This is a genomic window from Pseudomonadota bacterium, assembly GCA_039028155.1.
In the GTDB taxonomy this organism is placed as follows: Bacteria; Pseudomonadota; Alphaproteobacteria; order SP197; family SP197; genus JANQGO01.
On record JBCCIS010000015.1, the window covers coordinates 1 to 55,968 of the forward strand.

59 protein-coding genes (1 of these 59 only partly in view) are annotated in these 55,968 nt (G+C 64.3%); 23 read left to right on the forward strand and 36 right to left on the reverse strand.

From position 1 onward, the window contains the following. On the reverse strand, positions 1-848 hold an 848-nt coding region (locus AAF563_10025), incomplete at its 3' end, for a methylated-DNA--[protein]-cysteine S-methyltransferase (GenBank protein ID MEM7121602.1). Positions 849-1,060: 212 nt separating this feature from the next. Continuing rightward, a complete protein-coding gene (locus AAF563_10030; protein ID MEM7121603.1) occupies positions 1,061-1,294 on the reverse strand; it encodes a DUF1127 domain-containing protein in 234 nt (77 codons plus the stop codon). A gap of 205 nt (positions 1,295-1,499) precedes the next feature. Between AAF563_10030 and AAF563_10035 the strand changes: the two genes are divergently transcribed. Then, entirely contained in the window at positions 1,500-2,912 is a 1,413-nt protein-coding gene (locus AAF563_10035; GenBank protein ID MEM7121604.1) for a PLP-dependent aminotransferase family protein, read from the forward strand. Here the strand turns inward: AAF563_10035 and AAF563_10040 are convergent. The 3 genes from AAF563_10040 to AAF563_10050 form a co-directional block, all read right to left on the reverse strand. Beyond that, the gene (locus AAF563_10040; protein MEM7121605.1) at positions 2,909-4,021 is read right to left on the reverse strand and encodes an alcohol dehydrogenase family protein; all 1,113 of its coding nucleotides are present in this window, start codon (positions 4,019-4,021) and stop codon (positions 2,909-2,911) included. The genes AAF563_10035 and AAF563_10040 overlap by 4 nt on opposite strands. Before the next feature lie 132 nt (positions 4,022-4,153). Continuing rightward, complete coding sequence (locus tag AAF563_10045) at positions 4,154-5,176, reverse strand: succinylglutamate desuccinylase/aspartoacylase family protein (protein MEM7121606.1); 1,023 nt, start codon at positions 5,174-5,176, stop codon at positions 4,154-4,156. Between the two features lie 11 nt (positions 5,177-5,187). Beyond that, complete coding sequence (locus AAF563_10050) at positions 5,188-6,357, reverse strand: M24 family metallopeptidase (protein ID MEM7121607.1); 1,170 nt, start codon at positions 6,355-6,357, stop codon at positions 5,188-5,190. Between the two features lie 88 nt (positions 6,358-6,445). Here AAF563_10050 and AAF563_10055 point away from each other — a divergent pair, with 88 nt between their 5' ends. After that, positions 6,446-7,840, forward strand: coding sequence for a PLP-dependent aminotransferase family protein (locus AAF563_10055; GenBank protein ID MEM7121608.1), 1,395 nt, complete (start codon positions 6,446-6,448; stop codon positions 7,838-7,840). A gap of 13 nt (positions 7,841-7,853) precedes the next feature. On the opposite strand, the gene glmM is transcribed toward AAF563_10055, so the two are convergent. From glmM to AAF563_10135, 16 genes are all read right to left on the reverse strand, one after another. After that, positions 7,854-9,200, reverse strand: coding sequence for a phosphoglucosamine mutase (glmM, locus tag AAF563_10060; GenBank protein MEM7121609.1), 1,347 nt, complete (start codon positions 9,198-9,200; stop codon positions 7,854-7,856). After that, positions 9,197-10,330, reverse strand: coding sequence for a dihydropteroate synthase (folP, locus tag AAF563_10065; protein ID MEM7121610.1), 1,134 nt, complete (start codon positions 10,328-10,330; stop codon positions 9,197-9,199). The genes glmM and folP overlap by 4 nt, the downstream gene beginning before the upstream one ends. After that, the gene (ftsH, locus tag AAF563_10070; GenBank protein MEM7121611.1) at positions 10,327-12,264 is read right to left on the reverse strand and encodes an ATP-dependent zinc metalloprotease FtsH; all 1,938 of its coding nucleotides are present in this window, start codon (positions 12,262-12,264) and stop codon (positions 10,327-10,329) included. Before ftsH ends, folP begins: the two co-directional genes overlap by 4 nt. A 113-nt stretch (positions 12,265-12,377) precedes the next feature. Next, positions 12,378-13,670, reverse strand: a complete 1,293-nt coding sequence (tilS, locus tag AAF563_10075; GenBank protein ID MEM7121612.1) for a tRNA lysidine(34) synthetase TilS — start codon at positions 13,668-13,670, stop codon at positions 12,378-12,380. Beyond that, entirely contained in the window at positions 13,661-14,608 is a 948-nt protein-coding gene (ybgF, locus tag AAF563_10080) for a tol-pal system protein YbgF (GenBank protein ID MEM7121613.1), read from the reverse strand. Before ybgF ends, tilS begins: the two co-directional genes overlap by 10 nt. A 287-nt stretch (positions 14,609-14,895) precedes the next feature. After that, on the reverse strand, positions 14,896-15,393 hold the full coding sequence (gene pal / locus AAF563_10085; protein MEM7121614.1) for a peptidoglycan-associated lipoprotein Pal: 498 nt from the start codon (positions 15,391-15,393) through the stop codon (positions 14,896-14,898). A gap of 158 nt (positions 15,394-15,551) precedes the next feature. Next, positions 15,552-16,886, reverse strand: a complete 1,335-nt coding sequence (gene tolB / locus AAF563_10090) for a Tol-Pal system beta propeller repeat protein TolB (GenBank protein MEM7121615.1) — start codon at positions 16,884-16,886, stop codon at positions 15,552-15,554. After that, positions 16,886-17,890, reverse strand: a complete 1,005-nt coding sequence (locus AAF563_10095; protein ID MEM7121616.1) for a TonB C-terminal domain-containing protein — start codon at positions 17,888-17,890, stop codon at positions 16,886-16,888. Before AAF563_10095 ends, tolB begins: the two co-directional genes overlap by 1 nt. Before the next feature lies 1 nt (position 17,891). Next, positions 17,892-18,347 carry a protein TolR gene (gene tolR, locus AAF563_10100; GenBank protein ID MEM7121617.1) on the reverse strand — a complete coding sequence of 152 codons (456 nt, stop codon included), beginning with the start codon at positions 18,345-18,347 and terminating at the stop codon, positions 17,892-17,894. Beyond that, positions 18,347-19,084 carry a protein TolQ gene (gene tolQ / locus AAF563_10105; protein MEM7121618.1) on the reverse strand — a complete coding sequence of 246 codons (738 nt, stop codon included), beginning with the start codon at positions 19,082-19,084 and terminating at the stop codon, positions 18,347-18,349. The genes tolR and tolQ overlap by 1 nt, the downstream gene beginning before the upstream one ends. A 25-nt stretch (positions 19,085-19,109) precedes the next feature. Further along, a complete protein-coding gene (gene ybgC / locus AAF563_10110; GenBank protein ID MEM7121619.1) occupies positions 19,110-19,526 on the reverse strand; it encodes a tol-pal system-associated acyl-CoA thioesterase in 417 nt (138 codons plus the stop codon). Continuing rightward, complete coding sequence (gene ruvB, locus AAF563_10115; protein MEM7121620.1) at positions 19,519-20,601, reverse strand: Holliday junction branch migration DNA helicase RuvB; 1,083 nt, start codon at positions 20,599-20,601, stop codon at positions 19,519-19,521. Before ruvB ends, ybgC begins: the two co-directional genes overlap by 8 nt. Then, positions 20,598-21,203, reverse strand: coding sequence for a Holliday junction branch migration protein RuvA (gene ruvA / locus AAF563_10120; protein MEM7121621.1), 606 nt, complete (start codon positions 21,201-21,203; stop codon positions 20,598-20,600). The genes ruvB and ruvA overlap by 4 nt, the downstream gene beginning before the upstream one ends. After that, positions 21,200-21,700: a crossover junction endodeoxyribonuclease RuvC gene (gene ruvC / locus AAF563_10125; GenBank protein MEM7121622.1), complete on the reverse strand. Its 501-nt coding sequence runs from the start codon at positions 21,698-21,700 to the stop codon at positions 21,200-21,202. Before ruvC ends, ruvA begins: the two co-directional genes overlap by 4 nt. Before the next feature lie 11 nt (positions 21,701-21,711). After that, positions 21,712-22,461: a YebC/PmpR family DNA-binding transcriptional regulator gene (locus tag AAF563_10130; protein ID MEM7121623.1), complete on the reverse strand. Its 750-nt coding sequence runs from the start codon at positions 22,459-22,461 to the stop codon at positions 21,712-21,714. Positions 22,462-22,608: 147 nt separating this feature from the next. Continuing rightward, positions 22,609-23,508 carry a LysR family transcriptional regulator gene (locus AAF563_10135; GenBank protein MEM7121624.1) on the reverse strand — a complete coding sequence of 300 codons (900 nt, stop codon included), beginning with the start codon at positions 23,506-23,508 and terminating at the stop codon, positions 22,609-22,611. 104 nt (positions 23,509-23,612) lie between these two features. Between AAF563_10135 and AAF563_10140 the strand changes: the two genes are divergently transcribed. After that, on the forward strand, positions 23,613-24,062 hold the full coding sequence (locus AAF563_10140) for a GFA family protein (protein ID MEM7121625.1): 450 nt from the start codon (positions 23,613-23,615) through the stop codon (positions 24,060-24,062). Continuing rightward, the gene (locus tag AAF563_10145; protein ID MEM7121626.1) at positions 24,059-25,006 is read left to right on the forward strand and encodes a DMT family transporter; all 948 of its coding nucleotides are present in this window, start codon (positions 24,059-24,061) and stop codon (positions 25,004-25,006) included. The genes AAF563_10140 and AAF563_10145 overlap by 4 nt, the downstream gene beginning before the upstream one ends. On the opposite strand, the gene AAF563_10150 is transcribed toward AAF563_10145, so the two are convergent. Next, positions 24,996-25,178 (reverse strand): DUF1192 domain-containing protein, encoded by a 183-nt coding sequence (locus AAF563_10150; protein MEM7121627.1) that lies wholly within the window; start codon positions 25,176-25,178, stop codon positions 24,996-24,998. The two genes, AAF563_10145 and AAF563_10150, sit on opposite strands and share 11 nt — an antisense overlap. An 86-nt stretch (positions 25,179-25,264) precedes the next feature. Here AAF563_10150 and AAF563_10155 point away from each other — a divergent pair, with 86 nt between their 5' ends. Beyond that, the gene (locus AAF563_10155) at positions 25,265-26,266 is read left to right on the forward strand and encodes an NAD(P)H-quinone oxidoreductase (protein ID MEM7121628.1); all 1,002 of its coding nucleotides are present in this window, start codon (positions 25,265-25,267) and stop codon (positions 26,264-26,266) included. A gap of 2 nt (positions 26,267-26,268) precedes the next feature. Here AAF563_10155 and AAF563_10160 read toward each other — a convergent pair whose 3' ends face one another. Beyond that, a complete protein-coding gene (locus tag AAF563_10160; GenBank protein MEM7121629.1) occupies positions 26,269-26,739 on the reverse strand; it encodes a GNAT family N-acetyltransferase in 471 nt (156 codons plus the stop codon). Between the two features lie 143 nt (positions 26,740-26,882). On the opposite strand from AAF563_10160, the gene AAF563_10165 reads away from it, so the two are divergent. Genes AAF563_10165 through AAF563_10180 form a run of 4 tightly spaced genes read left to right on the forward strand, consistent with a single transcriptional unit; the run spans position 26,883 to position 30,826 of the window. Further along, positions 26,883-27,491, forward strand: a complete 609-nt coding sequence (locus AAF563_10165) for a cell cycle transcriptional regulator TrcR (protein MEM7121630.1) — start codon at positions 26,883-26,885, stop codon at positions 27,489-27,491. Between the two features lie 13 nt (positions 27,492-27,504). Further along, positions 27,505-28,614, forward strand: a complete 1,110-nt coding sequence (locus AAF563_10170) for a hypothetical protein (protein MEM7121631.1) — start codon at positions 27,505-27,507, stop codon at positions 28,612-28,614. Then, complete coding sequence (locus AAF563_10175; GenBank protein MEM7121632.1) at positions 28,611-29,726, forward strand: hypothetical protein; 1,116 nt, start codon at positions 28,611-28,613, stop codon at positions 29,724-29,726. Before AAF563_10170 ends, AAF563_10175 begins: the two co-directional genes overlap by 4 nt. Then, positions 29,723-30,826, forward strand: coding sequence for a hypothetical protein (locus AAF563_10180; GenBank protein ID MEM7121633.1), 1,104 nt, complete (start codon positions 29,723-29,725; stop codon positions 30,824-30,826). The genes AAF563_10175 and AAF563_10180 overlap by 4 nt, the downstream gene beginning before the upstream one ends. On the opposite strand, the gene AAF563_10185 is transcribed toward AAF563_10180, so the two are convergent. From AAF563_10185 to AAF563_10195, 3 genes are read right to left on the reverse strand one after another with little or no spacing between them, the layout of a single operon-like run. Further along, positions 30,813-31,676, reverse strand: coding sequence for an MBL fold metallo-hydrolase (locus AAF563_10185; GenBank protein ID MEM7121634.1), 864 nt, complete (start codon positions 31,674-31,676; stop codon positions 30,813-30,815). The genes AAF563_10180 and AAF563_10185 overlap by 14 nt on opposite strands. A 22-nt stretch (positions 31,677-31,698) precedes the next feature. Then, positions 31,699-32,283 carry a septation protein A gene (locus tag AAF563_10190; GenBank protein MEM7121635.1) on the reverse strand — a complete coding sequence of 195 codons (585 nt, stop codon included), beginning with the start codon at positions 32,281-32,283 and terminating at the stop codon, positions 31,699-31,701. Positions 32,284-32,338: 55 nt separating this feature from the next. Continuing rightward, positions 32,339-33,265, reverse strand: a complete 927-nt coding sequence (locus AAF563_10195) for a LysR family transcriptional regulator (GenBank protein ID MEM7121636.1) — start codon at positions 33,263-33,265, stop codon at positions 32,339-32,341. Positions 33,266-33,379: 114 nt separating this feature from the next. Here AAF563_10195 and AAF563_10200 point away from each other — a divergent pair, with 114 nt between their 5' ends. The 8 genes from AAF563_10200 (at position 33,380) to AAF563_10235 (ending at position 40,730) form a co-directional block, all read left to right on the forward strand. Beyond that, positions 33,380-33,844: a GNAT family N-acetyltransferase gene (locus AAF563_10200; protein ID MEM7121637.1), complete on the forward strand. Its 465-nt coding sequence runs from the start codon at positions 33,380-33,382 to the stop codon at positions 33,842-33,844. A gap of 3 nt (positions 33,845-33,847) precedes the next feature. Then, on the forward strand, positions 33,848-34,744 hold the full coding sequence (locus tag AAF563_10205) for a DMT family transporter (protein ID MEM7121638.1): 897 nt from the start codon (positions 33,848-33,850) through the stop codon (positions 34,742-34,744). Positions 34,745-34,752: 8 nt separating this feature from the next. Beyond that, positions 34,753-35,481, forward strand: coding sequence for a dimethylsulfonioproprionate lyase family protein (locus AAF563_10210; protein MEM7121639.1), 729 nt, complete (start codon positions 34,753-34,755; stop codon positions 35,479-35,481). 22 nt (positions 35,482-35,503) lie between these two features. Continuing rightward, positions 35,504-36,319 (forward strand): alpha/beta hydrolase, encoded by an 816-nt coding sequence (locus tag AAF563_10215; protein ID MEM7121640.1) that lies wholly within the window; start codon positions 35,504-35,506, stop codon positions 36,317-36,319. Positions 36,320-36,517: 198 nt separating this feature from the next. Beyond that, on the forward strand, positions 36,518-38,080 hold the full coding sequence (locus AAF563_10220; GenBank protein MEM7121641.1) for a class I adenylate-forming enzyme family protein: 1,563 nt from the start codon (positions 36,518-36,520) through the stop codon (positions 38,078-38,080). A 71-nt stretch (positions 38,081-38,151) separates the two neighbouring features. Further along, the gene (locus tag AAF563_10225) at positions 38,152-38,670 is read left to right on the forward strand and encodes a GNAT family N-acetyltransferase (GenBank protein ID MEM7121642.1); all 519 of its coding nucleotides are present in this window, start codon (positions 38,152-38,154) and stop codon (positions 38,668-38,670) included. Between the two features lie 109 nt (positions 38,671-38,779). Beyond that, on the forward strand, positions 38,780-39,967 hold the full coding sequence (locus AAF563_10230; GenBank protein ID MEM7121643.1) for an MFS transporter: 1,188 nt from the start codon (positions 38,780-38,782) through the stop codon (positions 39,965-39,967). A gap of 163 nt (positions 39,968-40,130) precedes the next feature. Further along, positions 40,131-40,730 carry an RT0821/Lpp0805 family surface protein gene (locus AAF563_10235; protein ID MEM7121644.1) on the forward strand — a complete coding sequence of 200 codons (600 nt, stop codon included), beginning with the start codon at positions 40,131-40,133 and terminating at the stop codon, positions 40,728-40,730. Between the two features lie 138 nt (positions 40,731-40,868). Here AAF563_10235 and AAF563_10240 read toward each other — a convergent pair whose 3' ends face one another. The 6 genes from AAF563_10240 to AAF563_10265 form a co-directional block, all read right to left on the reverse strand. After that, positions 40,869-41,282, reverse strand: a complete 414-nt coding sequence (locus AAF563_10240) for a hypothetical protein (protein ID MEM7121645.1) — start codon at positions 41,280-41,282, stop codon at positions 40,869-40,871. Positions 41,283-41,678: 396 nt separating this feature from the next. Beyond that, a complete protein-coding gene (locus tag AAF563_10245; protein MEM7121646.1) occupies positions 41,679-41,960 on the reverse strand; it encodes a DUF3303 family protein in 282 nt (93 codons plus the stop codon). 42 nt (positions 41,961-42,002) lie between these two features. Continuing rightward, positions 42,003-42,947 carry a ribose-phosphate pyrophosphokinase gene (locus AAF563_10250; GenBank protein MEM7121647.1) on the reverse strand — a complete coding sequence of 315 codons (945 nt, stop codon included), beginning with the start codon at positions 42,945-42,947 and terminating at the stop codon, positions 42,003-42,005. Between the two features lie 134 nt (positions 42,948-43,081). After that, a complete protein-coding gene (locus AAF563_10255; protein ID MEM7121648.1) occupies positions 43,082-44,203 on the reverse strand; it encodes a choloylglycine hydrolase family protein in 1,122 nt (373 codons plus the stop codon). A 153-nt stretch (positions 44,204-44,356) separates the two neighbouring features. Further along, on the reverse strand, positions 44,357-46,255 hold the full coding sequence (locus AAF563_10260; GenBank protein MEM7121649.1) for a propionyl-CoA synthetase: 1,899 nt from the start codon (positions 46,253-46,255) through the stop codon (positions 44,357-44,359). A gap of 84 nt (positions 46,256-46,339) precedes the next feature. Further along, complete coding sequence (locus AAF563_10265) at positions 46,340-47,293, reverse strand: ABC transporter substrate-binding protein (GenBank protein ID MEM7121650.1); 954 nt, start codon at positions 47,291-47,293, stop codon at positions 46,340-46,342. A gap of 124 nt (positions 47,294-47,417) precedes the next feature. On the opposite strand from AAF563_10265, the gene AAF563_10270 reads away from it, so the two are divergent. Both AAF563_10270 and rfaE1 read left to right on the forward strand, forming a co-directional pair. After that, a complete protein-coding gene (locus tag AAF563_10270; GenBank protein ID MEM7121651.1) occupies positions 47,418-49,079 on the forward strand; it encodes an acyl-CoA synthetase in 1,662 nt (553 codons plus the stop codon). A gap of 5 nt (positions 49,080-49,084) precedes the next feature. Beyond that, a complete protein-coding gene (gene rfaE1, locus AAF563_10275) occupies positions 49,085-50,548 on the forward strand; it encodes a D-glycero-beta-D-manno-heptose-7-phosphate kinase (GenBank protein ID MEM7121652.1) in 1,464 nt (487 codons plus the stop codon). A gap of 148 nt (positions 50,549-50,696) precedes the next feature. Here rfaE1 and AAF563_10280 read toward each other — a convergent pair whose 3' ends face one another. Next, positions 50,697-50,867: a YdcH family protein gene (locus tag AAF563_10280; protein ID MEM7121653.1), complete on the reverse strand. Its 171-nt coding sequence runs from the start codon at positions 50,865-50,867 to the stop codon at positions 50,697-50,699. A 130-nt stretch (positions 50,868-50,997) separates the two neighbouring features. Between AAF563_10280 and AAF563_10285 the strand changes: the two genes are divergently transcribed. Further along, positions 50,998-51,582, forward strand: coding sequence for a UbiX family flavin prenyltransferase (locus AAF563_10285; protein MEM7121654.1), 585 nt, complete (start codon positions 50,998-51,000; stop codon positions 51,580-51,582). On the opposite strand, the gene AAF563_10290 is transcribed toward AAF563_10285, so the two are convergent. Together AAF563_10290 and AAF563_10295 are read right to left on the reverse strand one after the other, a co-directional pair. After that, the gene (locus AAF563_10290; protein MEM7121655.1) at positions 51,579-52,130 is read right to left on the reverse strand and encodes a TIGR02444 family protein; all 552 of its coding nucleotides are present in this window, start codon (positions 52,128-52,130) and stop codon (positions 51,579-51,581) included. The genes AAF563_10285 and AAF563_10290 overlap by 4 nt on opposite strands. Positions 52,131-52,184: 54 nt before the next feature. Next, positions 52,185-52,922 (reverse strand): GGDEF domain-containing protein, encoded by a 738-nt coding sequence (locus tag AAF563_10295; GenBank protein MEM7121656.1) that lies wholly within the window; start codon positions 52,920-52,922, stop codon positions 52,185-52,187. 272 nt (positions 52,923-53,194) lie between these two features. Between AAF563_10295 and purE the strand changes: the two genes are divergently transcribed. After that, entirely contained in the window at positions 53,195-53,692 is a 498-nt protein-coding gene (gene purE / locus AAF563_10300; protein ID MEM7121657.1) for a 5-(carboxyamino)imidazole ribonucleotide mutase, read from the forward strand. An 11-nt stretch (positions 53,693-53,703) separates the two neighbouring features. Further along, entirely contained in the window at positions 53,704-54,795 is a 1,092-nt protein-coding gene (locus tag AAF563_10305; protein MEM7121658.1) for a 5-(carboxyamino)imidazole ribonucleotide synthase, read from the forward strand. A 20-nt stretch (positions 54,796-54,815) separates the two neighbouring features. Here the strand turns inward: AAF563_10305 and AAF563_10310 are convergent, their stop codons facing one another. Further along, complete coding sequence (locus tag AAF563_10310; GenBank protein ID MEM7121659.1) at positions 54,816-55,424, reverse strand: TetR/AcrR family transcriptional regulator; 609 nt, start codon at positions 55,422-55,424, stop codon at positions 54,816-54,818. 111 nt (positions 55,425-55,535) lie between these two features. Between AAF563_10310 and AAF563_10315 the strand changes: the two genes are divergently transcribed. Next, positions 55,536-55,968, forward strand: the 5' portion of a protein-coding gene (locus AAF563_10315) for a CDP-alcohol phosphatidyltransferase family protein (protein MEM7121660.1). Its footprint extends 218 nt past the window's final position; 433 of the gene's 651 nt are visible here — the first part of the coding sequence; the start codon lies at positions 55,536-55,538; its stop codon lies beyond the right edge, outside the window.

Genomic DNA, 55,968 nt, shown 5'->3' on the forward strand with positions numbered 1-55,968 from the left:
CCGTAGCGCGCCTGTTCCCAGCCAATTAGCGCCTGCTTGCGCGGCACACCCCAGGCGTAGCTGTGGAACGGTCCGGTCTTGCGGATGACGCGGTGACAGGGCACGACGAAGGCGATCGGGTTTTTGGCGACCGCGCCGGCCGCCGCGCGGGCCGCCGTCGGCTCGCCAATGCGCCGCGCGATGTCCTCATAGCTTATGACCGTGCCGGGTGGCACGCGCAGCAGCGCCTCCCATACACGGATCTGGAAGTTGGTGCCGCGCAGGTGAAGCTTGAGTGGCTCGTCGACGTCACCGTTTTCACACGCGCCGAAAATACGCGCGGCATAAGGCGCGGTCGCGGCCGTGTCCTCGATCAGCGTTGCGTTGGGCCAACGCCGCGCCAGATGATCTTGCGTCCAATCGTCGTCATCACCGTCGTCGGCCGGGCCGAAACTCAACCAACACAGGCCGCGCGCCGTGATGCCGATCAGGCATTCGCCGAAAGGCGAATCATGGACGCCCCAGCGAATCTCCAGATCAGCGCCCTTGCGGCGGACATCGCCGGGCGTTACCGCCTCGGTCGCGACAAAGAGGTCGTGCAGACGCGAGGGGCCGGAGAGTCCGGCCTCATAGGCCGTATCGAGCACCGGCATGGAACGCTCCAGAAGACCGCGTGCATAGTCGACCGTAAGGAACTGCAAGAAACGCTTGGGGCTGATACCCGCCCAACGCTGGAACACGCGCTGGAAGTGATAGGGGCTCAAGCCCGCGACCTCCGCCAGTTCGTTCAGTCCCGGCTGTTCCTGGAAGTGGTCATCCAGATAGCGGATCGCCGATTCGATGCGGGCGTAATCCTGTGACTGTTCCATGGGGACAATGGCTCCTTGGGCCCGGTGATGCTGTCTCCCTTAGGTAGGTAGACACAGCATCATTCGCGACCCGGTTCTTGCGGTGGCTAGATATCCGCAAATGCGGGGCCATGGCCAGCCCGCTCTCCCTCCCGGCCACCTCGAGGATGCTGCCATGGGTGGCAGCGAGCGGGAGCGGGCTGGCGCAGAACCTCATCAGATACAATCCCCGCCTATTCCTTCCAAAACGGCTTGGATCCCTCGCGCAGTGCATCATAGCGCGAGATGCCCATGTCCTTCAGCAGGCGTTCGTCCATCGACATCAGGTGATGGCGCTGTCTGGCGCGCGCCTGCCAGCTATAGATGTGATCGGGAAGGCGGACGATCGCGGTGAGAAGACGCACGGTTACACCGGCCATGGCCGAGAGACCGTGGTGAAGCGGGGTGGGTGTCAGCGTCGTTTTCATCGCCCTTCTCCTTCGTCAGGGTCGGCCCGGTCCCATGACCGGGCCTGGTTAAAAGGGTGGGAAGCCAAGCCCCGCGAACCCACCCGATTGTTGCGATCCCTTCGCTCGCGAAATTGTATCGATTTAATCGGTTCTTCTTGACCGATGCAGAACAATTGCTAACATTGTCTGCATAACTGATAGGTTCAATTGAAACATTGTCACCATGACAAAATCTTCCTGGCAGCCCGACCTCAACGTCTTCAAAGGCCCCCGCTACCTGGCGCTCGCCAGCGCTGTCGAAAGCGATATCACCGCCGGACGCCTGAAACCGGGCGAGCGTTTGCCAACCCATCGCGACCTCGCCTGGCACCTGGGCGTCACGGTCGGCACGGTCAGCCGGGGTTATGCGGAGGCACTTCGCCGGGGCCTTCTGACCGGCGAGGTCGGCCGCGGCACCTTCGTGCGCGGCGATGTGGTGCCAAGCTTCAACTCGGTGACGCTGAACCCGCTGCCGATCCGCGGCGGCAACGAAGCCGGCTTGATCAACATGGGCGCCAACGTGCCGCCGATCACCGAACAGACCCGCCTGTTCCGCGACATGCTGCGTGAGCTGGCCGATGACGAGGACCTTGATCGCCAGTTGATCTATCCACCCTATGTCGGGTCTGGGCCCGCGCGGCTGGCCGCCGCGCAGTGGTTGGGCGAGACCGCCTTTCCCGTATCGCCGGAAGAAGTCTTCATCACCAGCGGCTGTCAGCACGCGCTGATGGTGGCGTTTCATCTGATGGCGCGGCCGGGCGACACGGTGCTGGTCGAACGCCTCACCTATCCCGGCATTAAATCCTTGGCTCACATGATGCAGGTGCGCCTGGTCGGCGTTGACATGGACGACGATGGCATTTTGCCTGATGCGTTGGATGCCGCATGCCGCGGTCACGCGCCGAAGCTGCTGTGCATCGTCCCGACCATGCAGAACCCCCGCAACATCGTGATGTCCGACGAACGCCGCCGCGCGATCGCCAAGGTCGCCGACCGCCACGAGTTGCCGATCCTGGAAGACGGCATCTATAACTTCCTGGAAGAACACAAACCGACGCCGATCCAGGCCTACGCCACCACCCCGGGCTTTTTTGTCACGAGTTTCTCGAAGAACGTCGCGGCGGCACTGCGCACCGGCCTGCTGGTCGCCGACAGCGGCCACAAGGAAACGATCATCCGCCTGATGGGCGCAAGCTGTCTGCACGCCCCCAACCTGATGGTCGACGCGTGCCGGCGCTGGATTGAAAGCGGGCACATCGCGTTGTCGGAAGCGGCAGTGCGCAACGATATCGCCGAGCGCCAGACGATCGCCGCCAAGTATCTCTCGGACCTCGACGTGGAAACCCATGCCAACGGCTATCACGTCTGGGCCCACCTGCCGGAGCCCTGGCGCCCGCTGGAGTTTGTCCGCGCGGCGGAAGAACGCGGCGTTGCTATCGCACCGGCCGAGACTTTCACCATCGGCCGCGAGACCGCGCCCTTTGCCGTGCGCCTGTCACTGACCGCGCCGCGCGACCACGGCGAGTTACGCCAAGGACTGGGCATCGTGCGCGGCCTGCTCGACGCCGGCCACGTCCGCGCCGTCGCGGTGGTTTAAAGCGGCGGCGGCACCAGGACGAAGTTGCCGACGAAGTCCTTCTTCATGAATTCCTTCTGGGCGTCGGCGATCTGATCGAGCGGGAAGGTCTTGGCGACAAGAGGTCTGATCTCACCCGCTTCGATGTAGCGAACGAGGTTCGCGAAGACCGGCTCATCCCAGGCGGTGCAGCCGATCAGGCTGATGTCCTTCAAGTACATGTCGCGCATGTCGAGCGACACGACAGGCCCGGCGATCGCGCCGGAGGAGACGTAGCGGCCACCGCGCTTCAGCACCTTCAGCATCTGCGGGAACGCGGGCCCGGCAACATTGTCGACGACAACGTCGACACTGTCGGCGCCGAGCAGCGCGATCAGATTGGCATTGCGGTCGACGACATCATCGGCGCCGATGGCGCGCACCTGGTCAATCTTCGATTGGCTGGCGATCGCGGTAACACGCGCGCCCCGGCGCTTGGCCAACTGCACCGTGGCCGAACCGACGCCTCCCGAGGCGCCGGCGACGAGAACATGATCACCGCTCTTGACGCCCGCGCGGTGCAGCATGTTTTCCGACGTCGCGTAGGCGCAAGGGATCGTCGCCAGTTCTTCATCGGTCCAGTCGCAATGGACGGGAAAGACCTCCGACGCCGGCACCTTGACGAACTGCGCGAAGGCGCCATCGAAATCGGACGCCATCCAGACATTGTCCATGGTGTCGTAACCGTTGGGCCGCATGCAGGCCCGCACCAGGACCCGCTCGCCGATCATGGCATCGTCGACGCGATCGCCGACCTCGACCACGCGGCCGCAACAATCGGTGCCCTGGATGAACGGAAACGGCGTCGCCTCGTTCCAGCCGCCGTCGGCCTTTTGCTCGGCCGCCTCTTCCTGCACGTCCGCCGTCGAGTCCGTGCTGTCGGTCACCGACGACGAATACCAGCCGAGCCGCGTGTTGATCTCGGTGTTGTTGACGCCAGCTGCCAGGACCTGCAGCAGAACCTCACCCGGCCCCGGCACGGGCACCGGTACCTTCCGGTAGTCCAGCATCTCATAACCACCGTTGCCGGTGGTCACCACCGCCATCATGGTGCGGTCGCGTCCGGTGATATCGAAACGGTCTGCGTCCATGCCACCCTATCCCATCCAGAGAAACTGATGCCCCTCAAGCCGAGCGCGCGTGACGCGGCATTGGGACGGTTGGGCGTTGCGTTTAGCAGTTCCGGCAATTCGCTGTCGAGCGCGGAGCCGATGCTGGCAGACTCAGAATCCAGGATCCAGCGGTACGCCGACGACGAAGAGATAGTCGCCATGGGTTGTCAGCCCCGTGGTACGCCGGATGACGACGACACCGCCATCCTTGATCCTATGGTCTATCGGCGGTCGGTCGGGTCGATGGATCGAATGCATGCGCCCGACAACCTGGCCGGATTCGACGACGTCACCCAGATCGACGAACGGTTCGAAGATGCCGTGATCGTCGGCCATGACGAACCCCTGGGCCGGGACGCCAAGTATCTCGGTCTCGGCATCGCCGCTCTCGATCGAAGCCGCGGTGACGCCGGTGTGAGCCAGGACGTTTCGGATGCCGCGTGTGGTGATCGCAATCGATCGGGGCGAGACAGCGCCGGAGCCACCAAGCTCGAGCGCGATGAAGGGTTTGTCGAGGTCCTCTACCGCCGTATCCAGCATGCCGTCACGGTCGGGCTCGGTATCGAACACGACACCGTAGGGCACGGCGAAGGCTTTCATCAGTTCAAGCGCCGCGCGCGAGGTCGCCGGATTGGGGTAGCGGTGCATCATGGCGTAACACAGGCACGAGAGGTTCGTGCCGCCGGCGTGCAGGTCGACGACGATGTCCGCGCGCTGGACCAGTTCGTCATGGACATAGGACGCGATCTTCTCGGTGATCGTGCCGCGCCTGTCGCCCGGAAAAATCCGGTTCATGTTCTTGTCGTCGATCGGCGAGCAACGGCTGTTGTTCAGAACCGCCGGCAGGTTCAACGCCGGAACGATGATGACATGGCCCTTGATGCCATCGGCATCCAGGTCATGCGCGACGTTCCGCAAGGCGATCTGACCTTCGAACTCGTCGCCGTGATTGCCGGCGAGGAACAGAACGCAAGGCCCGTCGCCGTTCTTGATCGACACAAGCGGGACCATCAGATCACCCAGCCCCGCTTCGTCGCGCGAATGGGGGATGCGGATATGCCCGAAGTGCTTCCCGGGCGCGTCGAGATCAAGGGTCACGGAAAAGAACGAGGGGTTTGGATGTGCTTGCGCCATGGCGACCTACCTCACGTCTTGACCAACAGATCACGCGGGACATCCGCGAAACGCACGCCACCCGTCTTCGCGATACGAATGGGTTCGCTGATATTGAGACCCCAGTCGTCCTTCCAAATGCCGCAGACCACATGGAAGGTCATGTTCTCTTCCAGAACAGTCTCGTCACCCGACCGCAACGATGCCGTGTGCTCGCCCCAGTCGGGCGGGTAGCCGATGCCGATCGAATAGCCGATGCGTGACTTCTTGGTGACGCCGTGGCGGGTGATCGTTCGGCGCCAAGCGGCCTCGACATCTTCACAGCGACCTCCGGGCCGCGCCGCCGCGATCGCTTCGTCGATGCCCTCGACCACGGCCTTACAGGTGTCGAGCAGGCGTTGCGGTGGCGCGCCCAGATGCAGTGTCCGCACCATCGGCACATGGTAACGGTGACGCACACCGGCGGTCTCGAGAAACGCCGCCTCGTCTTTCACAAAGCGCCGGTCGCTCCATGTCAGATGCGCGGCCGATGTGCCCGTCCCGGTCGGCATCATCGGTGCGACGCAGCAGTAATCGCCACCGAACTGCGCCGTGCCGCCGGCCTGGGCGCCGTACACCTTGGCGATCACATCACATTCCCTGACACCCGGTTCGACCGCATCGAAGTAGGCGGCCATGATGCCTTCGGTCACGCGCGCGGCCTGCGCCATGACCTCGATCTCCGCATCCGACTTCACCAGCCGCACCCAATTCACCAACCGGTCGGTGTCGACAAACGTTGCGTTCGGCAGTGCGGCCATCAAGGCGTCACGGCATCGGGGCGTGAAGTAGTAGCAATCCCGCTCGATGCCGATGGCCGCGTTGCCGTGGCCGCGTTCAGCCAGGACCGCGCCGATGAAATCCATCGGGTGCTCGTCGGGATTGTCGACCAAGTGGTCCGGCCACTCGATGATGCTGCCGTCCGACAGGTAGGTCGTCAGCCGGGCACCACCGATGTCGACGCCGCGTCCGATCCACAAGGGTTCGTCGTCATCAAGCGTCACGATGACGGCTTGCGGGACATAGAAGCTCCAGCCGTCGTAGCCGGTCAGATAGTTCATGTTGGCGGGATCGGAGTCGACCAAGACATCGATGCCACGCTTGGCCATGGCGTCGCGGCACCTGGTGAGCCGCCGTACGAACTCGTTTCTGTCGAACACCATCTCTCGTTCCCCGATCTCTCGCCGTCCGACGGCTTTCGCGATCACATTAATCTCGACAATTGCTATGACTCAAATACAATATTAGATCATGACAATTTGGCACCCGAATCTCAGCGATTTCGCCGGACCGCGTTACAAGGCGATCGTCGAAGCCTTGGAAAAGTCTATTCGCTCGCGGCAACTGCAACCAGGTCAGCGACTGCCGACGCAACGCGATCTCGCCGACAGGCTTGGTATCAGCGTCCAGACGGTGTCACGCGCCTATGCGGAAGCCGAGCGGCGGGGTCTGACATCGGGCGAAGTCGGGCGCGGCACCTTCGTGCAGTTTCTAACCACCGACCCCAGCGGCAACTTCATCGCTGATCGCCGGGAGGCCAGCCAGCTCGACTTCTCGAACATCATGCCGATCGTCTCGGACATTCATGTCGATGCGCTCAAACAGGCGATGATCGAATGCGCATCAGAAAAATCAATCGCGCGGATCCTTGAGTACCGGCCGACCGAAGGGACCACACCCCATCGCGAGGCTGGCAGCGCATGGCTTGAACGCGCCGGCATCGTGGTCGACCCAGGCGACGTCATCGTCACCAATGGCGCCGCTCACGGCATCTGGACGGCGATGGCGAGCCTGGCCGAACCCGGCGACGTCGTGTGCAGCGAGGAATTGGTCGACACATCGATCATCACCAACGCGGCGATCCTAAAAACCCGCCTGCGTGGTTTAGCGCTCGACGAGGAAGGCATCATTCCCGAGGCGTTCGAGGAGGCATGCAAACGCGAGCCGGTCAAACTGCTTTGCGTGACACCATGCCTGAACGACCCCACCGTTTCGCTGATGAGCGAACCACGCCGCGCGGCGATCGCAGCGTTGGCGCACCGCTTTGATGTCGCCATCATCGAAGACGATGTCTTCGGGCCTTTGCTGGCAGATCGGCCGAAACCAATATGGTGTTTCGCGCCGGAGAGAACGTACTACGTGACGAGCTTCTCGAAAGCGGTGACCGCATCGCTGCGTACCGGCTATCTCACCGGGCCAGCGCCAATGTTGCCGCGCCTGATCTCGCGGCTGCGCACGACGGGTTGGATGGCCAACACCTGGCCGGCCGAGGTCGCCGCGCGCTGGTCATCGGACGGCACCACCGACAGGCTCATAACATGGCAACGCAAGACACTGGGTCAGCGCCACGCCGTGCTCGAAAACGCTCTCGAGGGTCACGACGTTGCCACCCATCCGAATGCCCTTCATGCATGGCTGACCCTGCCGCAACCATGGCGGTCGCAACACTTTGTCGAGCAGGCGCGTTCACGCGGCATTCTGCTGACACCACCCGACCCCTTCATCGTGGGGCGGGCAAGGGAACCGCACGCGGTAAGGCTGGCGCTTGGTGACACCAACCGCGACGATGCGGACTTCGCCCGCGGTCTGCATGAAGTCGCGGCATTGTTGAGGGAAGACCCGGAACCGATTGTCGGTCATTTCTGACCGCAAGAATGGCTTACGCCGCGCCGGCGATGACCTCGGCCAGGTGATCGACGACTTCGCCGACGACGGCCTTGTCGTCGTGTTCGGCCATGATGCGGATCAGGGGTTCGGTGCCGGACTTGCGCACCAGCAGGCGGCCCTCGCCTGCCAGGCGCGCTTCGACGTCGCTGATAGCGGCCTGGACACCGTCGTCCTCGAGTGGCTGACCGCCGCTGAAACGGACGTTCTTCAGGACCTGAGGCACACGGTCGAACTGGTGGCCCAGTTCGCTCATCGGTTTCCCGGTCGCCGCGCGCACGGCGAGTACCTGGAGCGCGGCGATCAAGCCGTCGCCGGTGGTCGCGTGATCGGCCAAAACAATATGACCGGACTGTTCGCCGCCCATGTTGTAACCGTGCTTGCGCATGTGCTCGACCACATAGCGGTCGCCGACCTGGGTGCGGACGAGGTCAAGGCCACGCGCCTTCAAATGGCGTTCGAGGCCCAGGTTGGACATCACGGTCGCGACGACGCCACCGCCCTTCAGCTCAGCGGCATCGGCGAGCCGGCCGGCGATCAGCGCCATGATCTGGTCGCCGTCGATGACCTTGCCGGTCTCGTCGGCAATGATCAGGCGGTCGGCGTCACCGTCGAGCGCGATGCCCATGTCGGCGCCGTGGGTCACGACCGCCTGGCACATGGCGTCGGGCGATGTCGAACCGCAGTTCTTGTTGATGTTGAAACCGTTGGGGTCAACGCCCACCGGCACGACTTCGGCGCCCAGTTCCCACAGCGCCTCGGGCGCGACGCGATAGGCAGCACCATTGGCGGCATCGATGACGACCTTCTGGCCGTGCAGGGTCAAGTCGCGCGGGAACGTGTTCTTGCAGTATTCGGTGTAGCGCCCGCCGAGAGCGTCATCCAGGCGCCAGGCGCGGCCCAGCCTTTCGGGCACGGCAAGCTCGTCGGTCATGCCGATCTCCATGCGCGCTTCGATCTCGGCCTCGGTCTCGTCGCTCAGCTTGTAACCATCGGGACCGAAGAGCTTGATGCCGTTGTCCTGGAACAGGTTGTGGGAAGCGGAGATCATGACGCCGAGATCGGCGCGCAGCGACTTGGTCAGCATGGCGACCGCCGGCGTCGGCATCGGTCCCAGCAGCACGACTTCCATGCCGACGGCCAGGAAGCCGGACGCCAGCGCGTTCTCCAGCATGTAACAGGACCGGCGGGTGTCCTTACCCAGGACGACCCGGTGCACGCCGCCACCACGGGTGAACTGCAGGCCAGCGGCCATGCCGACCTGCAGCGCCGTCGCCGCCGTCATCGGCTCGATATTGGCCTGACCGCGTATACCGTCGGTGCCAAACAGCTTTCGTGTCATCCGATCCCACCCCTGCCCGCGACCGCCTGCCAGACCTCGACCGCCTGGCGGGTCTGAGGCACGTCATGGACCCTTAGTATTTGCACGCCGGCGCGCAACCCGGCAAGGGCGAGCGCAAGACTGCCCGCCAATCGATCCTTGGGCGCGGCTTTCCCGGCAATGCGTTCGATCAGGCTCTTGCGCGAGGCACCCAGCAGGATCGGACAGCCGAGCCCGTGGAACAGCGGGAGGTCGCGCATTAGCGTCAGGTTATGGTCGAGTGTCTTGCCGAAGCCAATGCCCGGGTCGACGCAGATATTGCTGCGGGCGATGCCATGCTCCAGGCAAACGCCGATGCGCGCCTCCAGATAGTCAAAGACGTCCAGGCTGACGTGGTCATAGGCCGGCGCCGTCTGCATGGTGCGCGGGTCGCCTTGAGCATGCATCAGAACGACGGGTACGCCGCGCTGGGCGACCAGCTCGATCGATGCGGGGTCATAGGTCAGCGCACTGACGTCGTTGACGATGCCCGCGCCGGCATCGAGCGCGGCGGCCATGACGTCGGCCTTGCGGCTGTCGATGGAGAGCAGCGCGTTTTCTCCGGCCAGCGCCTGCACGACGGGCTCAATGCGGCGGATCTCGTCGGCGGTCGATACCGGATCGGAACCCGGACGGGTCGACTCACCACCGATGTCCAGGATCGCCGCGCCGGCCTCCGCCTGCGCCCTGCCCTGTGCCGCCGCGTCATCGGGTGCCAGAGCGTCGCCGCCGTCGGAGAAACTGTCGGGCGTCACGTTGATGATGCCCATGATGTGCGGACGATCGAGGCTCAAGCCGACGAACGAATCCGGTTGGTTGGTCGACCGGCCGAGCTGGCGAAACATCGCCGCGGCATGCGTGTCGTCAATCTCAGAGCGCCACTGACTGACGCCATCGAGGGTGGCGACCACCTGCTCGATACGATCGGCATAGCGAATCAATACCTCGGCGCGGTTCGCAGTCGGTCCGGAACCAGCCAGACGGCAAGCGCCAGGAAGCACCGCGCCATCACTGGCGGGTGCTTCCGGCAAAGCCTTTACGTAGATCTTGGCGTCGGCAGGCAGTGCCTGGGGCAGCGCGTCACACGCCACCACGGGCAGACGCGTGGTCAACTGCCGGGCTGGGGTTCCGGTTCGGCGCCGCCGGGCTCATCGCGGTCGCGATCTTCCTCGGTGGTCGGCACGGACGCACCCTTACGCGTCGGCGGCGGCTGGCTGGCCTCGGTTTCTTCCTCGCGCACGATCGGTTTGCCGTCGAGAATGTCGTGGATCTCGTCGCCCGACAGCGTTTCGTGCTCCAACAGCGCCGCTGCAAGGGTGTGCAACTGCTCCAGATTGTCGTTCAGAATCCCCTTGGCGCGCGCGTAACGTTCTTCGACGATCGAGCGGATCTCGCCATCGATCTCGTCAGCGGTGCGCTCGGAGACGTTCTGCTGACGCGCCACCGAATGGCCCAGGAACACCTCTTCCTGGTTGTCCTCATAGGACATGGGGCCGAGTTTGTCGCTCATGCCCCACTGGGTCACCATGTTGCGCGCCATGGTCGTCGCCATCTTGAAGTCCGACGACGCACCGGTCGTCACGTTGTTCTTGCCAAAGATCAGCTCTTCAGCGACGCGGCCACCCATGGCGACAGCGATGTCGGCCATGATCTTCTCGCGCGACATGGAGTAGCGGTCGCCTTCCGGCAAGCGCATGACCATGCCCAGCGCGCGGCCGCGCGGAATGATGGTCGCCTTGTGGATCGGGTCGGACGCCGGCTCGTGCGCCGCGACGATGGCGTGGCCACCCTCGTGATAGGCGGTCAGCCGCTTCTCTTCCTCGGTCATGACCATGGAGCGGCGCTCCGAACCCATCATGACCTTGTCCTTGGCGTCCTCCATCTCGCGCATAGTGACGACGCGCTTGCCGCGCCGGGCGGCAAGCAGTGCCGCCTCGTTCACCAGGTTGGCGAGGTCGGCGCCGGAAAAGCCCGGCGTGCCGCGTGCGATGGTCTTCAGGTTCACGTCAGGCCCGATCGGCACCTTACGGGTGTGGACCTTCAGAATCTTTTCGCGGCCCAGAACGTCCGGGTTCGGCACGACGACCTGACGGTCGAAGCGGCCGGGACGCAGAAGCGCGGGATCGAGCACGTCCGGGCGGTTCGTGGCGGCGATCAGGATGATGCCCTCGTTCGCCTCGAAACCGTCCATCTCGACCAGGAGCTGGTTGAGCGTCTGCTCGCGCTCATCATTGCCGCCGCCCAGGCCAGCGCCACGGTGGCGGCCGACGGCGTCGATCTCGTCGATGAAGATGATGCAGGGCGCGTTCTTTTTCGCCTGCTCAAACATATCGCGCACGCGGCTGGCACCGACGCCGACGAACATCTCGACGAAGTCGGAGCCGGAGATCGTGTAGAACGGCACGTTCGCCTCGCCCGCGATGGCGCGGGCCAGAAGCGTCTTACCGGTGCCCGGAGGGCCGACCAGAAGCACGCCCTTGGGGATCTTGCCGCCCAGGCGCTGGAACTTCTGCGGGCTCTTCAGGTACTCGACGATTTCCTCAAGTTCGTCCTTGGCCTCGTCGATGCCGGCGACGTCCTCGAAGGTAACCCGGCCGGTCTTCTCGGTCAGAAGCCGTGCGCGCGAGCGGCCGAAGCCCATCGCCTTGCCGCCGCCCGACTGCATCTGGCGCATGAAGAAGATCCAAACGCCGATCAGAAGCAGCATCGGGAACCAGGAAAGCAGAATGCCGAACAGCGACGGCATGTCATCTTCCGACGGCGCGGCGCTGATCTGGATACCGTGGGCGGTCAGATTGGGTACCAGGTTGGGATCGTTCGGCGCGTAGGTGCTGAACTCCCGCCCGCTGGTGAAGTGTCCGGTGATCTTGTTGCCCTGGATCTTGACGTCGGACACCTGGCCGGCGTTGACCTCGTCCATGAATTCGGAGAAGGCCAGTTCGCTCTGGCCGCCGGAATTGGACGGGCTTTGGAACAGATTAAAGAGGGCGATCAACAGCAGACCGATGATCACCCAAAGCGCGAGGTTCTTGCCGAAACTATTCACCCGGGCCTCGTAAGCTAGCTGTGGCACGGCTTTCCGGCCGACCGAACAGCGTTAGTTTATCACGGCACCGCCTTGGCGCCATGGTTCAATACGCGCCCGGTCCGGGCGGTGGATCATGCCGCCGATGGCAGAAAACCAGCCGGTGCCAAGGGATGTTGCGGCGCAAACGTGGCCTTATCACGACCGGACCCAACACCCCCACGCGTCCAGTGAAGGTAGGGTACCGCCGCCAAGCCTTCAAGGTCTGAGAACGCAGGAAGAACAACCGCGATTTCCCTGGGCACACCCTGTATGACACGGGTATCGGCGAGCTGCCGGTATCCATCGGCGCCGAGTGGGCCGACGGAAACCCCACTGGCCAGCGTCGAAACCACGTATCGGCCATCCCATCGTTCGGTCACCCCCGGGCCCAGTGGGCGCGACTCAGGCAGCCCCCGATTTTCCCGACAAATCAAGAGCTTACCTCCCTTGCGCCGCCACAGACACCGGCCCAGGGTAGTGCGCGAGAAGGCACCGTCATCGTCAAGCCGCTCGCAGAAACTCAAAAGCGCGGCGCGACGCGGTGCAAAGGCGAGCCCGCCCACCGTCATCGCGGTGTGCGCCACCACTTCCTGGCGCCGTCTGTCATCAAACTTTCGCCAGACGCCGAGATCCAGAAGAGCGTTGCCCACGGGCATGATGGCCACGGCCGCCGCCAAATCCGCGGCCGTTTGGGTCTCGTTGGCCTGACGTTGCCGCTGGCGATCGGCCACCACGCCGGCGTCCGGCAAGGCGGCCCGGGAGCGGCGCAGCCGCCCACGGGCAAACGCGACGTTCAGGTTGCTGGGGTCCTCTATCCACCGAAGGCCGCGTGCCGTCGCCGTTGCCAGCAGCCTGGCCTTCGAAACCGGCAAAAGGGGTCGCAGCAGGCGAAGATCGCGCCATTCCAGAAGCGCGCTCATGCCGGCAAGCCCGGTCAACATGCTGTCGCGTTCGACACGCAGCGCGACGGTCTCCGCCTGATCGTCGGCATGATGGGCAACCAGGAGATGCAGAATGCCGGCGTTGCGGCACGCTTCCGTCAGGAGGCGGTAGCGGGCATGTCGCGCCGCCGCTTGAATGCCGCGATCGGGCTTGTCGCCGGTCCAGACCAGGATCGTGCTCTTCAGGTCGAGAGCCTGGCAGCGGTCCGCGACCGTCGCCGCCTCCTCGGCCGCCTCGGGCCGCAATCCATGGTCGACGATAACGGCGCAAGCGCTGCCGCCGCGGCGGTCGGCCCAGGTCTTGGCCAGGGCGGCGAGCGCCATGCTGTCGCCGCCGCCGGAGACCGCGACGGCAATCGCGGGCCGCGCCTCGAACGGCGCGAACCGCGTCATCAGGTCATCAAACGCGTCGTCGGTAAGTGGCGCGGCTTTCTCTAGCCGCACCCGGCTCCCGCGGCTTCCTGGGCGGCCTTGTCGCGCATGTTCTGGGGCGCATCCGGGAACTTGCGGCTGAGTTCGGCGAACGTCGCGCAGGCCTCCGCCGTCTTACCCAGGCGGCTCAACGTGACCCCCAGTTTCAGCAGGTTGTCGGGTGCCTTCGTGCTCTCGGGGAACTGCTGGTAGCCCTTCAGGAAGTTGATCGCGGCCTGCTGGAAGTTGTTACGGACATAATAGGTCTCGCCCAGCCAGTAGTACGCGTTGCCGGAGAGATCACCGTTTGGGTGCATGGTGAGGAACTCCTGGAACGCCGCCTCCGCTGCGTCGTAATCCGCCTGGCGCAGCAGCGAGAACGCGTAGTTGTACTGATCCATCTCGCTGCCCGGCGGCAGGGTCGCGCCGACCGAGGCGGTTTCCGTCGTGACGACGGCACCGTCATCGATGACGGTCGTGGTTTCACCGATAACGACGTCTTCCGTTGTACCGGTTGTCCCAGTCGTGCCGGTTGTCGCCGCGACGCCGCCGGTCGCGGCACCGGCGGCACCACCTTCAAGCGCGGCCAAGCGCAGATCGACATCGGCGATCAGTTGATCGATACGCTGCGCCTGCTGGCGCTGCGCGAACTGAAGTTCCTCGATCTGGCCGGTCAATGTGCGCAAGCGCTCCTCAAGCTGCGACAGGCGGACCTGCGCGCTGGCGCCTTCCTGACCGGTGAAGTCGCTGGTCGTGTCCAAGGGCTGGACTGTGATCCCGGATGCCTCCAGCGCTTCGGCGGAGATCCCGCCAGATCCGACCTGGCTCTGCAGCGCGACGATGTCGGCGCGCAGGCTGTCGATCTCCTGCTGCATGGTTTGGAGGTCATAGATCTGCGCCTGGGCGACGGGCGCGGCCAGCATCAGGCCACACGCGCCAATCAAGGCAAGAAAGCGAATTCGGGTCGTCATGGGGCTCCCCGGCTGCTGCATGAGCGGGTCACAACGTGATGATACCATGGGCGTGGTTTCATTGGTTTCTTGTCAGGCCGCTCGACATCATTGCTTCAGAACACACCGACCCGCGGCGCCAAGCAACGCCGGCGTCCCGGGATCGGCTCTGAAAGGGCCTTTAAGCGTCAAGCGCGGCAAAAATGCGGCATCGTGGCCACGCCTGGATGCGGCAAGGCCGCACGCCCGCCCGGTCGAAACCGGGGGAACGCACGGCCTTGTCACGAGAACTGCGTCGATAAACTTGCTCAGTTGACCTTCAGGTCGTCACGCCGGTTCTGGGCCCAAGCCGCTTCGGTGTGGCCCTCAACCTTGGGGCGCTCCTTGCCGTAGCTGATCGTCGAGATACGGCTGGGATCGATACCCAGAGCAATCAGGTAGTTCTTGGCAGCCTGGGCGCGGCGTTCGCCGAGCGCCAGGTTGTATTCGCGGGTGCCACGCTCGTCGGCATTGCCTTCGATGGTCACGGAAACCTGCGGATAGGCCTGCATCCACTCGGCCCAACGCTGGATCGTGCGCTCGGCATCGGCATTGATGACGGAGCTGTCGAAGTCGAAGTAAACGGAACCGCCCAACTCAAGATCCACGAACTCCTGGCTCAACGGATCGATGGCTTCAACCATGACCTCTTCATCAACGATCAAGGTTTCACCTTGGCCGGACGTGTCGTCGGCGGTCTCCGGCGTCGATTCGCACGCGGCGACGAGCAGCAAGGCAGCAAACAAACTCAGAAATTTAACGCGCATGCGAGATATCCCCTCTCTCTGGTGACTTAGACAAGTAATCGACGCGCTCTGAATAGACCAGGAAGGCTAAAAACGCCCCCTTCATGGAGTTTCAGACAATCTCCGCCCATCCATTTCCAGGACAAGCAAAAATCTAGCGCGACTATAAATTCGCTCCCCTATGGAATCAAGGGCGACCAGGCCGGATCGGAGCCGTCCAAAGGCGTCTCAACCAGGCGATCGTTACGGCCGGTCAGATCGATCGAAAACAGCTGCACTTTGTTCTGATCACCGACCGGTGTATCGCGAAAATACATGAGGACGCGACCGTTCGGCGCCCATGTCGGTCCCTCGACCAGGAAGCCGTTGGCGATCAGGCGTTCACCGGATCCATCGGGCCGCATGACGCCGATGTTGAACTGCCCCTTGTAGCTCTTGGTGAACGCGATCAAGTCACCACGTGGCGACCAGACGGGCGTCGAGTAACGACCCTGCTCGAACGAGATCCGCTGCACGTTCGAACCATCGGCGTTCATCACATAGATTTGTGGTGTACCGCCGCGATCCGAGTTGAACGTGATGAACTGACCGTCGGGCGAGAAGGACGGCGAGGTATCGATCGCCGCGTCGTTGGTCAGCCGCTGAAGCTGTCGCGTCGGCAGGTCCATGACGTAGATGTCGGAGTTGCCATCGATCGCCAGCGACATGATGACCTTTCGTCCATCCGGCGAGAACCGTGGCGCGAAGGTCATACCCGGGAAATCCCCCAACACCTCCCGCCTGCCGGTATCGATATCAAGGATGTAAACGCGCGGCGTGTTGTTGACGTAGGACATGTAGGTGATTTCCTGCGCCGTCGGCGAGAAGCGCGGGGTCAACACCAGGTAACTGCCATCGGTGATAAAGCGATGGTTGGCGCCGTCCTGATCCATGATGGCAAGCTGCTTCTTGCGATTGCTGGCCGTGCCGCTCTCGGCGATATAGACGATGCGGGTGTCGAAGTAACCGCTCTCGCCGGTAAGGCGCTGATAGATGGCATCGGCGATCTTGTGCGCGATGCGACGCCAGATCTGCGTGTTGCCGCGATAGACAAACCCGTCAAGCTGCTGTTCGGCGAACGTATCCCACAGCCTGAAGCTGACCGCAATACGCCCGTCGGCTTCGCGGTCGACGCGGCCCGCGACGAGCGCCTGGGCATTGATCGTGCGCCAGTCGCCAAAGCGCGGATTGACATCGATATCGGCGGAGCTCTGGATGAACGCCTGCGAACTGATCGGGTCGAACAAACCGGAGCGTTCGAGATCGGCCGCGATCACCTGGGCGATGTCTTGCCCGAGCGCCGCGTCCTCGCCCTGGCCGACAAAGTCGGTGACAGCAATCGGCAGCGGATCGGCCACGCCTTCGTTGATGTCGATGACCAATTGAGCCCGCGCCGGCGCGGCCAGGGCAACGTAGAAGACGACCACGGCAAGCAGTGCCGCCGGGACCAGTCGGAAGTCAGATTTGCTTTTCATTACAGCACCTTGCTCGGGTCAAACTTCAGTTCCATGAAGCGCCATTCGTCGTAGGCGTCGGTCGGCAGCCCCTCGAGCGGCCGGTCCTTGAAATGGAGAACGGCGCGCAGCGCACTTTCCGCCGCCGCCCGGTAGAATTGTCCGCCCGCTGCCGCATCGGCGCCGCTGTTGACGATCTCCGCCGTCATCACGCGACCGTCCGGCGCCAGGCGAATCTGAATGGTGACGCGTAGGTTCTCTGCATCGCGCGCGCCGACGGGAATACGCCACTGGCGTTCGATCTGACGTCGGATCGCATCGATCACCGTCGCCGTCACCTGGCTGGACTGGTTCGGCGCGATATTGGTGCTGTCGAGCGAAGCCATGACGTCTTCGAAGTTCATCGGCGGCGTCTCTTCGACAACCGGCTGCGGCTCCTCGTCCTCCAACGACTTATCGATCAACAGGCTTTCCATCACGTTCTCAAAACTCTCTTCCGGTTCCGGTTCCGGCTCGACCTCTGGCGGCGGCGTCGGCTTGTCGGTCGGTGTCGGGGCCACCGCCACCTGCGGCTCCGGCACTTCTTCGGGCTCCGGTTCCGGCGCCGGCTCGGGCTCGACCACCTCGGGCTCGGGCTCGGGCAGCGGTTCCGGCTCCGGTGCGACCTCCGGCAACGGTTCCGGTTCCGGAAGCGGCTCCGGTTCCGGCAAGGCCGCCAACTCCGGCAGCGCCTCCGGCTCGGGCAATTCGATCGGCTCCGGTTCCGGCAGCGGCTCCGGCGGCGTCTCCTCGACCGCCGCGACAACCTCTTCCGGCTGGGGCGGAACCGGTTCGGGTTCCTCCGGCTCGACCACCGGTTCGGGCGGCGGCGCGGCGCTTTCCTCCGCGATGGTGATGATCTCCACACGCACCGCCGCCTCGGCTAAACGATTGTCGTCCCACCAATGAGGCAGACCGAGCACCGCCATCAAGATAACGATGACGTGAAGCCCGGCCGACATCACCATGCCGAGACGCGGTATCATGTTACGGCTCGCCCACCGTCGGCAGTCGCGTGATCAAGGCCACGTTGTTGAAGCCTGCCTGGTTCAAGGCGCCCATCACCGCCATCACGTTTCCGTATTCGATCGCTTCGTCACCTCGCACGAAGATTCTGACGTCCGGATTGTTCTGGCTAATTGCGACAAGACGAGGGCCGAGTTCCTCAAGAGCCAGTTCGGTGTCCTGCAGGAATATACGGCCTTCCGCGTCGACCGAGACGGCAAGCGGTTCGTCGCTGCCTTCGACCTCCGGCACGTCGGCCTCCGGCAAATCGACCTCGACACCGACGGTCAGCAAAGGTGCCGCGATCATGAAGACGATGAGCAGCACCAGCATGACGTCGACGAACGGCGTCACGTTGATCTCGCTCATCGGTGGACGCCGCCGGCGCGCCCGGGCGCTGCGTTCACGCCCACCGGCGTGGGTGAATTGGACCGCCATCAGCCGCCCTTCTCGTCAAGCTGGCGCGATAGCAGCGAATGGAACTCGGCCGCGAAATTCTCAAGCCGGCTGGCGTAACGGTCGAGGTCGGCGGAGAGCTTGTTATAGGCGACCACGGCCGGGATCGCCGCCAAGAGACCGAGTGCCGTGGCGAACAGCGCCTCGGCGATGCCCGGCGCCACGACCGCAAGCGACGTGTTCTTCGAAATCGCGATCGCGGTGAACGCGTTCATGATGCCCCAGACGGTGCCAAACAGGCCGACAAAGGGCGCTGTTGATCCGACCGTCGCCAGGAAACCCATGTAGCGTTCCAGCCGGTCCATTTCGCGGTCGACAGTCACGTTCATCGCCTGGTTGATGCGCTGTTGCAGGCCAGCGCGTAACCGGTCGTCTGACAAGACGTGCTGTTTCTGGATGCCGCGCTTCAGTTCCTGCATGGCGGCGGCGAAGACGGAGGCCAGCGGATGACCGGGCCGCCGGCCAACACGGTCGTAGAGGTCTTCCAGCGAACCGCCGGACCAGAAGGATTCCTCGAACGTCTCGGCTTGGCTGCTCAGCCGCCGGATCCGCACGATCTTGTCGAAGATGATCGCCCAGCACCAAAACGACGAGAACAGCAGGATCAGCATCACCGCCTTGACGATCAGGTCCGCACGCCAGAACAGGCCCATAACGGACATGTCGACGTCGCCGACCGATCCGGCCAATGCCGCAGATTCGAGGTCTTCGGTTTCCATCAAGTCTTTCCCTGGATTGAGAACATCATGGGTTCGCGCCGCCCGAGAGGACCTGGCGCAGGTGATCGGGCATGCGGTAGGGGCGGCCGTCGGATCCGACGAACGCGATCTTCAGTTTCATGCGGACCAGCGGTTCGTCGTCGCGCAGCACGTCCTGTTCCAGGCTCGCACTGGCACCGCCGGTCTTCAGGATACGTGTCTCGACCTCCAAAAAGTCATCCAGCAGCGCGGGTTTGCGATAGTCGATCTCGCACCGGGCGACCGTGAAACCGGCGCCATAGGTGTCGCGCAAGGTCGTGTGGTCGTAGCCCAGATCGCGCATCCACTCCGTTCGGCCGCGCTCGGCAAAACGCAGGTAGGCGCTGTGATAGACGATGCCGCCGGCGTCGGTGTCCTCGTAGTAGACCCGCACCGGAAACCGATGTGACGGCGTCTCAGCCATCGCCCCCGCTATTGCCCCCCTGGCCGTTGCCGGAACCGCCGGCCTGATCGCCGGTAAAAATGTCGAGCTGGTCACGCAAGGCGCGCGGCATGGCAAGTCCCAGATGGTCGAAACTTGCCTGGGTCAAAAGCCGGCCGCGCGGTGTGCGTTGCAGGAACCCCTGCTGAATCAGAAACGGTTCGATCACGTCTTCCAAAGCATCCCGATGTTCGGAAAGCGCGGCCGCCACGGTCTCTACCCCCACCGGCCCACCGCCATAGTTCTCCGCAATGCAGGCCAAATAACGGCGATCCATGGCATCCAGGCCACATTTGTCCACATCGAGACGCTGCAGCGCCGCATCGGCGGCGGTGGCGTCGATGGTGTCGTGGCCGCCGACGGCGGCAAAATCGCGGACCCGGCGCAAGAGCCGGACCGCGACCCGGGGCGTCCCGCGCGCGCGCGTCGCGATCTCGCGTGCGCCGTCAGCACTCAGCGTCACGCCCAGCACCCGCGCGCCGCGCGACACCACGGTGGTCAGGTCGTCGGGGCCATAGAAGTTGAGGCGTAGCGGAATGCCGAAACGTTCGCGAAGCGGTGTGGTCAGAAGGCCTGAGCGGGTCGTCGCGCCGACCAGGGTGAACCGGGGCAGATCGATGCGCACGGAGCGCGCCGCCGGTCCCTCGCCGATAATGAGGTCGAGCTGATAGTCCTCCATGGCCGGATAGAGGACCTCTTCGACCGCCGGGTTCAGGCGGTGGATCTCGTCGATAAAGAGCACGTCGCGCTCTTCCAGATTGGTCAGAAGCGCGGCGAGATCGCCGGCGCGCGCGACCACCGGGCCGGACGTGGCGCGGAAGCCAACACCCATCTCGCGCGCGACAATTTGCGCCAGCGTCGTCTTGCCGAGGCCCGGCGGTCCGTGCAGCAGGACGTGATCGAGCGCCTCGCTCCGGCTGGCGGCGGCCTTTACGAAGACCCTCAGGTTGTCGCAGACGTCGCGCTGGCCGATGAAGTCGGCGAGCGTCAGGGGGCGCAGCGAGCCGTCGAGATCGTCCTCGACCGCTTCGCCGTCGATGACACGTACGTCACTCACCGCGCCAGTTCCTTCAGCCCGTCACGGATCAGGGTCTCTACGGCAGCCTTGTCGCCCAGTGTTTTGCGCGCGGCCGCGACGGCGCCGAAGGCCTCCGACCGGCCGTAGCCCAGGTTGATCAGGGCCGAGACCGCGTCCGCGTCAGGGCCGGTCTCACCGGCCGGCACAGGTGCCAGGGCCGCGCCCGGCCCCATGCCGATCTCGCCGACCTTATCCTTGAGCTCCGCCACGACGCGCTGCGCGAGTTTCGGCCCGACGCCCTGGGCGCGCGCCACCGCCGTCTTGTCCTGGGCAAGGATCGCCTGGGTCAGTTCGTCAGCCGTGAGCGCGCTCAAAATCGCCAGCGCGACGCGGGCGCCAACGCCCTGGACGTTGAGCAGTGTTCGGAACCAGTCGCGCTCGCCGGTCTCGGCGAAGCCGTAGAGCTGCATCCGGTCGTCGCGAATGAAGGTCTCGACATAGGCACTGGCCGGTTCGCCCACCGATCCCAGGGCGCGCAGTGTCGAGGCCGAACAGGCGAGCTGATAGCCGACACCGCCGACGTCGATCAGCGCCCAATCATCGCCCAGGCTATCAATCACACCGGTCAGCTTGGCAATCACGCGTGGACCTCCCGGCGTTGCGCCACGGCGGTCGCCGCGTGATGGGCGTGGCAGATGGCGACGGCGAGCGCGTCGGCGGCGTCTTCGCCGGCAATCGCCGCGCCGGGCAACAGGACCGAGATCATCATGCCGACCTGGCCCTTGTCAGCCTTGCCAGTGCCGACCACCGACTTCTTGACCAGCCGGGTCGCGTATTCGTGGACCGGCAGACCGGCCAGCGCCGGGGCCAGCAGCGCCGCGCCGCGCGCCAGGCCCAGCTTCAGCGTGGTGTCCGGATTCTTGTTGACGAAGGTCTCCTCGACGGCGGCTTCGCGGGGGCCGTGGGTGGCGAGGACCTCGTTAAGGCCTTCGAAGATGAAGCGCAGACGAACGGCCATGCTGCCGTCGCGCGGCGGATCGATGGTGCCGTTGGCGACGTGGCTGAGCCGGTTGCCGTCGACGTCGATGACGCCCCAGCCGGTGTGGAGAAGACCTGGATCGATGCCCAGGAGGCGCATCGATCCCGGGCTCACGCGACCAGGCGCTCCATGACGTCGTCCGCGATCTCGAAGTTCGCGGAGACGGACTGGACGTCGTCGTTGTCTTCCAGCGTGTCGATCAGCTTCAAGAGACTGCCGGCCTTGTCCTCATCGACCTCGACCGTGTTCTGGGGCCGCCAGATGAGGCCGGCTTCCTGAGGTTCGCCGAACTGGTCGACCAGCGCGTCGCTGACCTGGCCGAAATCGCCGGTGTCGCAGATGATCTCGTGGGTCTCGTCGTCAGACACGACATCGGTCGCGCCGGCCTCGAGCGCCGCCTCGAACACGGTATCGGCATCGGCGACGCCCGCTGAGAACACGACATGGCCGATGCGGTCGAACATAAAGGCGACGCTGTTCGTCTCGCCCAGCGAGCCGTTGTGCTTGTTGAAGGCGGCGCGGACCTCCGGCGCGGTGCGGTTGCGGTTATCGGTCAGCGCCTCGACGATCAGCGCGACACCGCCCGGACCATACCCTTCGTAGCGGATTTCCTCATAATTGGCGTTGTCGTCGCCGCCGACCGCGCGTTTGATCGCGCGCTCAATCGCGTCCTTGCCCATGTTGACGGCGCGCGCGGCGGCAATCGCTGAACGCAGGCGCGGGTTGTGCTCGGGATCGGGCATGCCGGTTTTGGCGGCAACCGCGATCTCGCGCCCGACCTTGGTGAACTGTTTGGCCCGCTTGGCGTCCTGCGCGCCCTTACGGTGCTGGATGTTCTTCCATTTGGAATGGCCGGCCATGGCGTCCTCAAACCCTCTCGTAGCTTCACCAGATATCGCGGCCCGCTGCAAAGCACAATACCACATCGTGGTATGACACGGGGCCATTTGCGCCGATTTGCTGGGGATATCGCGCCTTCGCGCGGTTCCCAGAGGAGCGGATCAGCCTCATGCCACCCGCCCGGTCTTCAGATAGTCGACAAACAGGCGGAACACCGTGAGCCGCGTGCTCTCCCTGGGGAAATATAGGAAGAAGCCCGGACGCTCAACGACATGCTCATCGAGCACGCTTTCCAAGGCGCCGGACGCCAGTTCGTCTGCGATGTTGTCTTCGAACAGCCAGCACAGGCCCAAGCCCTGTTTGGCGGCCTCGATCTGGGCGGTCGTCGAGTCGACGATCAGGCTGCTGGGAACGTCGACGGCGTAGATGCCGTCGGGACCCTGGAACTGCCATTCGGCGAACTGCTTTGATCCGATGTAGCGGTAGCGGATGCACTTGTGATGCAGTAGGTCGCGCGGCTCCTTCGGCCGGCCATGGCGGTCCAGATAGCCGGGCGAGGCGAAATAGATCTCCTTCTGCGGCGGCGTCAGGCGTACGGCGACCATGGTGTCGTGGATCAGATGCCCCATGCGCACGCCGGCGTGGAACCCCTCGCTGACGATATCGACGAACCCTTCGTTGAACGAGAACTCCAGCTCGACATCGGGATAGGCCTCGCGGAAGGCCGCCAGCCGCTTGACCAGGGAAAGCTGGAAGGCGGCGAAGGCGACGGTGACGCGGATCGTGCCCTTGGTCGCCTTGCCGATACCGCGCGCCTCCTCCAGCGCCTCGCTGATCTCGGCCATGGCCGGCTGGGCGCGGCGCAGCAGCTGACGCCCGGCGTCGGTCAGCTTCACCGATCGCGTGGTGCGGGCAAAGACACTCACGCCAATCTGCTCCTCCAGCGCCTTGAGTTGGAGACTGACAGCCGGTGGCTGGACGCCGAGCGCCGCAGCGGCCGCGCGCAGGGAACCGTGCTCGGCAACCGCCAGAAAGGTCTCCAGGCCGCGGATGGGCATCTCAGGCATTATGAAGTTCAACTTACTTCTGAAGTTAGATTATGAAGACTACACGAATTAATCGGTCTGATCTATCTGGATTCTGGAGACCACGAGCGAAGGGGCCGACGACGATGACGAGACGACACACGGGCGCCTGCCAGTGCGGCGCGGTGACCTATGAGGCCCTGGGCGATCCGATCATGATCTTCGCCTGCCACTGCACGATCTGCCAGCGCCAGTCGGGCGCGGCGTTCGGCATGGCGGTGGTCTTCGATGGCGGCGATTTCACGCTGGCGGGCAAGCCACCAGCCCATTTCGTCAGGCCCGGCCACGGCCGCGACTTCCGCTGCTACTTTTGCCCGGATTGCGGCACCCGGATCTATCACCAGTGGTTCACGGATGAAGGCGACTATCCGTTCCTGAGCGTCAAGCCGGGCACCCTGGATGATACGAGCTGGGTCGAGCCGGGCTGCCATGTCTGGACGCGGCACGCGCAGCCGTGGATGCGGTTCGGTGCGGACGAGGTGGTGTTCGCCGATCAGCCGCCTCTCGATCAAATGCCGAAGTTCGCCGAGCGATGAACGCGGTGGATAACGCGCGCCCTGACCGGATCGCGCTGGGCGTCGTCACCATGACGGCGACGGCACTGGGCCTCGCCTTTTCCGACGCCATGGTGAAGTTGTTGAGTGCCGATTTTTCGGTCTGGCAGGTCTTTACCGCCCGCGCGTTCGTCGCGGTGCCGTTGCTGGCCGTGCTGGTCATGTGGGGCGGTGGCTGGCGCGCGCTCATACCGCGCGCGGCCGGATGGGTGGTTCTGCGCAGCCTCTGCCTGATGGCGATGTGGCTTTGTTTCTATACCGCCCTGCCCTTGCTGAACCTGGCGGTCGCGGCGGCCGGCTACTACACCGGCCCGCTCTTCATCACGCTCTTCTCGGCGCTTCTGATCGGCGAGGCGGTCGGCATGAAACGCTGGGTCGCCATCGCCATCGGCTTCGCCGGCGTGCTCGTCATCCTGCGGCCCGGTACCGACGATTTCAGCGCGGTGGCGCTTTTGCCGGTGCTGGCCGCCGTCTTTTACGCGCTCGCCGCCGTCATCACGCGCGCGAAGTGCACCGAAGACAGCCCGCTGGTCCTGGCGTTCGGCCTGAACGTCGCCTTTCTGGTGTTCGGGGTCGTCGGTTCGGTGGGCGTCCTGCTGTGGCAGCCCGTTGATGTCGACGCCAACGCCTATCGCTTCATGCTGGCCGACTGGTCGCCGATGGGCCTAAGGGAATGGGCGATCATGGCCTTCCTGGCCGTGCTGATCGTCGCCGTCACCACGGGCACGGCGACGGCCTATCAGTGCGCGCCCGGCGCCGTCATCGCCGCGTTCGACTACACCTACCTGGTCTTCGCCGCCCTGTTCAGCCTGGTGATCTTCTCAGCCCCGCTCGACCTCTTGACCGTCACCGGAATGGTCATGATCACCGGCGCCGGCCTGCTTGCCATCGCACCCGACAGGCTTTTGCGGCGCGTCAGGTCTTGAAGACGGAGTCCGCCGACGCGCGCGCCGACTGTTTGCTGGCGATCATCGCTTCAGCCCGTTTGATCTCGGCCTCCAGTTCGGCGACGTAATCGCCGAGCGCCTCGATCGACATGCCCTCCAGCTCCTTGACCGTGGGTTTGGGCCGGAGCGGTTCGAGATCGTCGGTGTCCATCGCAAAGAACTCCGTCGTGCAGCGTGGCTGTAGTATAGGAGGCCCTCGTCACGCCGCAACGCCACGACAACTGACAGGAGACCGCCATGGCCAGCACCATCCCGAGCCAGATGACCGTGATCGAGTATGACGGCGCCGGCGGGCCCGAGGTCATCAAGACGGCGTCGCGGGATGTGCCGCAACCGGATGTCGGCGAGGTGCTGGTCAAGGTCCATGCCGCCGGCGTCAACCGGCCGGACGTGCTGCAGCGCCTGGGCGGTTATCCGCCGCCGCCGGGCGCCAGCGACATCCCGGGCCTGGAGGTCGCGGGCGAGGTCGTGGCGCTGGGTCCTGACGCCGACCGTTGGACGATCGGGGATCAGGTCATGGCGCTGGTCACCGGCGGCGGCTATGCCGAGTACTGCGCCGTGCCGCAACCCCAGGCGCTCCCCATACCCGTGAGTCTTTCCATGGCCGAGGCGGCAGGCGTGCCGGAGACCTTCTTCACCGTCTGGACGAATGTCTTTCAGCGCGGCCGGCTTCAGGCCGGCGAACGTTTCCTGGTGCATGGCGGGGCGAGCGGCATCGGCACGACAGCGATCCAGCTTGCCGAGGCGCGCGGCGCCCGCGTCTTCGCCACGGCCGGCGACGACGAACGCTGCCGCGCCTGCGAAGAACTCGGCGCCGAACGGGCCATCAACTATCGCGACGAAGATTTCGTCGAGGTCTTGAACGAAGTGACCGGCGGCCAGGGTATCGACGTCATCCTGGACATGGTCGGCGGCGACTACATCGCCAAGAACCTGAAGCTGCTCGCGATGGAAGGCCGCATCGTCTTCATCGCCTTCCTGGGCGGCTCGAAGGCCGAGATCAACTTCGCGCCCTTGATGATGAAACGCGGCACCATCACCGGCTCGACGCTGCGCGCCCAAAGCGTCGAGGCGAAAGGCCAAATCGCCGAGGAGTTGTCGCGCGAGGTCCTGCCCTTGCTCGAGACCGGCCGGGTCAAGCCGATCGTCCACGCCACCTACCCGCTGGCCGAAGCCGCAGACGCCCACCGCGCCATCGACGACGCCCATGTCGGCAAGATCGTGCTGACCATGGACTGACGCTACCGCTCCAGATCCTTCGCCATGTAGACGCGGGGGAAACCGCGTTCGGTGCGGCGGTCGGTCTCGACATAGCCGCGGCGAGCGTAGATCTCGATGTTTTCGGTCATCATATGGTGGGTGTAGAGGTCGAGGCGGGCGTAGCCGCGCCGGGCGGCCTCGGCCTCGGCGAAATCCATCAGGCGGCGGCCCAGGCCCGAACCCTGGGCTTCCGGCGCGACGGCGATGTTGTCGAAGAGGATCGTGCCGTCCTGCTTTTCGATCAGGACGACGACCCCGCCGATTGTCCCGCCAGGCGCCCCACCGTCGCGGGCGACATGGACGATGTGATCGGCGATGACCGCCGCGTAGTCGTCCAGCATCGGCCCCGGTTTCGTGCCGATCCGCGCGATGTAGGGGGTGTAGGCGGCAGCCACCACGGCTGCGACGGCAGGTGCGTCTTCCAATAGGGCGGGCGTCAGGGTCCAGGACATGGCCCCAAGCCTATGCCGGAAGCGTGACATCGGCCATGGCCGCCATGGTTGTCACCGGCCCGCCTGTCGACTAAGTATCAGAGAGCATTCAGAGACTGCTGCTTTGTGGCCTGGCCAGCGGCGGCCTCACTTAAGGAGATATCATGGTTCAACTGCTGATGCCCCAGGCGACCGCTGTCTGGTTGGTCGACAACACAACCCTGTCCTTCGGGCAGATCGCCGATTTCTGCGGCATGCACCCGCTGGAAATCCAGGCGATCGCCGATGGCGAGGTGGCCGTCAACATCGTCGGCCAGGACCCTGTGACCGGCGGCCAGTTGACGCCGGAAGAGGTCGAGCGCTGCGAAAAGGACCCCGACGCGCGCCTTGAGATGCGCCTGCGCGAGGATCTGCCCCAGCCCAAGCAGACCAAGAGCCGCTACACCCCGGTCTCCAAGCGCCAGGACAAGCCCGACGCGATCGAGTTCCTGGTGCGCCGGTTCCCACAGCTATCCGACGCCCAGATCATGCGCCTGGTCGGCACCACCAAGCAGACCATCAACGCGGTGCGCGAGCACACCCACAAGAACAGCGCCAATATCGTGCCCAAGGATCCGGTGCTGCTGGGGCTTTGCACGCGCGACAAGCTGAACACGGAAATTGAGAAGGCGAACGCGAAGGTCCGGGCCAAGGAATCGGCCATGGAAAAGGCGCGCGCCGAACTGGCCGCCCGCGACGAGGCCGAGATCCAGGCCGGCGACGTTTCGTCCTAGAGGCGCCGACAGCATGGCCGGCCCAGAAAAGGACGGCCAGGCCCCTGCCACCGACGGCATGGGCGGCAGGGGTTACTACGACAGCCATTCCGGTGCACAAAAGGATGGTATCCGCAGCCAGGAGGCGCGGCTGCGTGATGCCGCGCGCGCGCTTGACCTGAGCGGCCCGGAGCTGCGCATCATCGACTACGGCTGCGGGCCCGGTCGCAATTCCATGACCGCGTTTCACACAGTGCTGGACGAAGTGCGCCAACGCCGGCCCGATATCGCGGTCGTCGCCATGCACAACGATCAGATCGGCAACGACTGGAACGACCTCTTCGCCAACGTGCGCGGCCCCGACGGTTACCTCAACGACATCGAGAGCATTCGCGTCGAGGCGGCCGTTGGCAGTTTCTTTGGTCCCGTCGCCAGCGCGGGCGTCATCGACTTCGCCATGTCGTTCGCGGCGGCCCACTGGCTGGCGAGCGCGGTGCGCATGCCGTCGCCCGGCAGCTTGTTCTATTGCGATCTGCCGGAACCGGCGAAAAGCGAGATCGCGGCCATGGCGGCGCGCGACTGGACGGCGTTTGTGACGCAGCGCGCCCGCGAAATGAAACCGGGCGCCATGCTGGTCATGGATGTGTTGTCGGCCGTTCCCGATGCCGGCGACCCAAGCGGCGTGGCGGCGGCGGCTGCCGGACTCTATCGCGCCATAGGAGCGGTCGCCGAAGGCCTCGCCGATGACGGTCAGATCGCCAAAGACGTGCTCGATGACTTCATCTTCCCTGTCTACTTTCCCCTTTCCGACGAGATCGCTGCACCGCTGGAACGAGACGGCACACTGAAAGCCGCCTTCGAGGTCTTGGAACTTGCCAACGAGCTCTTGCCGATGCCGATAGAAGAGGCGTTGAAAAAGACAGGCGACGCGACGGCCTATGCCAAGGCTTATGTCGGGTTCGCCCGCGCGTTCTCTGAAGCGACGCTGACAGCGGGCCTGTTCACGCCGTCGACGTCGAATGAGGCGGAGGCGAAGGCACTGGCCGATGTCTTTTACGAGAGGCTCGAAACGCTGTTCGCGAATGAACCGGATAAACACGGCTTCGCCCACCGCGTCGCCACCTTGGTGATGAGGCGACGATGACATCAAACGGCCCTGGGAACGATCGCGACGACCCGGCGACCGAAGGCATGGGCGGCAGCGGATACTACGACAACCATTCGCAGGTCCAGCGCAGCACCGTCGTCGGCCAAGCCGAGCGTCTGCGTAACGCGGTGCGCCACCTGGACCTGACCACCGATGAGCTGCGTGTCATCGACTATGGCTGCGGTCCCGGCCGGAATTCGATGGCCGCCTTCCACACCGTGTTCGAGGAAGTCGGCAAGCAACGGCCGGACATGCCGCTTGTCGCCGTGCACAACGATCAGTTCGGCAACGACTGGAACGATCTCTTCGCGAACATTCGCGGACCCGGCGGCTATCTGAGTGACTTTACCACGACCCGCGTCGAGGCGTCCGTCGAGAGCTTCTACGAACCCGTGGCATGCGCCGGCACCATTGACCTCGGCATGTCGTTCATGTCGGTGCACTGGCTTAACGGCGCCGTCCACATGCCCTCGCCCGGCACCTTGTTCTTTTGCGATCTCGACGAACCCGCACGCCACGAACTTGCCGTCCGCGCGGCGCAAGACTGGACGAGATTCTTTGCCGCACGCGCTGGCGAGTTGCGATCCGGCGGATGGCTGGTTGTCGAGACGCTGTCATCGGTCCCGGATACCGATGATCCCAGCGGTGTGTTAGCGGCGGGACGTGGGAACTATCGCGCCTGCTTCCGGGTTGCCGAAGCGATGGCGAATGAGGGACTAATCAAGAAAGAGCTGCTCGATCACTATGTCTTTCCCGTTTACTTCCGTGATGAGCACGAAGCCCGCGGGCCGTTTGATCCAGGCGGCGCGCTTCAAGATGCGTTCGAGATCGTCGAGGTCGTGAATGAGCGCTATCCGACCCCGTTCGAAGAGACCTTCAAGCAGGACGGCGATGCGACGGCCTACGCGGCGGCTTATGTCGGCTACGTTCGCGCCTATTCGGAGTCGACCATGCGTAGCGGTCTGTTCGAGGGATCGGCGGGCAACGCCGAGGAGGTCAATGTTGTGACGGACACATTCTACGATCGTCTTGAACAGCTCTACCGCGACGAACCGTTGCGCCACCCGTCGGAAACCCAATCGATGACCGTGGTGCTGAAGCGGCGATGACGGCAAACGACCCCGGCAGCAAGGCCACCGACGGCATGGGCGGTGAAGGCTATTACGACAGCCATTCCGCGATCCAGGGAAACGCCGTGGAGCAACAGGCCGCACGCCTGCGCCGCGCGGTTCAGGCGCTCGACAGGGGAAGGCAAGAGATCACCGTCATCGACTATGGCTGCGGCCCCGGACGCAACTCGATGGCGGCGTTTCGTGCCGTGCTCGACGAGGTGCGCAAGCACCATGGCGACCTCCCCATCGTCGCCGTCCACAACGATCAGATCAGCAACGACTGGAACGACCTCGTCGCGAACATTCAGGGGCCGGACGGTTACCTGAACGACGTCGACGGCGTGCGTGTCGTCGTGTCGGCCGGCAGCTTCTTCGATACCGTCGCCAGCCCGGCAACCATCGATCTCGGCATGTCGTTCATGGCGTCCCACTGGCTCGACGGCGCAACCAGTATCATCTCGCCGGATACGCTGTTCTTCGCCGACATGACAGGACCGGCGCGCGACGAGATCGCCGCCATCGCCGACGATCACTGGACACGCTTCATGCGCAGGCGCGCCCGCGAAGTGCGGCCCGGCGGCTGGCTTGTGTTCGAAGCGATGTCGTCGATCAAGGATCCGGACGACCGCAGCGGGCTCGCCGCCGGCGGTCACCGTCTCTACCGCGCCTTCTGGCAAATCGCCGACGGCATGGTCGACGAGGGACTTGTCGAGCGCGCCCACCTCGACGCTTTCGTCTTCCCGGTCTATTTCCGCGAACTCCACGAGATCCGCGCGCCGCTGGAGCGCGAGGACGATCTGAAGGCCGCGTTCGAGATCGTCGAACTCGAAAACGAGCTGATCCCCAACCCTTATGTGGAGGCCTGGCGCCGCGACGGTGACGATACGGTCTACGCCAAAGCCTACGCCGCCTTCGCGCGCGGCTTTTCGGAGTCCGCTTTCCGCAACGGCCTGTTCAATCTGTCGGCCACCGAAGACAACGGTGCCGACGCGTTGACCGAGACATTCTACGCGCGCCTCGAAGACCTGTTCCGTACCGAACCCGACGACCACATCTTCGACAACCACTCGATGACGCTGGTTGTCAGGCGCCGTTGACGTAGTCGAAACCGAAAGCGTCCTTGTCCCGCACCACATGGCCGATCGACGGCAGCGGGAAGTGGATGGTCATGATCCTCGTGTCGGTGTCGCAGTGCGTGTCGAGGAAACGCCGGCGCGTCGCGCGTGACTGCACGATGTCGTAGTCGAAATGCGGGCTCCAATCGGGTTGGACGAGCTGCAGCGGCGAATGGATGAGATCGCCAGTAACGACCGCGTGGGCCGAGCCTGACTTCAGATGGACCGCGACATGGCCAGCGGTGTGGCCCAGCGTCGGCTCGAGCCAGACCTGGTCGTCGAGCGCGTAGTCGGTGTCGACCAGCACCGCCTGCTTGGCGTCGAGCACGGGCTGCACGTTCTCCTGGAAGTCGAGGTGACCAATCTCAGCGGCAGAGGCGACCTCGTCGCGCGCGAAGATGTACTTCGCGTTCGGGAAGGTCGGCACCCAGCGGCCATCGATCAGGCGCGTGTTCCAGCCCGCGTGGTCGAGGTGCAGGTGGGTACAAAAGACGAAATCGATCTGCTCCGGCGCGACACCGGCGGCGGCCAGATTGCGCAACCAGGTTTCGTCGCGCCGGTCCTGCCAGGCGGGAATGCCGTCATAGGACTTGCGGCAGCCGACGCAGGTATCGATCAGGATCGTGTGGTGGCGCGTGCGGACCAGATAGGACTGGACGGTCAGCAGCATGTCACCGGTGACCGGATCGATCGCGTCGGGCTCCAGCCACGCGCGGTAGGGCGCGACCGCCTCGGGTGTGGCCTCGTGGAAAAACTCCGGCAGCACGAAAGGTGCCTTTTCCATTTCGATGACGCGGTCGATGGCGATGTCGCCCAATTGCAGCGTCGTCACTGGACCCTCCCCGAACGAACCATCAGTCGGCTTCGCCGCCCTCGGCGGTTTCCGGCAGCATGTGCTTCTTGATGAGTCCGATCTGGCACATGCCGAACGCCATGGTCAGCACGACGATGCCGAAGGTCTTGAAGGCGACCCAGATGTCAGTCGACTGGGTGCGCCACACCAGTTCGTTGATGCCGGCCATGACCAGAAAAAAGATCGCGAAGCGCAAGGACATTTTGCGCCAGCCCTCGTCGTCCAGATTGAGCGCCGCACCCAGCAGCGGCTTCAAAAGCGGCTTGCCGAGCAGAAGCCCGCCGAACAGGACGGCGGCGAACAACGCCTGGATGATTGTCGGCTTGAGTTTGATGAAGGTCTCGTCGTTCAGCCACAGGGTCAGCCCGCCGAAGATGCCGACGATGATCGCGGTGACCAGCGGCAGCATCGGGATGTGGCGCGCGATCGAATAAGACAGCGCCAAGGCAATGACGGTCGCGATCATCAAGGCGGCGGTCGCCGTCATCAAATCGTCGAGCACATAGGCGACGACAAAGACGATCAGCGGGCCGTATTCGGTGACCGGCTTCAGCCAGGCCGGTTGTTTCGGTTTTTCTTGCGTCATGATCCCAACACTATTGGAGACTGGGGCGTCGCGGGCAAGGACGGAACGGCCACGATTACGTCAGCGCCCTATGGGGCATGATCTCCTGGCACCACAGGGAAAGGTGGTCGGCGACAAAATAGGCCGGCGAACCGCCGTGTTCGTCCGCCCGGGTGCCGGCCCACCAGACGATGTCGGGTGTCTTGCCGGCAAGCGGCAGCACGGCGACCCGTCGGTCGCGCCGAAAGAGCTCTGCATCGCGCGCGCCGACCAAGCTAATGCCCAGACCCGCCGCGACATAGGCAAGCACGCCGTCGCCCGACGCTGCCTTCAGGACCTGCGCCGGTGCGGCTTCAGCATCCGTGAGGCAGGCCTGATAGGCGAAGCTGCGCTCAAAGACCGGCGCGGCGGTGATAAAGGTCTCGCTCCCGACCATGCCGGCGTTGAAGGCCGGTTCGCTCGCCAACGCATGATCGGCAGGCAGCACGGCGACCAGAGTGTCGCGGAACAGTTCGAAGTGCTGCCGGCCCGCCGGTTTCGCCGCGTCTTGGCTGATGACGACATCAGCGGCGCCACGCGCCAGCGCATCGGCCGGCGCGTGCAGCGCCGCGGGCACCAGGTCGATGGTGATCTCACCGTTGCGCTCGACCAGAAACTTGACGAAGGAGGGCAGCCACGTCGGACACAGCCGGTCGGCGACGCCGACCCGGACCACATAGCGAATACCGCCGGCGAACCGATGGACGTCGTGTTCGGCGCGCGCCAGTTCGTCCAGCACGCGCCGGGCCGACGGCAACAGGCGCTCGGCGGACGGCGTCATGCGCAGGCGCTTGCCCCGACCTTTCACGAATAGCGGCGCGCCCAACCGCCGCTCGGCCTCGCGCAGACGGTAGGTCAGCGCCGGCTGCGTCACGCCAAGCTCCTGAGCGGCGTTGTTCAGGCTGCCGCCATCGGCCACCGCCACGAGCAGCTCCAGATGGGGGACGTCGAGGGCGCTGGGCATAGATCCAACTTATCAGAATTGCTGATATTTTCGTATTAAATTTCAATTGGAACGGCAAGACAGGCCGGCCCTAGCTTTTGCGCCAACAGCGCAACCGAACGCTCAGGAGTCAGCATGCCGGCACCCCTTACAATCGACCAGGCGAACGCCAAGGACGCCGCCACCGTCGCCGACTTTGTCACCCGCCTTTTGGCCGAGCTGTTCGACAGCGCGCGCGATCCCGAGGAGATGGAGGCAACCGCGCGCGATCTGCTGGCGCGCCCGGATCTGTTCACCGCCTTCATTGCGCGGCGCGGCGCGCAGCCGGTTGGCGTGCTGACGCTGGCGACCTGCGTCTCGGTCTATGCCAGTGGGCGCTTTGGCGAGATCGCTGAGCTGTGCGTCGATCCCGACCAGCGATCGGCCGGTGTCGGCGAGGCCCTGATCGCCGCCGCGGCCGACTATGGCCGCCAACAGGGATGGTCGCGCCTGGAGGTGGGCGCGCCGCCGGCCGAGCGCTGGGCACGCACGGTGGCGTTCTATGAACGCAACGGCTTCACCGAGATCGGCCCGCGCCTGGGCCTGGCGCTCACTCCCTGAACGATGACGTCTGAGAGCCAGGCGCCGGCGACCGAGGCCCATCACCTGCGCGGTATCGGCTGGATCGTCGTGTCGACCCTGTGTTTCGCGACCGAGGACAGCATCGCCAAGTGGCTGGGCAGCGAGATCGATCCGATCCAGGTGTTGTTCGTCTACGGCCTCGTGCTGCTCGCCTGGGCAGTGGCGGGCGCGGCGAGACGCGGTGGCGCCGCCGCGCTGGTACATTTGCGCGTGCGCAGACCCTGGCTCTTGATGCTGCGTTCCCTGGTACTGCTCGGCACGTTCCTGGCCTTCATCTATGGCGTCGTGCTGCTGCCCTTGGCCGATGCGGTCGCGATCAGCTTCACGACGCCACTGCTCGCCACCGTGCTCGCCGCGGTCGTGCTGAAGGAACAGGTCGCGCTGCGCCAATGGCTGGCGGTCGCGACGGGTCTCGTCGCCGTCGTCTGGATGGTGCAGCCGGGCGCCGGCGTCATGTCGGCGGGCGCGGCGTGGATGCTGTTGAGCGCGCTGCTTGCTGCCATCGACATCTTGCTCACACGCGTTCTGACACGCAGCGAAAGCAACACGACGATCGTGCTCGCGCTTGCCGTCACGTTCGTCGTGGTGCTGGGTGCCGCCGTGCCGTTCGTGTGGCAACCGCTGACCCTGATCGACATCGGCCTGATCATCGCCATGGGCACGGCCGGCGTCGGCGCCCAGGCGAGCTTTGCCCAGGCCTACCGGCGCGCGCCGCCGCAGGTCCTCGCGCCGTTCGACTATCTGATGCTGGTCTGGGGTGTGCTGTTCGGCTTCGTCATCTGGCGCGAGTGGCCGACGCCGGACGTGATGGCCGGCGCCGTCGTGTTGATCCTCGTCGGCCTCTATCTGGCGCGCGCCGAGGCACGTGCCCAGGATTAACGTCGGGTTTGACGTTTGGTGCGGATCGTTCGGGTTCGCGCTATAACCCGGCTTGCGGACACGGCAGGCTCCGCGTCGCTGGGAAGAAGATCATCGTCGGCTACAAAATCTCCGACACCTTCGGTCTGCGTTTTGCGGCCGTTGTGTCGATCATCGCGAGTTTCTACCGAACGGAGGCGCGTAAGGGCGGGCCGACGGCCGACATGCTGAACGATGTCGCGCACGAGCTTGAAAACCTGCCGGCGCCGGAACCGCCCGAACCATCCCGCCTGCCCGGCGCGACACACTTGGCGTCCGCCCTGCCGGAAGCGTTGAACGGTCCGATGGCCTCGGTCGTCCATGGCTTCATGGCGATCGAACCGGAAAGCCCGTGGATCCAGACGGAGCACTATCGCGCGTCCCTGGGCGACGACTATATGGACAACTACGGCTACGTCACCCTGGTCGGCGACCGCGCGATCCTGAAGCACGACCGCATTGCCTGCGGCTTCTTCGTCATCGGTCCGGGACGTCATTATCCCGAGCACCACCACGAGGCCGAGGAGATCTATCACCCGCTCTCCGGCGACACGCTGTGGAGTCAAAATGGGGACCCCGGCACGCCGCGCGCCATCGGCGAGGCCGTGCATAATCCGCCATGGCTGCGCCACGAGATGACGACGCGCGAAACGCCACTGTTCGCGCTCTACTGCTGGCGCGGCCGCGTGGTGAACCAGGCGCAATTGACGAACCCCTGAACGCTAAGCGACGGAGGCGCCCATGCAGACCGGAACCTTGAAGACGGACGTCGCCGACGTCTTCTATCTGCAGCAGGGCTCAGGCCCCGACATCGTCTGGATCCCCGGCGGCGATCAGACCGGCGAGGAATGGGCCGAGCAGATGGCGGCCTTTCCCGACTACCGCAACACGAGCTTCGATCCGCGCGGTGCCGGCAAGACGGTCGTGCACGAGCCGACGCCGTGGCCGATCGCGTCCTTTGCCACCGACTGCGCCGCGCTGATCCGTGAGGTCTGCACGCCACCGGTCAACCTGGTCGGGCTTTCCATGGGCGCGCTGATCGTCCAGGAGATGGCGCTCAGCCATCCCGATCTCGTGCGCGTCGCCATCGCCATGGGCACATCCGGCAGCAAGGCCGGTTTCATCCATGAGTGGGAAGACGCTGAGATCCGCTTCCGCGAATCCGGCGGCACCCTGCCGCCCGATTTCGCCATGGCCCACTACGCGCTCCTCATGTACCCGTCGGAGGTCCTGGGCGACGACGCGTTGTGGGAAAAGGTGAAACCGATTGTCGCCGCGGCCTATCGCGAACGCGACGGCGACATGCTGGCCGCGCAATGGCAGGCATGCCTGGACTATTCCGCCATGGACCGCCTGCCCCAATGCACGCGCCCGCTGCACGTCATCGGTTTCGGCCAGGACATGCAGACACCCCCTGCGCGCGGCAAACTGGTGGCGGAAGCGGCCAAGGACGGCCACTTCCATCTGTTGGAGGGCCTCGGCCACTGCTCACTCTTCGGCCACAAGCCGGAGGTCGTCAGCGCCAAGATCCGCGAGATCATCGAGAGCACTCCCTGATCGTGCCGGCATGCCGGGCCTGAACCGGCATCCATGAACACGGGGCCACGCGCGAGGCGCTATCGATTGCGGAGTTTGTTTCCGACGCAACAGTTTTTGATGGTGCCCTACATAAAGGTGGAAATGCCATGACCCGGCGATAACCTGAATCGATCTTCGGTTCCGTTCATGCTGTCTCGCTGACAGGGAGTGCGCCAAATGACCCTCACCGGCCCAGCCCTTGATCGTTCGGTCGACCTATCACGGCTTCTGGAACGGGGTTTGGGACAAACGCCCGATGCCATCGCCGTTTCCTCTCTGAGCGAAGTTCTGACTTGGCGCGAGCTTGATGCACAGAGCCAAAACCTCGCCAGCCACTACTTGGATCTCGGTCTTAGGCGCGGCGACAGAATTGTGTCGCTCTTGCCTAATCGCCTGCAGGTTCTCGTGCACTACCTGGCGTGCCTGCGTACAGGTTTCGTGGCCGTGCCGCTGAACTATCGGTACCTGGCGCACGATATCGACCACGCCATCGGTTTGACCGAACCACGGCTGATGATCGCTCATGCCGAGCGCGCAGATGATGTCTCGCAATGCGCCGGCGTTGCCGGTTTGGAACTGGGCGGCCTTTCCGTCGAGGGCGGCTTGCCCGGGTTCGGCTTGTTCGAGCCTCTGACGGAACGCGCCGGCGTCGCCGCACCATCCGACCGCCCCGGCCCGGATGATCCAGCTGTTGTCTTCTTCACATCCGGCAGCACAGGGCAACCCAAGGGTGTCACCCACACGCAACGCAGTCTCGGTCACATCGTGGCATCCCTCCGCGCTGCTTATCGGATCACGGACAGCGATACGATCCTACCGGTATCGTCTTTCTCCCACATGCTGGCGCAAATCATGTCCTATGCCGCGCTTTCCGTGGGTGGAAGCGCAGTTGTCGCCAAGGACATTAGCGTTGGTGCGGTGATGCCCTTGATGCGGCATCACCAGCCGACCGTGATCGCCATGATGCCCTACGCTCTTACCGAAGTTGTCTACGCATCGGATGACGCCGATGCGGCGTTTGAGAAACTGCGAATGTGCGATTGCGGCGGCGACAAGGTGGCGACGGACCTGCAAAAGAAATTTCAGCAGGTTTCAGGTGTCGAACTTGCAGAGGGTTACGGGCTGACCGAAGTCGGTATCGTGACACACAACCCGCCCGATGGTCCGATTGTTCACGGTTCCGTCGGACCGGCCATGGCCGGAAACGAGTTTTCTGTCCGGGACGCCAAGGGCAACGACCTTGGCGTGGGTGAAGAAGGTGTTCTGTGGGTCCGCTCACCCTCTGTCATGGCCGGGTACTTTGGCGATCCGGCCGCGACCGCCGAGGTGATCAACGATGGATGGCTCAACACCGGCGATCTCCTCCGCTTTGATGACCAAGGGTACTTCTGGTTCTGTGGACGAAAGAAGCAGATCATTGTTCACGACGGTTCGAACATCTCGCCGCAGGAAGTCGAAAACGTCTTGCTTGAAAACGATACGATAGAAGCCGCCGCGGTCGTCGGCGTTCCCGATACGCTGCATGGCCAGAATGTGCGCGCTTACGTCGTGCTGAAGCCTGGCGTAGAGCAGTTGCCGGCGGCGGAGATACTGGAAAGGGCGCGAGATCGCATTGGCTACAAGGCGCCGGAGGAGATCTTCGCGATCGAGAGACTCCCCGAAAACGCCGCGGGTAAGATCGACCGCGTGGCGCTTGCCAAAATGGCGTCAGAAGATGTCTCGCCAAGTCGCAGCCCCTGAGTGCAGCCGCGTGCCGGTCCTCACCCGGCAACTGTGTTGATGGTGGAAAGTAGCTTCTCGGAGCTGAAACGTTGAACGTCGAACTGGTACGCGCGCGCGATGATGAGCGTGCCTTCGTGCAGGATCTCGGGCGTCTTTACGTCTATGAGATAGCGCGCGTGTTCGGTCCCGATCCCGAGTGGGCGATCGACAAAGACTGGCTCTATGACGCCGACGACTTCGGCACCTATTGGGACGACGGCAACCACCCCTTTGTGATTCACGCCAACGGTCAGGTTGCCGGGTTCTGCCTGATCGACCGGTACCGCATCGCAGACGGCATCGATTGGAACATGGGGCAGTTTTTTGTGCTGGGGCCGCATGCCGGTCGTGGTGTCGGCCGGGCCGCCGCCGTAGCCGCCTTCAACCAGTTTCCCGGCCGCTGGCAGGTGACGCAGGTACCAAGCAACGATCCGGCTATCGCGTTCTGGCGGCGCGTCATCGGCGACTACACCGCCGGCGGCTTTGCCGAAGAGAGTATGCCGGACCCGCGCCGCGATAACGAACCGCGCAACGTCATGACGTTCGAGAGCCCGCCGTCTGGAACTTGACAGTTCGCCGAACAAGACAAAAGATCACCACATACGACCAGGAAGTTAGTATCCGCCAACCTGCTCGCGTCCTGCGGGCGGTTCGTCTCTTCGCGATAAGGTGCCGTCGGTGAACTTGCGTTTATCACGCTTGCTGGATGTTGCCGATGTTCCGCACGCCTATCCCTTTGCGCTTGTGCAGGCGGCGGTGGCGGCGTCCTGGGTGCTGCCCAGCGCGGTGATCCCGATCCTGGCGCTGGACCGGTTGGGCGGTGCGCAGGAAGCCAGCGTCTTCTTTTTTGCCGTCAGCTTCGTGGGACTCTTTGGCGCCCTGGTGGTGCCATCCATGGTCGACAAGTTTGGCCGCCGCACAGTCTTCATTCTGGGCGCGCTGCTGATCGCGGCCGCTGGCGTCGTGTTCCCGATCGCCGGCGCGATCGGCCTTGCCGCCGGCATGGCCTGCTACATCTTCGGGTTCCTGTGTCTGGACATCACCTACAACGTCGCGATGATGGAGCGTATTCCGCGCAAGGCCTTCGCGCGGTTCGAGCCCGTGCGGATGATGTGTGTCGGCGCCGGTTTTGTCATTGCGCCGTGGCTTGGCGTGCGCCTGAGCCTGGATGTCGGAACCTGGGCGACCTTTGCGGTGATGGCGGCGCTGACCGTGATTTCGGCGATCTTTACCTTCCGATACCGCCTGATCGAGGAGTCCGGTAACCAGACGACCGCGCGGCGGCCATCCAACCCGCTGCGTTTCGTACCGCGTTTCGCACGACAACCCCGGCTTCGCCTGGCATGGCTGTTGGCCTTCGTGCGGTCGTGCTGGTGGACGATGTTCTTCATTTACGCGCCGATCTACTGCGTCGAATACGGCCTGGGCGAGGACATGGCCGGCATCATTCTGTCGGTTGCCTCGGTCTTCATGTTGCTGGTGCCGCTTTGGGGCCGGCTTGGCCGGCGTATCGGCATGCGTGCCCTGCTCGCCATCGGATATCTGGGCACGGGCCTGTTGTCGGCGGCGGTGACGCCGCTCGCCGACTGGCCGGTCATGGGCGTCATGCTGCTGCTGGCCGCCGCCCTGGCCGGTTCGCTGATCGACGCTGTTGGCAACGCGCTGTTCCTGCGCGCCGTTCATCCCCATGAACGCGCGGAGATGGCGGCGGTCTTCACGACCTATCGCGAAACCGCCAAGATTGGCGCGCCAGGCGCTTTCGCGGTGCTGTTGAGCGTCTTTTCGTTGCCTGCCGTGTTTCTGGCCGGCGGTTTGTTCGCCGTCGCCGGCGCCTGGTACACGCGCTACGTTCCCAAGCGTTACTGAACGGCACGTGCGCACGGTCGTCACGGCAACGTGAAGCCGCAGAGCGGATCTGCTTTATCGCGGGCGTAGGGTCCGCCCGCTTCCCCCCGTAAGACCGGTATGCCGCCATGGGCCGAGGCCCTGGCGTCCGCGTGTCGAGCGCTTCGAGGGGAGAGTAGCTTCGATGTTCAAGACCTTAGCCGTAGCCGCGCTTTTGAGCCCGATGGGCTTGCCTTCCATCGACGACCACCCGCCGTCAGCCACCGCCTTATTGCCCGAGCCTGCCGTCATCGAGCAACTGGGCGGGCAGACCTATCACCCGACCTATGTGAACCAACCCTATCCGCAGCCCCAGGCCCAGTCGTTCTTTGGCCCGTGCAACCGCGACAACCTGATCGGCGCGCTTGCCGGCGGCGCGGCGGGCGGCCTTTTGGGCAGCCAGATCGGCAAGGGCAACGGCCAGCTCGTCGCGGTCGGCGCCGGCGTTCTGATCGGCGCGCTGTTGGGCCAAGAGATCGGCTCAAGCCTGAGCGCCGGCGATATCGCCTGTGCCGAACAAGCGGGCAATCAGGCGCATACCGTACCGGTCGGCCAACAGATCGCTTGGAACAACCCGCAGACCGGCAACGCCGGCTACGTCGTGCCGGTGCGCGACGGCACCCACCAGGTTACCGGCCAGTACTGCCGGGAGTACCAGACCGTCGTCTACGTCGGCGGCCGCACGGAAAGCGGCTACGGCACCGCGTGCTACCGGCCGGACGGATCGTGGGAGATCATCAACTAGGTCTTCGAGCAGACCTGACAGGCCTAAACATGATGATGCGGAACCGCTCAACAACGGTTCCGCATCATGACGTCCTGCTTTGAACGATTGGCGACGGCTCCGGAACAGCCAGCAATCGAACGGCGTTTGAGACCCCGCCTATTGGGTCGGCGGGCGGTAGGTCGTGTTGCGGCGACCGGCCGCGGCGCGACGCTCCAGAATGTCGTTCCAGGGATCCCAGGTCGCCAGCGGAACCGGCGAGGTTCTGGGACAGGTCACCAGGAACTCGGTCTCGGGAAACCGCTGCCGCAGCTTATCGAGGTCATCCTCGGTATCGTCCGGCAGATCGGTCATATCAATCAGCACAACATTGGGTTTGGGATCACCCTTGCCCAGCGACATCAACGACTTCAAGTTGACCGCCTGCAGGGTGACGCACATTCCCCGATAACCAAAGATATCTGCCAGTTTTTGACGAGAATCCTGGTCGCGCCCGACACAGTAAGCAAAGCTCGATGTTGCCATTGCGGCATCCCCCACCTGAGTGGCCAAACTTGCCTCGATTCCAGCCATATCGATTCACCATTTGGAATCTGACTTCTACGGCCGTTACCGAGACGTGAGATTATCTTCGTGTGATAACCTCTTGACTCAAAACGAAGATACCATAACGGCCAATTCGTATCCAAAAGGTTAACGGATTAGAGGGTGGCGTAAGTGCGCGGCGTCACACGTCAAGTGTGCGCGTCGTCACGATCCCGCGTTTTATGGTTCGACAGGATGGTTAATCGGCAGAACACCGCCGATTCCTGAAGATCATGGACGCGCGATCAATATCCCGCACGGGCGGCAAATCCCGTCGAAAGGGGTGTGATTCTGAGAACACAGTGCCTGCGAAAAAACACTGAGTCCGAGCAGGTTGGCGCCGAGTCCTGAGTCTCAGGACTCGAAAACGGCGTCAAACGTTAACTAGGTGGGGTCGAGAATATCGGCGAGCGCCGCTGCGGTCGCCTTGCCGGTCTGGACCGGGATGATTTCGAAGGCGACGAGGTCCGACCACTGACCGACCCAGCGCTGTAGAAGGCCGACATCGTCGCATTCCATGACCTGAAAGCAGCGGCTCATATCGGCCGCGATCCAGCTCTCGTGGAAGATCAGGCCATCGGGCACCATGCGGCCCTGGTCACGAAACCGGCGGTAAACCGCACGGCCGTCCTGATTACGGAATGTCTCGATGACAAAGTAGAGCATGGCCTCCCCTCCCCTTTCGTTGGTGGATCAGTTTCATTGGCATCACCGGAACAATGCGGATACGGACGATCCGTTGTGGATGGCGCCGATGGCATTGGCGAACAAGCCGGCGATGGACACGACCTCGACCTTGGCACTGCGGCGCTCGGCCGGGATCGGGATCGAGTTGGTGACGACGACGCGGCCAATCGGCGAGCCGTCCAGCTTGGCCTTGGCGTTGCCGGACATCACGGGATGCATGGCGGCGGCCTCGATCCGCTTGGCGCCCTGACTTTGCAGATAATCGGCAGCCGCGATCAAGGTACCGCCGCTGGCTATTTCATCGTCGACAATCAGGGCGTCGCGCCCGTCGACATCGCCGATCAGACCGACGGCGACCGCCTGTTCACTGTCGTCGTGGCGCCGCTTGTCGATGATCGCCATGGGCAGGTTCAGCCGGTGAGCATAATGCTCGAGGTCCTTGGCCTCGCCGACATCGCCGGCGACCAGAACCGTGTTTTCAAGCGGCATCGCCTGGAGCAGGTGGTCGCAGACAAGCGGCGTGGCGTCGAGTTGGTCGACGGGAATGCGGAAGAATCCCTGCACCTGCGGCGAATGCAGGTTCATGGTCAAGACCCGGTCGGCGCCGGCCGTCTCCAGGAGGTCGGCGATCAGCCGCGCCGTGATCGAGATCCGCGGCCGGTCCTTCTTGTCGGAGCGGGCATAGGGAAAGTACGGCATGACGGCGGTGATGCGCCGGGCCGAGGCATGTTTGAGCGCGTCGATCATGATGAGCAGCTCGACGATGCCGTCGGAAACCGGCGGACAGGATGTCTGGATGACGAAGACATCACTCTCGCGGACGTTCTCGTTGCACTGAAAAAGGATGTTTTCGTTGCCGAACCGGACCGTCTCGGTCTGGGTCAGGGAAAGGCCGAGGCAATCGGCGATCTCCCGGGCAAGGTCGGGATGGGACGTGCCGGAGATGAGCTTGATGTCGTTTGCCATGGTCCCCCGCGCCTGATGGCCGAGGGTTTAAGCCAGCGCCGAGCACGAGGCCAGAGGAAAACGTCGGACACGCTCAGGATTAGACGGCTGAAGGCCGTGCCACTGGCAGAGCGGCGGGCGTGACCAGGATCAGATCACTCGCCGGGCGTCAGATCGATGATCGCCGGTTCCGTGTTCTCGTTCATCGGGATGCTGATGGGATCAGGACCCATCGCGCCAAAGTCGATACGCCCCAGGTCAACAGCGTGGACGGCGCGGTCGAACTGGGTGTGGTAGTAATAGACCATGTTCGTCATGTCGGCGGCCGTCGTCCATTGCGTCGCGCTATAGAGCAGGTCGCCAGCCTCGACATCGTTGTCCGCGCCTTCGGCGGCGCCCAGCGGAATGTTGAAGTTATCGAGTATCCGGAAGGCTTCGCGCACGGTGTCGTAGCCGCCTTGCGTCACGCGCGCGGACTGCGAAAACGCGACGGCGCGCACGAACCGCGACGGCGGCGTGAAGTCGCCGGGCAGACCGATCATGCCGCTGCCGGCGCCAAGCGGACTGAAGGTCAAGCCGCCGACTTCGCGTGACGGCACCGAGATGGCCGAGAGGTTGAGGTAGTTGTTGAGGTTGGTGATATGCCAATCGTAGGTCGGCGAGTTGGTGATGACGCCTAGCGGCGCCTCGAAGATCGTCACCTCACCGTCGATGTATTCGACGACGATGCGTCCGCCGTGCCGGTCGGCGACCAGCATATGCAGGGGAAACGGAAAGCCGAGCTTGGGATCGTCAATGGCGACAACGCGAATGTCGTCGAGGCCCGCCCGTACCTCCTCGACCGTCTCGAACATGGAGAGCACGTAGCCCGCCAGGTGGATGCCGGCGATCGATTGATCGGCCAGCGCGGGATCGTAGGTCTGGTACTCCGTGAACCCCGGCAGATAGAAGAGACCCGCCGACAGTCCGGCTTCGTTGAGGCCGTCGCCCGGCGTCGGGTGGCCGAGCATGCTGGTGCCGACGACGCCGAACCGTCCGGTCCAGGTGGCGCCGGGCGCGCCGTCCGGCATGTCGCCGGCGTGATAGACATAGCCGCGCGGTACGATGTCGAGCGTCGGCTGCAAATCGAACGGGCCCCATTCGACAGTCCTGGCCCTGACCGTGGTACCGTCCGAGCCCACCAGCATGATGCCGGTGCAAGCGAGCGCGATTGACGACGAGGCAAGCAAGGCGATCGCGCCAACAAGCGCGCGCTTGGTAAAGGTGGTGATGTTCATGGCCAATCTCCCCAAACCCCTGTTGCGCCGTGATTCTAGCCGGCGTCTGGCAATAGCATAACGCAAGAACGCGTACGTACCGCGACAGTCCCTCGCCTTTCCGCGTCCCGGCCGCGTGCAGCGGCAAGCTGGGATGTGATCGTGATCGCCGGACTAACCCTTCGCGTAGCCCAGCGGTTTGAGCGCCTCGGTGATCTCGCCCAGGATCGCGGGGTCGTCGATCGTCGGCGGCACGGGGACGTCCTCGCCGTCGGCGATCTGGCGCATGGTCTTGCGCAGGATCTTGCCCGAGCGGGTCTTGGGCAGGCGCTCAACAACGGTGGCGGACTTGAAGCTGGCAACCGGACCGATGTCGTCGCGCACCATCTGGATGACTTCCTTGACGATCTCCGCATCCGGCCGGTTGACGCCTGCCTTCAAGACCATGAAGCCGACGGGTACGTGGCCCTTCAGCTTGTCGGCGACGCCGACCACGGCGCATTCGGCGACGTCCTGGTGTTTGGCCAACACCTCCTCCATACCGCCTGTCGAGAGGCGGTGACCGGCGACGTTAATCAGATCGTCGGTGCGGCTCATAATGTAGACGTAGCCGTCCTCGTCGATCATGCCGGCGTCGCCGGTTTTGTAGTAGCCGGGGAAGTCGGCCATATAGGCGTCGATCAGACCCTGGTCGTTGTTCCACAGCGTCGGCAGGCCCGATGGCGGCAGCGGCAGCTTGACGCAGATGGCGCCGATCTCGCCGGTCGGGGCCTTGTGGCCGCCGTCATCCAGGATGTCGATCGCGTAGCCCGGCACCGGTTTCGTCGGTGAGCCGTACTTGACCGGGAAGCGGCCAAGACCCAAGCAGTTGGCCGCCATCGCCCAGCCGGTCTCGGTCTGCCACCAGTGATCGATCACCGGACGGTCCAGGATGCGTTCGGCCCACTGGATGGTGTCGGGGTCCGCGCGTTCACCGGCCAGGAACAAGGTGACGAACTTCGAGAGGTCGTACTGGCCGACCAGCTTGCCGTCGGGATCGTCGCGCTTGATGGCGCGGAACGCGGTCGGCGCCGTAAAGAGCGCCTTGACGCCGTGTTGCGATATGACACGCCAGAAGACGCCGGCATCCGGCGTGCCGACGGGCTTGCCCTCGAACAGGATGGTCGCACAGCCGTGCAGCAAGGGTGCGTAGACGATGTAGCTGTGGCCGACGACCCAGCCGATGTCGGAGGCCGCCCACCAGACGTCGCCGGGGTCGAGGTCATAAACCGCCTTCATCGACCACTTCAACGCGACCATGTGGCCGCCGTTATCGCGCACCACGCCCTTCGGTTTGCCGGTGGTGCCGGAGGTATAGAGGATATAGAGCGGATCGGTCGCCTTGACCTGCACGCAATCGGCGGGCTCGGCCTTGGCCAGTTCCGTGTCCCAGTCGAGATCGCGGCCGGCGACGAGTGCCTCCGGCTGCTGTTCGCGCTGGAGCACGATGACTTTCTCGGGCTTGTGGCCGGCGAGCTCGAAGGCTTCGTTGAGGATGGGCATGTAGGCGACGATGCGCCCGGGCTCGATGCCGCAGGTCGCGGTCAGGACCAGCTTTGGCGTGGCATCGTCGAGGCGCTTGGCAACCTCGCTGGCAGCGAAGCCGCCGAAGACGACGGAATGGATGGCGCCGAGCCGCGCGCACGCCAGCATGGCGATGACGGCCTGGGGCACGGCGGGCATATAGATGAGGACGCGATCGCCCTTTTCGACGCCGTTGGCTTTCAAGACGCCCGCCATCAGCGCGACGGCGTCTTTAAGTTCGGAGAAGGTCCAGGTCTTGACGACGCCGGTGATCGGGCTGTCATAGATCAGCGCGCGCTGATCGCCACGTCCCGCGTTCACATGGCGGTCGACAGCATTGAAGCAGGTGTTGGTCTCCGCGCCGTCGAACCAGTGGTAGAAGGGCGGTTTATCGTCGTCGAGCACACGGTCCCAGGGTTTGGTCCAGTCGATATCGGCGGCCAATTCGCCCCAGAATCCCTCCGGATCCTCCATCGAGCGGCGATAGGCTTCGTCATAGGCCCGCGTCATGGTTGCCTCCCCGTTTGTCCTGAACCTCTTACCATCGGGTATGCCACCTACCCTTGCGCCAGATCAACCGTGGCCGCTGACCGCTCAAGGGTCGAGAAAGTAGGCATCGGCTGACGGCAGGCTGCTGATGAGCTTGTGGTCGGACAGGAAGCTGGCGAAGCTCTCGAAGCGAGCCCTGTCGACAAGGCCCGGGCGCAGCGCGAAGAACGGCGCCGTCGCGTGCCAGGATTTGTAGTTCAGGGTGTTGTCGAGCTTGCCGTCATACTTGATGAAATCGAGCCAGGCGGCTTCCGGGTCGTCGGCAATGGCGCGCGCGCCGCGTTCGACAGCGGTCAGAAACTTGGCGACGACATCGGCATCGGCGTTGTTTCTGTCAACGATGTAGAGAAGCTCGCTATAGGGCGGGATCGCCTGGTTCTCAATATCGAACACGCGCGGCGACTTGCCGGCCATGTCGACCTGGTAGGGCTCGAAGTTGCGGTAGACATCCGTCAACGCGTCGACCTTGCCGTCGAGCAACGCGGGCACCATCGTAAAGCCGACATCGACCAGCGTGATGTCGTCCATGGTGATGCCATGTGCCGCGAGCGACAGTTCGAAGAGCGCGCGCTCGACCTTTTCGCTGTCGGCATAGCCGACTTTCTTGCCGGCGAGGTCGGCGATCGATTGAACGTCCCCGTCCTCCAGGACCAACACGACATTGAGCGGCACGGGGATCAGCGTGCCGACCACGGCCAAGGGGCTGCCGCCGGCGATCTCGATCTGGGTCCGCGGCTGATCGGACATGCCGATCACGGCGCGTCCGTCGAGCACCATGGTGACGTTGTCCATGGTGTCGGTCGGCGTCACGATGGTTACGTCCAGGCCGGCATCGGTGAAGTAACCGCGCTCCAGCGCCACGATGACGGGACCGTGGTCGGGATTGACGAACCAGTCGACGCCGATGTTGACCTTCTTGAGCGCCTCGTCGGCCATGGACGATGTGGCAAACAGACACATCAAGGCGGTCGCGACGCCGCGAACGAACCACCGGGTCATCTGGAACCTCCTGGTGTTTGAAAAGGGACGTCATCATATCAGCATTCCAACGCCGTTCCGCTGGCCGTTGCATTCCAATGGCGCGTCGGGCATCTAAGGATCGGGTTCGGCACGGGAGGCCGGCATGGCCAAAACAAGCATCTATGATGACCATTTGGGGCGGAACGCGGCCAATCATGTGCCGTTGACGCCGCTCTCCATCTTGCCCCGGACGGCGGCGATCTATCCCGAGCGCACGGCCTATATCCACGGCCCCCTCAAGCGGACCTACCGCGAGTATCACGAGCGCTGCCGCAAGCTTGCCTCGGCGCTTGTCGCGCGCGGCATCGGCAAGGGCGATACGGTCGCGATCATGGCCGCCAACATCCCGGCCTTTCTGGAAGCGAGCTTCGGCGTGCCCGCCACCGGCGGCGTCTTGAACTCGCTCAACACCAGGCTCGACGCGGCGGCGATCGCGTTCATCCTGGATCATGGCGAGGCCAAGGTGCTGCTGACCGACACCGCCTTTTCCGGCATCATCAAGGACGCGCTAAGCCAGGCGAAGGTCGAGCCGCTGGTCGTCGACATCGATGACCCGGAGAACTCAGCCGGCGGCGAACGTTTGGGCGAGATCGAGTACGAAGACTTTATCGCCGCTGGCGATCCCGAAGGCCCGTGGCGCATGCCCGACGACGAGTGGGACGCGATCACGCTGAACTACACGTCCGGCACGACCGGCGACCCGAAAGGCGTCGTCTATCATCACCGCGGCGCCTATCTGCTGGCCATGGGCAACGTGCTGTCATGGGCGATGCAGCGCGAGCCGAACTATCTGTGGACGCTACCGATGTTCCACTGCAACGGCTGGTGCTTCCCGTGGACCCTGCCGCTTGTGACCGGCACCAGTGTGTGTCTGCGTCAGGTCGCGGCCAAACCCATCTTCGACGCCATCGCCGATCACCATGTGACGCATTTCTGCGGCGCACCGATCGTCTTGAACATGCTGATCAACGCCAAGCCGGAGGAACGGCGGACTTGGGACCATAAAGTCCAGGTCATGACGGCGGCGAGCGCGCCGCCTGCCTCGGTCCTGGCGCACATGGACGAGATGGGTTTCGACGTCGCCCACGTCTACGGCCTGACGGAAACTTACGGCCCGGCGGCGGTCTGCGCCTGGCATGACGAGTGGGACGATTTGCCGATCGAGGAGAAGGCAGATCTCAAAGCGCGCCAGGGCGTCGCCTATCCCGTGCTGGAGGCGCTCACGGTCGGCGACGCGGAGACCTGCGAACCCGTGCCCGCCGATGGTGAATCCATGGGCGAGGTCCTGTTCCGCGGCAACGTCGTGATGAAGGGGTATCTGAAGAACCCCAAGTCGACGGATGCCGCCTTTGCTGGTGGCTGGTTCCATTCCGGCGATCTGGGCGTGATGCATTCCGACGGCTATATCCAGCTCAAAGACCGCGCCAAGGACATCATCATCTCAGGCGGCGAGAACATCTCGACGCTGGAGGTCGAAAGCGTGCTTTACCGGCATCCCCAGGTGCTGGAGGCCGCCGTCGTGGCGCGGCCCGATGAGAAGTGGGGCGAAACGCCGTGCGCCTTCGTCACGCTGAAAGACGGGGAAAAGGCGAGCGAGGAGGAGATTATCGCCTTCTGCCGCGATAACATGGCGCGCTTCAAGGCGCCCAAGACGGTCGTGTTCGGGGACCTGCCCAAGACCTCGACCGGCAAGGTGCAGAAGTACGTGCTGCGCGATATGGCCAGCGCGATGAACCAACAGGGCGCGCAGAACCAACAGGATTGAGACCGATGCCCGAGAAACAAGCGCTTCTTTCCGCCATCGGCGGCCTGGCCGGCGCGCAGGTCATGTGCATCGGCGATCTGATGCTGGACCGTTTCGTCTATGGCGAGGTCGACCGCGTCTCACCGGAGGCGCCGATCCCGGTGTTTTTGGTCGGCAACGAGGAAAGCATGCTGGGTGGCGCCGGCAATGTGGTGCGCAACCTGGTCGCCCTCGGCCTTGAGGCCTGTCTGGTCGCGGTGGTCGGCGACGACGCCACCGGACATGACCTGGTCGAGATGGTGGGCGAGGAATCGCAGATCGAGCCCTATCTGCTGGTCGAGCGCGCCCGGCGCTCGACGACCAAGGTGCGCTATGTCGCGAGCGGCCAGCAGATGTTACGCGCCGACCGGGAGACCGAACGTCCGATCGAAGCGGCGACGCGCGCGCGCATCATCGACATTGTCGCGGCCGGGCTGGATGGCATCGGCGCGGTGATCCTGTCGGACTACGCGAAGGGTGTCCTGGCGGGTGACGTTCTGGAAACCATCATCGCGCATGCGCGCGACGCCGGCGTTCCCGTCGTCGTCGACCCCAAGGGCGGCGATTTTTCGATCTATCGCGGCGCGACCGTGTTGACCCCGAACCGCAAGGAGCTGACCCAAGCGACCCGCATGCTGGCGGAAACCGATGACGAGATCGTGGCCGCCGCGCGGCGCGCGATCGAAGAGTGTGGTGTCGAAGCGATCCTGGCGACCCGGGGCGCCGACGGACTGTCGCTCGTCACCGCCGACGGCGCGGTGGTGCACATGCCCGCCGAAGCGCGCGAGGTCTATGACGTGTCCGGCGCCGGCGACACGGTGGTGGCGACCATCGCCGCGGCGCTGGCGCGCCAGATGGATCTGCCATCGGCCGCCAGCCTGGCCAACATCGCCGGCGGTATCGTGGTCGGCAAGATTGGCACCGCGGTGGTGCATCGCGAAGAGCTTGAACGTGTCCTGCGCGCGGAATCCCTGCACGCCAACGAGGACAAGATCATCTCCGCGGCGGCGGCGCTGGACCTGGTCAAGCGGTGGCGCGCCCAGGGCCAGAAAATCGGTTTCACGAACGGCTGTTTCGACCTGCTGCACCCAGGCCACGTGTCGTTGATGCGCCAGTCGCGCGCGCGCTGTGACCGGCTGATCGTCGGCCTGAACAGCGATGCATCGGTGTCACGGCTGAAAGGCCCCGACCGCCCGGTCCAGGACGAATCCGCCAGAGCCCAGGTGATAGCCTCGCTGGGCGACGTCGATGCCGTCGTCATCTACGAAGAGGACACGCCCCTGGAACTGCTGGAGCTGTTGCGCCCGGACGTCTTGATCAAGGGCGCCGATTACACCGAGGACCAGGTCGTCGGCGCCACCGAGGTCAGGTCCTGGGGCGGCGACGTCTATCTGGCCGAGCTGATCGACGGCCAAAGCACGTCGACCACGATTTCGCGGCTGACGGCCTGATCTCGATCGATCTGGTGATGCATGAAAGGGTTGCCTGACCGCGATCGGCGGCGTGCCAGGCTATGCTTCCGGGGTCGGGCCGCAGTGATGTCGGCCCGACCGGCAACAAAAAACCCGGAGCGCTTGTGCGATCCGGGTGTGCGAGAGGCTAAGAGAAGCCTTCCCTCTTGGTCAATTCCTCCTTGACCTTCAGTTTCTCCCTCTTCAACTCGGTCAGGTGGACCTGATCCGGGAGAGGACGGCTGATTTCTTCGTCAATCTGACGCTCGAGATCAGCGTGAACGGTCTCCAGTTCCGCCATATCAACCATTTGGCCCATCGGCACCTCCAGATTAAGGTTGCTCACGCGTGGACCACTCGGTGCGCATCACGGCCTCTTCCGATTCGGAGCCAAGCCGGATGCGCGCCGTCATGGTCCTAACGAAATAGTATAGCTCGGGACGACGACCATGGCGACTCCACAAAGGCTGATCGTTGGAATCAGCGGCGCTTCGGGCATTGTCTACGGCATCCGCCTGCTTCAGGCGCTGCGCGATCTGGCGATCGAAAGTCATCTGGTCATGTCGAAAACCGCAGAATTGACGGCTTCCTACGAGTCGTCTCTGTCCGGGGCCAAAATCCGCGCCCTGGCTGATCATGTCCACAAGGACGGCGATCTCGGCGCGCTGCCCTCCAGCGGCTCGTTCAAGACACTAGGTATGGTAGTGGCGCCGTGCTCGATCCGCAGCATGTCGGAGATCGCCACGGGCACCACGACCACGCTGCTGACCCGCGCCGCCGACGTGACCTTGAAGGAAAAGCGCCGCCTGGTCCTGATGGTGCGCGAGACGCCGCTGCATGCCGGCCACCTGCGCAACATGCTGGCGTTGGCTGAGATGGGCGCGGTCATCGCCCCACCGGTGCCGGCGTTCTACACCAAACCCCAGACCATCGACGACCTGGTCGACCACGCGGTCGGGCGGGTGCTGGACCTGTTCGACATCGACAATGACCTTGCGAAACGCTGGGACGCGATCCACCCCAAGGATGGCTAGCCGCTGAGTGCCTTATCGAGCGCCGCTTCTGCGGCATCGGCACCGGCGTCGGGGCAGCCGGCTTTGAGCAGGGCGAGCAAGGCCGTACGGTCTTCGGCGGCGAGCGGCGCGGAGTTTAGACCGGCGACGGCGGCGAGACCCGCGGCGGCGGTGGCGAGATCGCCGGACTCCTTGACCTCGTGCGCTGCCGGCGCCGTGGTCGCTGAAATCAACATGATCTGCTCGATCTGTTCGGCTTCCAGTTCGAGGCCCAGGAGCTTTTTGCGCAGTTCCTCGACCTCCTCGGCCGGCGCATCCTTGATGCCGCCTTTGAGGTCGCGGCGCAGCTGGCGGATCGGTTCGATGGCGGTGGCACGCACCGGCGCCATGGTCTGGGTCAAGGCGGCGGCACCGGCGGGATCAAGCGCCGTCCGGCCGGTGGCGGCGAGCCAGAGGACATAGATCAGCAGATTGACGTCGCTGCCGCGCGCGTCCTGCAGGTGGATGGCCGCGCCTTGAAACCCCTCGCGCGGGTAGACCTTGAGTGAGAAATCCCAGAGTTCCGACATCGCGCGTCCCCTTTGCTGACCCCATGGCAACGCAGGGCGGATGCCGACAATGGGTCAGCTCGCGCCGCGTTCCTCATGCTTGTGCGTGTACATGGCCTTGTCCGCCATGGCCAGCGCGGAGGCCGCGTCATCGCGCGATGTCAACGTGTGGACGCCGAAGGAGATGGTCACATTGATGGGACCGCCGCCGACGATCAGCGGCTTGCCCTGGGCCATGACCGGCTGCTCGGCGATCAACTTGGCGATCTCGGAGACTTTCTTGATCGCCTGATCGGTATCGGCATGGGGCAGAATCAGGCCAAACTCGTCGCCGCCGAGGCGCCCGACCAGATCCGAGCGGCGCAGGTTCTCGACCAGCATGTTGGCGACATGAAGCAGCGCCAGATCGCCGGTGACATGGCCGTGCTGGTCGTTGATCTCCTTCATGCGGTTGAGGTCGACGTAGACCACGCTGGATGGGATCTTGTGGCGGTAGGCATAGGCGATCGTGCGGTCAAGCTCGCGCATGAAGGCCCGGCGGTTGGCGACCGGCGTCAGCGCGTCCTGATCGGTCAGGCGCTCCAGGTACTCAATGCGGGAACGGGTATTGAACAGCTCCCGGCGCAGGCGCTCGACGTCCTCCAGCAAGCGGATGATCGTCGACCGCACATGGGGGGTCATCTGCTCTTTCGGGATGCCGATCGCCTTGACCAGGTCGTCCGTCGCGTCCCCCGATGCGACAGCATCCCCGCCCTGTTTCGCCACGTTTGTTTCAGTGCGGGACACAGGTATCCCGTCGTTTTTTTCGCTCATGACATCCTTTCCCCCCTTTTGATCCATTTCTGGACCTTATCCAAGGCCCCGGATGCGTGGGCTCTGGCAAATGGTTGTTCACACGCTCGCAGTCTAATGTCACGGTCCGATCGTGGCTTCGGCCGCAACGTTGTTCACCTGAGTGATGCAGCAAACGTGCCAGTGCGGGGATCCCCCTCCGAAATTCCCGGCGGAGGCGATACAGAGCTTGAGGTTACCCCCCTAAGACACCAGAATGGCCGCCTTTTTTCACAAGCCGGGAAACGAGCGCCATGGCGAGCGAGGCCCCTCGCGTCGGGATTATCATGGGCAGTCAGTCGGACTGGGAGACCATGCGCCACGCGGCCGAAACGCTGGAGGAGCTGGGTGTGGCCTGTGAATCCAAGATCATGTCAGCGCACCGGACGCCCGACCGCATGTTCGCCTACGCGGAGGCCGCCAAGGGGCGCGGGCTGCAGGTCATCATCGCCGGCGCCGGCGGCGCGGCGCATTTGCCGGGCATGACGGCGTCGAAGACACCGCTGCCGGTGCTTGGCGTCCCGGTCGAAAGCAAGGCGCTGAGCGGCATGGACAGTCTGCTCTCCATCGCCCAGATGCCCGGTGGCATCCCGGTCGGCACGCTCGCGATCGGCCGCGCCGGCGCGATCAACGCGGCGCTTCTGGCCGCCGCCATCGTCGCCCTGCAGGATGACAAGGTGGCCCAGGCGCTGGATGCCTGGCGGGCCAATCAAACCGCGAACGTGGCCGATGAACCGGTCGATCAGGCTTGAGCGGCGCGGGCGTGGCTGACGACGGACGGGTTATCGCGCCCGGCGGCACGATCGGTATTGTCGGTGGCGGCCAGCTGGGCCGCATGGCGGCCCTTGCCGCCGCGCCGCTCGGCTACCGCTGCCATGTCTTTTGTCCCGACGCGGATAGCCCGGCCGAACAGGTCGCCGACAAGGCGACGGTCGCGCCCTATGATGATGCAGAGGCGCTCGACCGGTTCGCCTCAGAGGTCGACGTCATCACCTATGAGTTCGAGAACCTGCCAACCGAAGCCTTCGCGCGCATGGGCCAGAAGGCACCGGTGCGCCCGCACTGGCGCTGCCTGGAGACGACCCAGCACCGGGTGACGGAAAAGGACTTCATCAACGCGCAAGGTATCGGCACCGCGCCCTACCAATTGGTGCGCGGGCCCGACGAGCTTGCCACGGCACTAGAAGCGATCGGCACGCCGGCGGTCCTGAAGACGACCCGGCTGGGCTATGACGGCAAAGGCCAAGTCGGGATCGGGGACGGCGACGACCCAGCCGAGGCGTGGACCGCCATGAACGGCGACGAAGGCGTGCTGGAAGGTTTTGTCGGTTTCCGCTGCGAGGTCTCGGCGATCATCGCGCGCGGGCTGGACGGCAAGACCGCGGCCTTCGACGTGGTCGAGAACCGGCACGCCAACCACATACTGGCAACGACGACGGCGCCCGCCTCCATCTCTGACGATCTGGCGCGCGAGGCCCAGGCGATGGCGGCGACGCTTGCTTCGGCCCTTGACCTGGTCGGCCTGCTGGCGGTCGAGATGTTCGTCACGTCCGACGACCGGCTGCTGGTCAACGAGCTGGCGGCGCGGCCGCACAATTCCGGCCACTGGTCGATCGACGCCTGCCATGCCAGCCAGTTCGAACAGTTCGTGCGCGCCGTCTGCGGCCTGCCCCTGGGCGATCCGACCCGCCACAGCGACGCCGTCATGACCAATCTGTTGGGCGACGACATCGACCAATGGCAGACGCTGGTCGCCGAACCCAATGCGCATCTGCACCTCTACGGCAAGGCCGAAGCCCGACCGGGCCGCAAGATGGGACATGTGACGCGGGTCGGCGCGCTGACAGAGCGCTGAAGCCGGAAGCGCGTGGGCTGTTACGTCACGCGCGTCTGCTCCAACCCGGCGACAAAACGCGTCATCAGTGTCTCGGCCATCGCGTGGACGGTCTGGTCGGAGACGATCTGGAGCTTGCCTGAACCGGACAGCGAGCAGATACCGTGCAGGCTGGCCCATAAGATCCTCGCCGCGTCTTTCAGATTGTCGCGGTCGAGATCGGGCAGACGGCGGGCAAGTGTCGTTTCGATCAGGCCGAGGACCTGGTCAATCTTCTGTAGATACCAATCCGGCAGCGCCGCATCGCCGGATAGCCGGTGTTCGAACAAGACGCCCCAGAGATTCCGGTTGCCGTCGAGAAATGCGAGATAGCCCGCGAGCAGTGCCTTGAGATCGCGCGCCGGATCGTCGGTCTTGGCGACCTGCATCAGGTCGTCATAGAGCGCATCCAGGGTGCGGCCGTTCATGTGAACGATCAGATCGTCGAGGTCGTCGAAGACGTTGTAGAGCGTCCCCGGCGAATAGCCGATCGCGTGAGCGACACGACGCGCGGTGAGCGCCGACAGGCCGTCCTCACGGATAATGTCGCGCGCCGCAGCCAGGGCGAGATCATAGAGTTCCTCGCGGCTGTGATCGGTTCTGCGCGGCATTTTCCCTGCTTTTTCCGTTAGTTCCGTTGATCTGAGAAAATTATATTGAACGTCGTTCATAATCAACCCATATTTTGAACGTTGTTCAAAACAGCCTTGTGAGAGAACCTGGTGTCGCTCTACAGCCTGAAGCCACGCTTCCAGTCCCTGTTACAGCCGCTGGCCAGCGCGCTGGCGCGCCGCCGGGTTTCGGCGAACCAGGTCACCCTGACGGCAGCATTGGGGTCGCTTGTTGTCGGCGCCATCGTGTTCGGCCTTGCCAGCACGCGCTGGATCTTTTTGCTGATCCCTATCTGGCTTTTCGCGCGCATGGCGCTCAACGCGCTGGACGGCATGATCGCCCGCGACTTCAACCAGATGAGCAAACTGGGCGCTTATCTGAACGAGCTTTCGGACGTCGTCTCCGACACGGCGATCTACCTGCCTTTCGTCTTGATAGCCCCCTTCAACGGTTATTCCGTCGCTATCGTCATCTATCTGTGCGTCCTGTCGGAGTTCGCCGGCGTCCTTGGCCCGACGGTGGGCGCGGAACGACGTTACGACG

What these genes read in the sequence shown, in the direction of transcription:
- AAF563_10255 (MEM7121648.1), bottom strand. Translation starts at nt 44,203, where the DNA reads ATGAACATCACCACCTTTACCAAGCGCGCGCTTGTTGGCGCGATCGCC.
- tolR (MEM7121617.1), bottom strand. Translation starts at nt 18,347, where the DNA reads ATGGCGGTCCAATTCACCCACGCCGGTGGGCGTGAACGCAGCGCCCGG.
- AAF563_10035 (MEM7121604.1), top strand. Translation starts at nt 1,500, where the DNA reads ATGACAAAATCTTCCTGGCAGCCCGACCTCAACGTCTTCAAAGGCCCC.
- AAF563_10170 (MEM7121631.1), top strand. Translation starts at nt 27,505, where the DNA reads ATGGCCGGCCCAGAAAAGGACGGCCAGGCCCCTGCCACCGACGGCATG.
- AAF563_10190 (MEM7121635.1), bottom strand. Translation starts at nt 32,283, where the DNA reads ATGACGCAAGAAAAACCGAAACAACCGGCCTGGCTGAAGCCGGTCACC.
- AAF563_10195 (MEM7121636.1), bottom strand. Translation starts at nt 33,265, where the DNA reads ATGCCCAGCGCCCTCGACGTCCCCCATCTGGAGCTGCTCGTGGCGGTG.
- AAF563_10240 (MEM7121645.1), bottom strand. Translation starts at nt 41,282, where the DNA reads ATGGCTGGAATCGAGGCAAGTTTGGCCACTCAGGTGGGGGATGCCGCA.
- AAF563_10095 (MEM7121616.1), bottom strand. Translation starts at nt 17,890, where the DNA reads ATGATACCGCGTCTCGGCATGGTGATGTCGGCCGGGCTTCACGTCATC.
- AAF563_10285 (MEM7121654.1), top strand. Translation starts at nt 50,998, where the DNA reads ATGGCGACTCCACAAAGGCTGATCGTTGGAATCAGCGGCGCTTCGGGC.
- AAF563_10130 (MEM7121623.1), bottom strand. Translation starts at nt 22,461, where the DNA reads ATGGCCGGCCATTCCAAATGGAAGAACATCCAGCACCGTAAGGGCGCG.
- AAF563_10205 (MEM7121638.1), top strand. Translation starts at nt 33,848, where the DNA reads ATGACGTCTGAGAGCCAGGCGCCGGCGACCGAGGCCCATCACCTGCGC.
- AAF563_10160 (MEM7121629.1), bottom strand. Translation starts at nt 26,739, where the DNA reads ATGTCCTGGACCCTGACGCCCGCCCTATTGGAAGACGCACCTGCCGTC.
- AAF563_10030 (MEM7121603.1), bottom strand. Translation starts at nt 1,294, where the DNA reads ATGAAAACGACGCTGACACCCACCCCGCTTCACCACGGTCTCTCGGCC.
- AAF563_10140 (MEM7121625.1), top strand. Translation starts at nt 23,613, where the DNA reads ATGACGAGACGACACACGGGCGCCTGCCAGTGCGGCGCGGTGACCTAT.
- AAF563_10245 (MEM7121646.1), bottom strand. Translation starts at nt 41,960, where the DNA reads ATGCTCTACTTTGTCATCGAGACATTCCGTAATCAGGACGGCCGTGCG.
- AAF563_10290 (MEM7121655.1), bottom strand. Translation starts at nt 52,130, where the DNA reads ATGTCGGAACTCTGGGATTTCTCACTCAAGGTCTACCCGCGCGAGGGG.
- AAF563_10050 (MEM7121607.1), bottom strand. Translation starts at nt 6,357, where the DNA reads ATGGTGTTCGACAGAAACGAGTTCGTACGGCGGCTCACCAGGTGCCGC.
- AAF563_10040 (MEM7121605.1), bottom strand. Translation starts at nt 4,021, where the DNA reads ATGGACGCAGACCGTTTCGATATCACCGGACGCGACCGCACCATGATG.
- rfaE1 (MEM7121652.1), top strand. Translation starts at nt 49,085, where the DNA reads ATGCCCGAGAAACAAGCGCTTCTTTCCGCCATCGGCGGCCTGGCCGGC.
- AAF563_10260 (MEM7121649.1), bottom strand. Translation starts at nt 46,255, where the DNA reads ATGACGCGGGCCTATGACGAAGCCTATCGCCGCTCGATGGAGGATCCG.
- tolQ (MEM7121618.1), bottom strand. Translation starts at nt 19,084, where the DNA reads ATGGAAACCGAAGACCTCGAATCTGCGGCATTGGCCGGATCGGTCGGC.
- AAF563_10280 (MEM7121653.1), bottom strand. Translation starts at nt 50,867, where the DNA reads ATGGGCCAAATGGTTGATATGGCGGAACTGGAGACCGTTCACGCTGAT.
- AAF563_10180 (MEM7121633.1), top strand. Translation starts at nt 29,723, where the DNA reads ATGACGGCAAACGACCCCGGCAGCAAGGCCACCGACGGCATGGGCGGT.
- AAF563_10250 (MEM7121647.1), bottom strand. Translation starts at nt 42,947, where the DNA reads ATGGCAAACGACATCAAGCTCATCTCCGGCACGTCCCATCCCGACCTT.
- AAF563_10220 (MEM7121641.1), top strand. Translation starts at nt 36,518, where the DNA reads ATGACCCTCACCGGCCCAGCCCTTGATCGTTCGGTCGACCTATCACGG.
- AAF563_10265 (MEM7121650.1), bottom strand. Translation starts at nt 47,293, where the DNA reads ATGACCCGGTGGTTCGTTCGCGGCGTCGCGACCGCCTTGATGTGTCTG.
- AAF563_10045 (MEM7121606.1), bottom strand. Translation starts at nt 5,176, where the DNA reads ATGGCGCAAGCACATCCAAACCCCTCGTTCTTTTCCGTGACCCTTGAT.
- pal (MEM7121614.1), bottom strand. Translation starts at nt 15,393, where the DNA reads ATGCGCGTTAAATTTCTGAGTTTGTTTGCTGCCTTGCTGCTCGTCGCC.
- AAF563_10175 (MEM7121632.1), top strand. Translation starts at nt 28,611, where the DNA reads ATGACATCAAACGGCCCTGGGAACGATCGCGACGACCCGGCGACCGAA.
- purE (MEM7121657.1), top strand. Translation starts at nt 53,195, where the DNA reads ATGGCGAGCGAGGCCCCTCGCGTCGGGATTATCATGGGCAGTCAGTCG.
- AAF563_10145 (MEM7121626.1), top strand. Translation starts at nt 24,059, where the DNA reads ATGAACGCGGTGGATAACGCGCGCCCTGACCGGATCGCGCTGGGCGTC.
- AAF563_10055 (MEM7121608.1), top strand. Translation starts at nt 6,446, where the DNA reads ATGACAATTTGGCACCCGAATCTCAGCGATTTCGCCGGACCGCGTTAC.
- glmM (MEM7121609.1), bottom strand. Translation starts at nt 9,200, where the DNA reads ATGACACGAAAGCTGTTTGGCACCGACGGTATACGCGGTCAGGCCAAT.
- AAF563_10135 (MEM7121624.1), bottom strand. Translation starts at nt 23,508, where the DNA reads ATGCCTGAGATGCCCATCCGCGGCCTGGAGACCTTTCTGGCGGTTGCC.
- ybgF (MEM7121613.1), bottom strand. Translation starts at nt 14,608, where the DNA reads ATGACGACCCGAATTCGCTTTCTTGCCTTGATTGGCGCGTGTGGCCTG.
- tolB (MEM7121615.1), bottom strand. Translation starts at nt 16,886, where the DNA reads ATGAAAAGCAAATCTGACTTCCGACTGGTCCCGGCGGCACTGCTTGCC.
- AAF563_10155 (MEM7121628.1), top strand. Translation starts at nt 25,265, where the DNA reads ATGGCCAGCACCATCCCGAGCCAGATGACCGTGATCGAGTATGACGGC.
- AAF563_10310 (MEM7121659.1), bottom strand. Translation starts at nt 55,424, where the DNA reads ATGCCGCGCAGAACCGATCACAGCCGCGAGGAACTCTATGATCTCGCC.
- AAF563_10270 (MEM7121651.1), top strand. Translation starts at nt 47,418, where the DNA reads ATGGCCAAAACAAGCATCTATGATGACCATTTGGGGCGGAACGCGGCC.
- AAF563_10165 (MEM7121630.1), top strand. Translation starts at nt 26,883, where the DNA reads ATGGTTCAACTGCTGATGCCCCAGGCGACCGCTGTCTGGTTGGTCGAC.
- AAF563_10200 (MEM7121637.1), top strand. Translation starts at nt 33,380, where the DNA reads ATGCCGGCACCCCTTACAATCGACCAGGCGAACGCCAAGGACGCCGCC.
- ybgC (MEM7121619.1), bottom strand. Translation starts at nt 19,526, where the DNA reads ATGGCTGAGACGCCGTCACATCGGTTTCCGGTGCGGGTCTACTACGAG.
- AAF563_10150 (MEM7121627.1), bottom strand. Translation starts at nt 25,178, where the DNA reads ATGGACACCGACGATCTCGAACCGCTCCGGCCCAAACCCACGGTCAAG.
- AAF563_10215 (MEM7121640.1), top strand. Translation starts at nt 35,504, where the DNA reads ATGCAGACCGGAACCTTGAAGACGGACGTCGCCGACGTCTTCTATCTG.
- ruvC (MEM7121622.1), bottom strand. Translation starts at nt 21,700, where the DNA reads ATGCGCCTCCTGGGCATCGATCCAGGTCTTCTCCACACCGGCTGGGGC.
- AAF563_10295 (MEM7121656.1), bottom strand. Translation starts at nt 52,922, where the DNA reads ATGAGCGAAAAAAACGACGGGATACCTGTGTCCCGCACTGAAACAAAC.
- AAF563_10235 (MEM7121644.1), top strand. Translation starts at nt 40,131, where the DNA reads ATGTTCAAGACCTTAGCCGTAGCCGCGCTTTTGAGCCCGATGGGCTTG.